Origin of the sequence: Paenibacillus septentrionalis, assembly GCF_042659865.1 — a bacterium.
In the GTDB taxonomy this organism is placed as follows: domain Bacteria; phylum Bacillota; class Bacilli; order Paenibacillales; family Paenibacillaceae; genus Pristimantibacillus; species Pristimantibacillus septentrionalis.
The window spans coordinates 1-57,671 of sequence record NZ_JBHSTE010000011.1; the positions used below are offsets into that span (position 1 = coordinate 1).

Below are 57,671 nucleotides of genomic sequence, written 5' to 3' on the forward strand. Positions count from 1 at the left end.
CCGCAGGGTCCTGGGAGAGTAGGACGTTGCCAAGCACGAGGAAAGTCTACTGCGTTGCAGTAGGCTTTTTTTGTTGTATAAACGCACTTGATGCATCTAGCATCTATTATTTTAAGGAATATTTTTCAAAAAATTGTTCTAGTATTATTCATTTTAAAGGCCAATAAGCCGTTAATTAAATAGACAATGAATACTAAAAGCAGGAAGGAATGATATTGTGAACATGCTGGATCGTCGGATCAAGAATCGAGGACAAGGCTGGTTAGCTGTTTTGCTAGCAATTACTCTAATTTTTTCGTTACCAGTGGGATCGACATTTGCAGCGGAGGATAAAGTAACAGGAATTGAATTTGATTATGATCCTTTTGATTATAATAGTGGAACCTCGTCATTTCATTTAATTGTTGAAGATGAAAAAATTAATATAGGTGTTTTAGCCTCAATTGAAGGCTCGACATCGAAAAAGGATGTCACCTCAGCGGTGACGTGGAAATCTTCGAATACCAACTATGTAAAGGTGGATAAAGGCGTTCTCACTGGTGTCGGTAAAGGAACAGCTACAATTAGTGCAACGTACAAAGATTATAAAATCTCGATAAGAGCAACCTCAGACTATTTATATGACAGCGTTACAATTATGGATAATAACGTTGCCGCTCCGTCGAAAGCAGATGGTGAGGTTGGAAAAACGATTACATATACACTTAATGGTTCTAAAAATTCTGTAGTTGAGGATGTTACATCTGAGGCAGTATGGACAACATCTAATGCCTCGATTGCTACCGTAGACGAAGGAACGATTACATTCCTAGGGACAGGCACCGTTACAATTGCTGCAAAACTAAAAGGAAAATCTGATTCTATTGTTTTTAACGTAACATCACCATATAAAACAATTTCAATTTCACCAAACGAGTTACTGGAGCTAGAGATTGGAGAAGATGACAGAATAGTTCAAGCAACAGCGGTTCTTAAAACAGGTGGATCAATTGATGTTACCGAATCTGCAAACTGGACAAGTACGAATCCACAAATTGCTTCAGTTGAAAAGGGAGTAATAACACCGATTAGTGCGGGTAAGACTACAGTTAATGTTTCACATATGGGTGTCACAACGTCTGTTGAGGTCGTCGTTCGTACTGCTTACCAATCAATCAGACTATCTCCTGAAAATGAATATCACATGCTCTTGCAAGATAAACCATTGCAGATTGAAGCTGAAGTATTGAATAATTCAAATGTTTCATATAATGCGACTCAATTAGCAGATTGGACATCATCGAATGTGGTGGTTGCAACCGTATCTAATGGACTTGTAACGCCTAAAGCGATTGGAACGACGAAAATTACTGCTTCCTATAAAGGAATAAGTCGTAGCATTACTATTACAGTTTATCCAAGTATAACCGGTCTTAGCATAGACAGTGAGACAATTGACGGCTTCGTTAACAGCAGTGAGAAGCTGCCTGCAGTAACTGGACATCTGTTTGACGGTTCCAAAATAGACGTCTCGAAACTTGTTCAATGGTCTTCTGAAGATGAGAAAGTAGCTGTTATTAAGGATGGTAAGTGGACAGTTAAGGAACTCGGAGAAACGACGTTAACAGCTAAAATAAAAAATTATGAAGCAGATGTTAAACTTATTGCTCACACTAAACCACTTAAGCTGATTGCAGATGCTGCTAATTTAAATATTGTAATTGGAAAAGATGTTCCCTATCCTTCTGTTACTGTCATTAATGAAGATGGAGAGGAAGAAGATGTGTCCAAGAAGGTAAAGTGGAAATCGTCTAGCGACAATCTATTACTAAAATCAACAACTTTAAGAGGACTCGAAGCAGCGACGGTTACATTAACAGCGACTTATCTGAACAAATCTACTACCGTCAAAGTACGCATTGAGGAGGAAATTGTAAAAATTGTTGCTGATCCAAATGCCTTGGAGCTGAATCCGAATAGATCGAAATCAATTAAGGTAACGGGGTATTATAAAGATGGTAGATCAGTAGTGTTGAGTTCCAAAATAGATTGGACAATTTCTTCACCAAATCTTGCTTCTATTAAAGGAAGTACTGTTAAAGCATTAACGGTAGGAACAGGTACACTGTCTGGCTCTTATCAAGGGAAAACCGTTAATATTCCAATTAAAGTTACACCAAAATTGAAGAATCTATCGGTATCAGATAAATCCGCAAAGCTTGCACCAGGCGAAACCTTCTCAGTGAAGCTTACGGCAAACTATACGACAGGCAATCCCGTAGTAGTGACTGAAGCAGCAACATGGACTTCGTCAAAGGCTAGCGTAGCAACTGTCAAAAATGGCAAGATTACAGCTGTAGGCAAAGGTTCAGCTACCATAAAGGCAACATATGGCGATAAAAGCATTTCCATTCGTGTAACAGTCAAATAATATAGTCGTTCGTTACAACAAAGAGGATTCCCAGTAGTGGAATCCTCTTTGTTATGACAGAATATCATGGTTGAAACAAATTAACTTCCTTTGTTTGAATGCGAAGAATACCAGCCTTTGTTTTCTTGGCATACTTGCGCAAGCGAAGGTTAAGCAGTATTTTAGGCGCCAGCAGCCATATATGCCAAAAAATCAGGCTAAGCATAAAGGATGGAGGAAGCCACGGATACAGTATACCAATGATAATTATGCCCAGCCAAAATACTTGATTGTGTACACGACGGAAAACAGAGAAACTAATATCATTAGCTGGTTTGAATCCTGTCCATGGTGGTGTCAAACTCCATGTCCATTTTCGATCAGCCGCTTGGTGGACATTGATGAAAGTAAGCCAAATAATAATAAGATGCAAAACCTGTAGTCCAACAAATCCGATAAACGTAGAAAAGATGCCGTACATATTAAAGATCATGTATTGGAATGCTAGGACAATTAAAGCACATAGCAAATAACTAATTAGTATTTCATTGGGAACAACGATTCGTTTAACATGTTTATATTGGTAGATCGTTGCATTCGGGTGATCCGTTAGCTTTTGTTTCATTTCTTGAATCTGCTCTCCTTTTTACAATCTTATACTATATATCGGATAAGCCAGGCATGTTATTGATATTGGATACAGGCACCTGATAAAGGCAAATCGCATATGTATAAGTAATGAAAATGCCCGGTATATTTTCATAGAATAGAAGGCATACTATTAGAAATAGAAAGTAAAGGTGGGAAGCACATGAATACTACCGATCAGCAATGCACAATTTGCGGGAAAGAAAGCGAGATTGGTCTTCATATCGTATCCAGCTTTATCTGCTCTAGCTGTGAGCAGGAAATCGTACAAATAGATGTAGAGGATGAGCGCTATCCTTTCTTTGTTTCAAGAATGAAAACGATATTATATGAGCCAAATGCTAATGCATAACGACTGATCACAATCAGTCGTTTTTTTATTTCTAGCGTCTCAAAGTGTGATACAGTAGCAGTAAAGGAGCTGAGAACATGACGAACAAGAAATGGAAAGCGCCATTACTGGAGCATTTGACGGCTTTTGCCAAGCTGGCGCCCGCGTCTTTTCACGTACCAGGTCATCGTAACGGAACCGTGTATTTGAGGCTGCTCACAGAGCATTCTCAACTATCGCACCATTTCGAGGCCATCTCTCAAATCGCTCAGCTCGATGTAACAGAGCTGTCTCATACTGATGATCTTCATGACCCACAAGGCGTGATAGCAGAAGCGCAGAAGCTTGCTGCTGCTTTGTATGAAAGCGAGCATTGCTTTTTTTTAGTAGGCGGCAGCACCGCTGGCAACTTGGCACTAGTGTTGTCATTGTGCGAGGAACAGGACACTATTATTATGCAGCGAAATGTGCATAAATCATTGATTAATGCCTGTAAATTGGCAGGAGCTAATGTTGTATTTCTCCAGCCTGAGTTAGAGCCGTCTACACAGCTTTCTGTCATTCCTAGTTTGGATACAGTAGAAGAAGCACTAAGACGCTTTCCTCATGCCAAAGCAGTGTTCTTAACGAATCCAAACTATTACGGGTTAAGCTCAGACTTAACAGCATATGCCGAGCTTGTGCATCGCTTCAATATACCACTCATTATAGATGAAGCACATGGTGCGCATTATGGCATTGCACCATATAGTCCGCGTTCGTCAATTACAACAGGAGCGGATGCGGTCGTGCAATCGACACATAAAACATTGCCTGCGTTCACAATGGGAGCGATGTTGCATATTCAAGGGCCCTATATTAAGCAGGAGTCCATTCAACAACAGCTTGCTATGCTGGAAAGCTCAAGTCCCTCCTACTTAATTATGAGCAGCCTAGATATGGCAAGAGCTGTGCTCGATTGCTACGGCAGCAAGTGGTTTGCCCAGTCTTACGCACTGCGTCAGCAATTAATCGATTGGCTCGGTCAGCATAGTCGATTAGACATAGCTTTGTTGCCAGAAGAAAGCCGTTACTCCCAAGACCCTTATCGTTTGCTGCTATATGATACGAAGCAGGAGCTGAGCGGCTACGAGCTGCAACGCAGGCTGGAGAAGTATGGTGTGTGGGCTGAAATGTCAACGCCGATATATGTTGTACTCGTTTGGCATATGGCGATGACAGAAGACGAACTTGAGAGGCTGAAAACAGTATTGTTAGAGCTTTCACAGGATACGGAAAGCGAAGCAGAGAGTAAAGTCATGCCAGCTGCAGTGCCTAAACAAACTTTAAAGCGTCTAATAGCGGCAGATAAGGCTATACTTGAAGCAAATGCACAGCTTGCAATAAGCGAGCCGATCTCCTTTAATCGATGTCAGCCACAGCTAACACGCATCATCAATCTTGTTGAAGCGGAGGGAATGCAATGTGCGGAGATGATTGTTCCCTATCCACCAGGCATTCCTGTGCTATATGAAAGAGAAACGATAACAGCAGACCATATTCGTGAAATTAGACGGTACATTGAGGGTGGCGCAAGGTTCCAGGGGAAGGCTGCGAACGATGTGCTCGAACGAATCAAAGTATTTGCTCGTTAAGCGGTAATTAGTCTGCTACAATAGGAGTAGCAATACGTTATAGAATAGGGGCAATTGCTTTTGAATAATAAAGGATTGTTTATTACCTTTGAGGGTGGAGAAGGCGCTGGCAAAACCTCGGTTATTACCAGATTGCAATTGGATCTGCAAAATCATGGTCATCAGGTGCTTGTGACACGTGAGCCAGGAGGCATACCGATAGCTGAGAAAATACGAGAGGTTATTCTTGACCGCAGTCACACGATGATGGATGAACGCACAGAAGCGTTGTTATATGCTGCTGCAAGACGTCAGCACCTTGTAGAGAAGGTTATACCCGCTCTTGAAAAGGGCTGGATCGTGCTGTGTGATCGCTTTGTAGACAGCAGCTTGGCTTATCAGGGTGTAGCACGAGGGCTTGGAATGGAGCAGGTCTGGTCAATTAATGAATTTGCGATTGGCAAGATAATGCCTGATCGAACGCTTTACATGGACGTCACGCCTGAGATTGGACTAGCACGAATTGCGGACGCTAATGGTCGAGAGGTCAACCGGCTGGACTTGGAGCATAACAGCTTTCACCATAAGGTCAGAGAGGGCTACCTGCAATTATGCGAGCTATATTCTGATCGAATCGTAAAAATTGACGCAAATCGTGAGCAAGATGTCGTTTATAAGGATGTTTTTCGCATAATTGAGCACCTTATAGAAGGAAATCAACATTAGAACGTCAAAATGTAACACATACAAACTGTTTCGCAATATTATATATAGAATAATAGTTTCATCATTCTATTAAATAAGAGGAGGAATATTATGAAATTGGTGATTGCAGTCATTCAGGATAAGGATAGTAATCGTCTTTCTAATGCGCTTGTTAAGGAAGGTTTTCGTGCAACGAAGCTGGCAAGTACAGGTGGGTTTTTGCGCGCAGGCAATACTACCTTTATGATTGGTGTCGAAGATGAACGTGTTCACGAAGTATTTCAGGTAATCAGCAACAACTGTAAAGTGCGTGATCAATTAGTAACACCAGTATCCCCAATGGGTGGCGCTACCGATTCATATATTCCTTTCCCGGTTGAAGTTCAGGTTGGAGGAGCAACGGTATTTGTTGTACCAGTCGAACGCTTTGAACATTTTTAATGTGGACGTGATAGAGCAATGAGAGTAGATCAAAGCTATAGACCGCTTGGTCAAAGCCGGGCAGCAAGTGGTTCGGTATCCAAGCAGGTACCAACCAATCAATTTTCCGATATGCTGGCTCAGCATGACCGTGCGCATACGGTCAGTGAGCTCGAACAAAAGATCAAGAGTATTCAGGAGCAGGGAGATCGTTTAGCCCGTCATATGACGGTACGTGAGCTCAAGCTTTATCGTCAGATGGTGAAGCAATTCCTTGAGGATACCTTAAAACGCGGCATCGGCTTGAAGGAAGTTCGCGGCTTTGATCGTAGAGGACGTGTAAAGCGCTATAAACTGCTTGAGGAAGTAGATGGGAAGCTGGTGCTGCTTGCCGAAGAATTGCTTGAGACCGAAGAGGGACGTATTGAGCTGCTTCATACGCTAGGCGAAATTCGAGGCATATTAATAAATTTAGTTTTTTAATTGAAGGAGTAAGCGATGAATACCGAGGAAACCTTGGAGCATCAATGGAAAGCGAAACGCATGTTGAAAAATGCTTTTCTGCAAGAGCGCATTTCGCATGCTTATTTATTTGAAGGGCCCTCAGGAACAGGCAAGCTTGCTTGCGCCAAAGCATTTGCCAAAACATTATTTTGTTTGCAGCCTATTGCTGGAGAGGCATGTAATCAATGCTTGGAATGCCGTAAGTTCGACAATGAAAACCAGCCGGATTTACGCTATATTGTACCTGAGGGTCAGTCGATTAAAATAGATCAGATACGTCAGCTGCAGCGTGATTTGTCCTACCGAACAACGGCTAGCAGCCGTATGATCTATATTATAGAGCAAGCTGATAAGATGACAGTACAAGCGGCTAACAGCTTGCTTAAATTTTTAGAGGAACCCGTTTCACCAGTGGTAGCGATTCTTATTACGAGCAATTCACAAGCGATACTTCCAACTATTCGCTCGCGGACGATGAGTGTACCATTCGTACCGTTGTCCCCTGATCTGATGCTGGAGCAGCTTGTTGAGCGAGGCGCATCTCCAACGCTTGCGAGAGCCGCCGTGCAGCTTAGCTCGGGTTTGGACGGTGCTTGGGCGATACTTGAAAAGAATGGGTTTGCAGAAATCAGAACGCTAGTGATACAATTAGGGAAGGAAAGCATAACAACCTATACTGCAGCAATGCTGACAGCGTCGCAGAAGCTATTTAAAGGAGAATACGCTGATCAAATTGATCTTGTTATGCAGCTGCTCTTGCTGTGGTTTAAAGATATGACGCAATTCCAGGCTGGGAGACAGGAAAACCTAGTTTTTATTGATCAATTGGAGTGGATTAGCGCGCATGCTTTCTCACGCTCCTTCGCTGGATGGGTTTCCTGCATGGAGCACGTTCTCGAAGCGGACAAGCGTATAAAAGCAAATGTGACGCCCCAACTTTCCATTGAGCAACTTTTGGTAAAATTACAGGAGGGCTAATCCTTGTATAATGTGATAGGTGTTCGCTTTAAAAAGGCGGGCAAAATCTACTACTTTGATCCTGTAGAGCATCCGGTAGAGAAGGATCAATATGTAATTGTTGAGACAGCTCGTGGTATAGAGTACGGGAAGGTCGTCATTGGTCAGAAGCAAGTTGGCGAAGAGGATGTTGTATTGCCGCTTAAACGTGTCATTAGGATTGCAAATGAAGCCGATGCTCAGGTAGTCGAGGAAAATCGAAATGCTGCAGCTCAGGCGTTTACTACATGCTTGGAGAAAATTCAGCACCATCAGCTTCGCATGAAGCTTGTTGATGTCGAGTTTACCTTTGATCGCAATAAAATTATTTTTTATTTCACAGCAGAAGGAAGAGTCGATTTTCGTGAGCTGGTAAAGGATTTGGCAAGCGTATTTCGGACAAGAATTGAGCTTCGTCAAATTGGTGTGAGGGATGAAGCAAAAATGCTGGGAGGAATCGGACCCTGTGGACGGGTGTTATGCTGTTCTTCTTGGCTTGGTGATTTTGAGCCGGTTTCCATTAAAATGGCGAAAGATCAGAACTTATCTCTTAATCCTACGAAAATATCCGGTTTATGCGGTCGTTTGATGTGCTGCTTGAAATATGAACATGATAATTATGAAAGCGTTCGTGAGGAAATGCCAACTGTAGGCAAGCTGGTCATTACATCTTTAGGTGAAGGCAAGGTTACTGGAATTAATGCTTCTGCCAAAACCGTCTTCGTTCAATTGTTCGACGTGCCAGGCAAGCCAAAAGAGCTTGCACTTGATGATGTTGTAACAAAATAAATAACATTTGTAGCTTAGCATGTAACTCTGGGGTGGAGACTTAGAGATGAAGGATATATTCGTACAATTGAATGAGCTGGAAGCTCGAGCTGGAGCAATGAGCCATGATTTGGGTTTGTTGAAACAGCAGGTTGTAGCTTTGCTTGAAGAAAATCAACGTCTTACACAAGAGAATGAGCAGCTAAGAGGAATATTGAAGCTGGAGCTTGAACCGGATGATCAACGCTCTAGTCCAAAAACTGAGGCTCAAACTCAGGTGCATGATGAGGCACAACAGTCTGACGATCGTGCAGGGGAACCTGGCGAAGGTCATGATAATCTTGCCAAGCTGTATTATGAAGGATTCCATATTTGCAATGTTTATTATGGACATCTTCGAACTGAGGGAGATTGCTTGTTTTGCTTATCTTTCCTTAATAAATAGTAAAATATATGGGCCGTTCCTTATACACATAGGGGCGGCTTTTTTTCGAAAAATGAAGGGGGCAGGGAGAGAAGCGTGAGTCATGAAGAAGCAGTTGCGCTTATGGCAGGGGAGCGTATTGATGATTTACTGACTGAGTCAGGGTTGAAGATTATACAGAGCAGGGAAGTGTTCAGCTTCTCACTCGATGCTGTGTTATTATCGCGTTTTGCAAAATTGCCCAAACGGGGCCGTATTGCAGACTTTTGCACCGGCAACGGAGTTATAGCTCTGCTTAGCTCGGATCGTACGGAAGCAGCCATTGACGCAATAGAAATTCAACCAAGACTAGCGGATATGGCAAGAAGAAATGTTGCAATGAATAATCTTCAGCACCGAATCCAAATTATAGAGTCGGATTTGAGGCAGTATGCGCAGGAGGCAGGCAATGGCATCTATCATGCCATTACAGTAAATCCGCCGTATATGCGGCCATCCGCAGGTGATAAAAACGATAACGAGCACTATACGATAGCTAGACATGAAGTGATGTGCACCATTGAGGATATTGCCAAAGCGACCTGCAAGCTGCTGCGTCCGGGTGGGAAGCTGTATATGGTTCACCGTCCGTCTCGTTTGGCTGATATTATGGAAGCATTACGAGCATGGCGTATCGAGCCCAAAATCATTCAGTTTGTACATCCAAAGCAAAATGGGGAAGCGAATATGGTACTTATTGAAGCTTGTCGAGATGGGAAGCCTGATCTTCGCGTGCTTCCTCCACTAGTGGTATATAATGAAGCGGGAGAACAAATGATATGAACATTCAGAAAAGCTTTCAAGGCGAACGTCATACTGGCACGTTGTATTTAGTGGCAACACCGATTGGCAATCTTGAGGATATGACGATGCGTGCCATACGAACTTTAAATGAAGTCGATATAATTGCAGCTGAGGATACACGCAATACACGCAAGCTGCTGACACATTTTGAGATTAAAACAAGATTAGTCAGTTATCATGAGCATAACAAAGAGGCAAGTGGCCCTGAGCTAATCAAGCTTCTATTAGAAGGAACCAATATTGCGCTTGTAAGTGATGCAGGGATGCCTGCCATATCCGACCCGGGAGCTGATATTGCGAGGCTGGCAATAGAACAGAACATTGCGGTAGTTCCTATTCCAGGAGCCAATGCGGCATTGTCCTCTTTGATCGTCTCAGGTTTATATACGGATCGATTTACCTTTATCGGATTTTTGCCGCGTGATAAAAAACATGCTCAGCGAATGCTTGAGCAATATGCAGCAAGCCGGGAGACATTGATTTTCTATGAATCGCCGCATCGCATTCGTAAAACGCTAGCGACTTTGCTTGATAGCTGGGGGAATCGTCGTGCATCTGCCGCACGAGAGCTAACAAAAAGACATGAGGAAATGATTAGAGGTAGGCTTACGGAGCTTATTGAGCATTTTGAGCAGCATCAACCATTGGGAGAGTTCTGTATTATAATAGAAGGTTTAGATGATGAAGGTGCAGATCAACTGAAGCAGGCTGCTAATTCGTGGTGGCAGGAGCTAAGTCTAGAGGAGCATGTTAGCCATTATGAAGCGACAATGTCGCGCAAAGCGGCAATGAAACAGGTCGCTTTAGATCGTGGCATATCCAAGCGGGATATCTATAATGAAATTAACCGATAAAAAAAGACCTTCCTGGCATATATTGTCCAGGAAGGCATCAAGGAGTATAAAAAGGTTAGAATTAACATGTCGATAATTATAGTATACCTTATTTTTTTTATTTTGTCACAGGAGTAGGCATTTCTGATAGACAATTTTGGCAAACAATTTTTCCTTTGAAATAAGAAACGTTTTCTGCATTGCCACAGAAGATACAAGCAGGCTCATATTTTTTGAGCATGATGCGTTCTCCGTCTACATAAATCTCAAGAGCATCCTTCTCGCCAATGCCTAGTGTACGGCGAAGCTCGATAGGAATAACTACGCGGCCTAACTCATCTACTTTACGAACAATACCAGTTGATTTCATCATATAAATCCGTCCCTCCACAAATTAGAACTTGTCATCATTATTCGACAATGTTCGTGTAATTTAGATTAATAATACCAACTCTTACCAATCCAGTCAATATCATTTTTTCATAAAAAATAGCTTATATTACAAGATTTAAGTGTAGAAAGGTGGTATTCTCTTTGTAATAGAATACAACATTTTCGACATTTTGGAAACAATAATGCGACATTCTTCGACAAAAATATTAAAATATGACAAAACCTTGAACAAGGGAGGAGTTTTGCATGGCATTTTTAAGGGAAGAAAAGGTTTTTAAGGACCCGGTACATAGCTATATTTACGTACAGGATGAATTGATATGGAACTTGATCAACAGCTCGGAATTTCAGCGCCTGCGCAGAATTCGCCAGCTCGGCACGACCTTTTTAACGTTTCATGGGGCAGAGCACAGTCGATTCTCTCATTCACTAGGCGTATATGAAATTACTCGCAGAATAATCTCACAGTTCGAACGAAATCATTATCCAGACTGGCCGAAGGAAGAACGAATGGTCGCATTGTGTGCAGCGCTATTGCATGATATTGGACATGCTCCATTTTCCCATTCTATAGAAGAAATATTTGAAACAGATCACGAGCAGTGGACCATTAATATACTTCTTGGAGACACCGAAATCAATCGCATACTTTCAAGCAACTCGTCTTCTCTTCCCCGACAGGTAGCAGAGGTGATTCAAAAAACATATAGCAAGTCGATTGTCGTTAGCTTAATCTCCAGTCAACTAGACGCTGATCGTATGGACTACTTGCTTCGAGATGCTTACTTTACGGGGACAGATTACGGCAACTTTGATTTGGAACGCATTCTACGCGTTCTTCGTCCACATGATGGAACGATTGTTGTGAAGGAAAGCGGTATGCACGCGATCGAACACTATCTCATGTCTCGCTATCAAATGTACTGGCAAGTATATTTTCACCCTGTGACTCGCAGCTCTGAAATTATATTGCGGCAAATTTTCAAGCGTGCCAAGCAGCTCCATGAGCAGGGCTACAGCTTTACTTGGGTTGATCCATCCATACTAGCTTTAATAGAAGGACGTATAACGCTACAGTCCTATTTAAGTTTGGATGAGTCGTTAGTGCAATATGCGTTCAGCTGCTGGCAGCATGAGCAGGACGCGCTGCTTGCAGAGCTATGTCAACGTTTCTTAAATCGACGATTGTATAAATACATTACGTTTGAGGAACTATCAGAGGAGTATCTGACTGAAATAGAAGAAGCATTTACCGCGATCGGGCTTCATCCGGAATTCCATATGGAAATCGACTATCCGTTTGATCGTCCATATGATGTTTATCGTTCTGAGAAAACGAGTAGCAGCAGGGAAAAAGCACCGATTATGCTGCTTGAAAAAGATGGGTCGCTATCAGAAATTGCAACGAAATCTGACATTGTCTCATCTATAAGCGGACTGCATCAAGGTCGTTATCATCTGTATTATCCAGAAGAGGCGCTAATTAGACACCGTCACCTTTTAAGTGATACGATTAAACAAATTTTTAACATACATGATGAGGAGCAACGTACAAATGGTTAAGTTATTCGACACGCATGCGCATTTGGATGCAGCACAATTTGACGAAGATCGCGAGCAGATGATCGCTCGTGCGACGGAGGCAGGTGTGGAGCTTATTGTTAATATCGGCTTTGATCGACATACCATACCGACAACAATCGCGCTTGCTGAGAAATATGATTCCATATATGCAGCGGTAGGCTGGCATCCCGTGGAAAGCATTCATATGGCCGAAGGTGACCTGGAGTGGATTGAGTCCTTGTGCTCGCATCCGAAAGTTGTTGCCATTGGAGAAATTGGATTGGATTATCACTGGGATACTTCACCAAAGGATGTACAGCAGCGTGTATTTCGTGAGCAAATTCGGCTTGCTAAAAAGCTGAATAAGCCCATTGTCATTCATAATCGAGATGCCCATGAGGATGTATTGCGCATTCTGAAGGAGGAAGGCGCGGCTGAAGTTGGTGGCATCATGCATTGCTTCTCGGGCAGCTGGGAAACGGCAAAACAATGTCTAGACATGAACTTTTATATATCATTTGGCGGACCAATCTCTTTCAAAAATGCTAGAGTTCCCAAAGAGGTATTGAAAAGGGTTCCACTAGATCGATTATTAATCGAAACGGATTGTCCTTACCTGGCACCACACCCATTTCGTGGTAAGAGAAATGAGTCCGCTTACGTCGCACTTGTAGCAGAGGCAGCAGCACAAATAAAGGAAATTACTGTTGAGGAACTAGCCTCAATCACAATGGAAAATGGAAAAAAATGTTTCCGAATTATGTAGAAACCGCTGCAAATCGAAGAAATAATGACTTTTCGTACGATAAAACTAATTTTATTGGGCTAATTTAATATAATTTTCGGGATGAACATCGATTTTTACTGAAAATCGCATTTTATCGTGTCTTTACAAGTCCGCTTCGAACAAGGTATGATTCATTTCAGAACTTTTACACTCTGTATTGAATTTCCAGTTTTTAAGAATTCCTTTGGCATTCTCCGATTTCGAATTTTTGGAAGCTTTAGGATCGCTCACAATCTTAACTTCTTGATCTATCGATTTTGCATAAATGAGAGATAGAGCTCATAGAGATATGTTGAGGAGGGAATAAAACTGGATGCGTGCAAAGCACGCCATATAGGTTATAGTCGCGTCAGTTGTAACATGCGTAACACTTGGCGGCGGGGCTATGAAGGAGGACCGATGAAGTGGGATTAATTCCAGTCAAGGACACCCATGGCAAACGATCATCCAGCATGACTTTCGCAATGCGATGGAAGCATGGAAACTTGCGTTTGATTATGTTAAGTATTGCAATCTCAATCGCTATGACTTTCATGTTTTTGGTGTTGTTGTACGGAACGACGGAAAAAAACGTCTCCGTAGTAGTGAATGGACAGGAAAAAATTGTGACAACAAAGCAATTTGTCCTGCAACGCCTACTGGATGAACAAGCTATTACAGTCGGCCCGCATGACAGAGTTTCTACATCACTAAGTGCGCCGATAAAAAATGGTGATGTGATCGAAATTCATTATGCGATACCGATCAATGTAGTAGCGGACGGAAATACGTCTAAAGTATACACAACAGAGAAAACGGTGCAGGCAGCGATCGAGGATTTGAATATATCGATTCGCAGTCAGGATAAAATAGAGCCTCCGTTGTCAGCTGAGCTGGAGGCAAACGATACAATCAAAATTGTTCGTGTAGAAACTAAAGTTGCGTCTGAGGAAAAGACGGTACCTTTCTCTATTGTGAAGAAGGAAGACAAAAGCTTGAACAAGGGCACAGAAAAAGTCGTGCAATCTGGTCAAGTTGGTGTAATTGTCGAAGAAATCGAACAGCGTTATGAGGACGGGGTGCTTGTTTCCACGGATGTTGTGAAGGAAACTGTGAAAACAAAAGCTGTCGACCAAGTGGTTGCAATTGGCACAGCAAAAGCAAAATCGTCCATTACGACGTTGGCGAACAGCAGCGGTTCTTCTCAAACCGTAACGGTTGGCGATTACACATTTAAAGCTGCTGAAGTCTTAAAAAATGTAACGTTAACAGCTTATACAGCTGGTCCAGAATCAACAGGGAAGGATGTTGGTGATAAGGGCTATGGGATCACCGCATCTGGTACAAAGGTTGAAGAAGGGCGCACAATTGCAGTCGATACATCCGTCATTCCGATGGGCTGGTGGGTATATATCGAAGGTGTTGGCTTAAGACGAGCAGAAGATAAGGGCGGCGCAATAAAAGGCAATAAAATTGATGTTTATTTTGACAGTGTGAATGTGGCGACGAAGTTTGGCCGTAAAAAGGGAGTTACCGTGTATGTTATAGGTCCCAACAAGCCAGCTGCAAGCTAAGCAACTGCCAGTTATGAAACATCGACATATTGAAGAAGAGGCATGATTGCCTCTTCTTTTGTTTTTGTTACAAGGAATTATCGGCTATACTAGGGAGAGCAATAAGTCGGGTTGATGCAAGAAGGGTGGAAACAAATTGATTAAAGAGGTCATCGTGGTTGAAGGGAAAGACGATACAGTGGCCATTAAGCGTGCTGTTGATGCTGATACAATAGAAACCAATGGCTCTGCAATCGGAAAAGATGTACTTGCAAGAATCAAGCTTGCAAATGAACGCAGAGGTATTATTATTTTTACTGATCCTGATCATGCGGGTGAGCGAATACGCAAAATTGTTGCTAATGCGGCTCCGGGCTGCAAGCATGCTTTCTTACCACAGGAGAAGGCATATTACAAAGGCGATATTGGGATAGAAAACGCAAGCCCGGAGGCTATACGTCAGGCGCTCTCAGAGCTTCGAACAGAAACAGATGCTATTCAGGGGGAAATCACACTGGAGGATTTGATGAGTGTTGGACTTCTCGTACATCCCAGTGCCGCAGAACGTCGCCTGGAGCTAGGCAAACTTCTGGGGATTGGCTATGCCAATGGAAAGCAGTTTTATAAACGCTGCAGCAGCTTTAACATAACGAAGGAAGAGTTTTATGCGGCAGTGGATCAATTAGGATATAGGCTGGAGGAACACGAATAAATGAAGCAGATCGAGGTGTCTACACCTAAACGCACAAAAGAGATTATTCAAAAGCATGGTTTTTCCTTTAAGAAAAGTCTTGGTCAAAATTTTTTGATTGATAGCAATATTTTGAATCGCATCGTAGGTGCTGCAGAGCTGACGGAAGAGAAGGGTGCTTTGGAGATCGGTCCAGGCATCGGGGCATTAACGCAGCGTCTTGCCCAAGAAGCGAAAAAAGTTACAGCAATCGAAATCGACCAGAGGTTAATTCCGATTTTGTCAGAGATTTTTGAGGAAGAATCTAAGGTTAATGTCGTTCATGCTGATGTGTTGAACGTAGATTTGCATCAGCTGTTTAAAGAGCAGTTTGCAGATTGCAGCAAGGTGAGTGTGGTTGCCAATTTGCCTTATTACGTGACCACTCCTATTCTGATGAAGCTGCTGGAGGAGAAGCTTCCGCTTGAGCACATCGTCGTTATGATCCAAAAGGAAGTCGCACAGCGTATGGCGGCTAAGCCAGGCGGCAAGGAGTACGGCAGCTTGAGTGTAGCGGTGCAGTACTACTGCACGACTGAGATTGTATGTACCGTCCCTCATACCGTCTTTATCCCTCAGCCGAATGTAGATTCTGCTGTTATTAAGCTCACCTTGCGGGAAAAGCCTGCTGTTGACGTAGAGGATGAGGCATTTTTCTTCCGTGTCGTACAGGGAGCATTTGCACAACGCCGTAAAACGCTTATGAACAACCTACTGGGGCTTACAGGCAAGGATAAGCGTGCTGAGCTGACAGAGCTGCTGGATAGAATCGGGATTGATGCGACTCGTCGCGGTGAAACACTTAGTCTTGAGGAGTATGCTGTCTTAAGCCGCGCACTTGCACAGTCTGGACTAGTAGGCTAGATTTTCAGCTTGTCATGAAGCACCATTTTTCTTCACTATCCATACGATAGATGAAGAGGTGATTAGCCTATGAAGCAAGGTGATTTAGTTGTTCGTCAATCGTACGGCGGAGACGTATTATTTCGAATTGAAGCGATGCAAAGCGATTATGTCATTTTAAAGGGGCTTGACTATAGGCTGCTGGCCGACGCTCCGCGGCATGACTTGACATCGATTCATGATCCTGAAGCAGGCAAGGCCGCATATATGACGATGCGTCATAAGGTCAGTCAATCGTTAAGACAAATGAGTGCGACATTGGAACAATCGACGATAGCGTCCATATCGGAGGGATATCGCGATCTTAATCGGGATATAGCGGATAGCATGTATTTTGAGTGGCCGGGCAAGGTGCTGCATCTGGATGGAGATCCAAATTATCTAAAAAAAAGCATGCAGCTGTATGAGGCAACTAAAGTGCCCGCCGAAGGGTATTACGTGAGTGAATCGAAGATGGCAGACGCACTGCTGCGCCTGCTTCCCAGCACACAGCCTGACATCGTGGTAATAACGGGCCATGATGGTGTACTCAAAAATCGACAAGGCATAGAGCTGGCGAGCTTAAGCAGCTACAAGAACTCTCAGCATTTTGTGAATGCTGTACGCGTAGCGCGTGAATATGACCGTAATCGAGACAGCTTGGTTGTCGTTGCAGGTGCCTGTCAATCGCATTATGAGGCACTGCTGCATTCTGGTGCAAACTTTGCGAGCTCCCCAGGACGGATACTTATTCATGCACTCGATCCTGTATACGTGGCGATTAAAGCGAGCTATACGCCTATGAAGGATATTATTGATCTGCCAGAGCTTGTATCTGGCACGATTAGTGGTGTCGATGGAGTAGGCGGAATTGAGACGTATGGCTGTTATCGAGTTGGATATCCGCAGCCAAAACCGTATGTATAAGGTAAAAAAATGGCGGAATAATAAAAAAATATTAATATTGGTTGAATTGACTGAATTAACCGTTGACAAGGAATATGGGCTGCTGATATAATATTTTGCTTATTTGACAAACACCTACTTTTCCGATATAATGGACAAGGAAAGAGGTGGTAGATCAATGGCAAAAAATGCGCTATTGGATATAAAACGCAGCTTAGAAGCTCATGTTGGATCACGGATTATGCTAAGAGCAAATGGTGGTCGTCGCAAGACGGTTGAACGTACTGGCACGTTGGAAGAAACCTACCCTTCTGTCTTCATCGTTAAACTTGATGAAGATCAGCACGCGTTCAAGCGCGTGTCTTATAGCTATGCGGATATACTAACGGAATCGGTAGAGGTTACGGTATGTAATGATGAAGGCGAAATTCGCATTGCACACCTTCATCCATAACGGACGTATTACGGATGTATTACGTATAGAATGTTGATTCACAGTGAAGGCGCGAATGATTTCGCGCCTTATTTTTTTGTCAGCATGCAAAGCTTTGTCCTCGCGCATACTAAGCATACTTTCACGCAAAGGAGGCTTATGATATGGGTAGACGAAGACGTGTCATGTCTGAGCAGTTGAAAGTTGAAATCGCCCGTGAGCTCGGGTTAATGGAAACCATCGAGAAGGAAGGCTGGGGCGCCATTAAAGCAAAGGATGCGGGAAACATTGTTAAACGCGCCATTCAAATGGCTGAGGAAGCTGCCGCTCGGGGTATAAAGCAATAGGACATGAAAAGCTAAACATGCTGATGGTTCAGCATTGTTTAGCTTTTCTGCTATTCCTTTGCTATAATGTACCTATGCTAAAATGGACGGGTGAAAAGGATTCATGAAAATATACGAAAAGGCGCCAGCCAAAATTAATCTTATATTAGACGCATTACGTAAACGTGAGGATGGTTATCACGAGGTTGAAATGATCATGACTATGGTTGATTTGGCGGACCGCCTTGAGATGGAGCCGTTGTCTCGGGATCAAATTATAATTAGCTCCCAGGTTGGCTATATCCCGCTGGATGAGAAAAACTTGGCATTTCAAGCGGCTCAGCTTATAAAAGAACGATATGGTGTCAAGCAAGGGGTGTATATTCACCTCGACAAAAAAATTCCGGTTGCTGCTGGTTTGGCGGGCGGTAGCAGCGATGCTGCTGCTACCCTTAGAGGACTGAACCGATTGTGGCAGCTTGGTATTTCCGACGAGGAGCTATGTGAGCTTGGTGCGGAGCTTGGATCTGACGTTCCGTTTTGTGTAACAGGAGGAACGGCAATTGCTACTGGCCGTGGGGAAAAGCTTGAGCGAATTGCTAACCCGCCGCAATGCTGGGTAGTACTAGCCAAGCCGCCAATCAATGTCTCTACAGCAGATGTATACGGGCGCTTTCGCGTTAATAAAATAGACAAGCATCCTTCAGTTGCAAATATGCGTGCAGCGCTTGAAGCGGGCTCATTTACAGGCATGTGTACCTCGCTTGGCAATGTGTTGGAGCAGGTTACATTGGGCTTATATCCAGAGGTTCGCCAGCTGAAGGAAAGCATGATTCGCTTGGGGGCCGACGGTGTACTCATGTCGGGCAGCGGACCTACTGTTTTTGGGTTAGTTAGCAAAGAAGCGAAGCTTTCTAGAATCTACAATGGATTGCGTGGCTATTGCAAGGAAGTATACGTTGTTCGCATGCTTACCTCATAAAGGAAAAAACTTGATTAAATCCGTATAAAAATGTAATATTGACATTATATTATTCGGATTTAGGGGGAGAGAATGCGTTGAAAAAATTAAAGCGTAGTTCGCGGCTTGTAGAAATGACTCAGTACCTGCTTGCTCGTCCCCACACATTAATTTCGTTAACTGCCTTTGCAGAACGATACCAGTCCGCCAAATCCTCAATCAGTGAAGATCTAGCGATCATCAAGGAAGTGTTCGAGGAAGAAGGGATCGGTCAGCTGCATACACTAGCTGGAGCAGCTGGTGGGGTTAAGTTTAGACCGATGATGCCTAAGGAAACATCGCTAAGCATTATAGAACGCATCTGTGAAACGCTGCAGCAGCCTGATCGAGTGCTGCCGGGCGGTTACTTATACATGACGGATATGCTTGGTCAGCCGGAAGTGCTGGCTGATATCGGCAAAATGTTTGCTACGGCATTTGCTGATCGTTCGATTGATTTGATAATGACGGTTGAAACGAAGGGGATTCCGCTAGCTTACGCAACAGCGGCTTGCATGAATATCCCTGTCGTTATTGTGCGTCGCGACAATAAGGTGACAGAGGGCTCTGCGGTGAGCATCAACTATGTGTCGGGCTCTACGAAGCGCATTCAAACCATGTCGCTTGCACGCCGTGCTCTTAAAGAGCAATCGCGTGTATTAATAATTGATGATTTCATGAAGGTTGGTGGAACGATCCAAGGTATGATCGATCTTCTTCATGAGTTTAATGCAACTGTTGCTGGTGTTGGTGTATTTGTAGAATCAGGTGAAATTGAGAATGACGAGCGCTTGCTTAAGGAATATGTTTCATTAGCAAAACTTACAGCGGTTGATTTGAAAATGAAGCAGGCCGAAATTGTACCAGGGAACTATTTTACATCTGAATCTTAAGGCCTTTTTTTGCACCAATGATTGGACAAGAGGCTCCTTGAAATGCAAATTCGAACATGTAGGGTTTTGTCGCAAATGAAGCGTTTTCATCGACTTGTGTCGAAAGCAGACGATTTTGTTTTTTTTCTAGAAAAAAAATTAAAAAAACTATCAAAATTGTCAAAAAACAAGAAGGATTTAGCTTCAAAATGTGGAAGTATACACCAAGTCTCCAATAGACAAAGGTGGTGAACACAATGCAAATTACTGATGTAAGACTCCGCCGCGTGAACTCTGAAGGACGTATGAAGGCGATCGCGTCTATCACGATTGATAATGAATTTGTCGTTCATGATATTCGCGTAATCGATGGCAACAACGGTATGTTTGTAGCTATGCCTAGTAAGCGTACTCCAGACGGAGAATTCCGCGATATCGCTCATCCGATCTCTTCTGCTACAAGAGAGAAGATTCAATCTGCAGTACTAGCAGAATACGAGCGCGCAGCTGATGAAGTTGCAATCGAAGAAGTTGTGTAAAACCGATGCAATGGTTTATGAATGTCCAAGGGGGAGAAGAGAGCTGAAGCTCTCTTTTCTTTTTTTGTATAATACGATATATTCAGTTGAGGATTGGTTTCAAGGAAGGGGCACGCAAGATGAAAATCATGTCTATTGTTTTGGCAGCTGGTCAGGGCAAGCGTATGAAGTCTAAGCAATATAAAGTACTGCATTCGGTTTGCGGAAAACCGATGGTTGGTCATGTTTTAGATACAGTTAAACAAGTAAATAGTGAGCAGATTGTCGTAGTAGTAGGCCATGGGGCGGAACAGGTTATGGCTTACATTGGTGAGCAGGCCCAATTCGTTAAACAGGAACAGCAGCTCGGAACAGGACATGCGGTGCAGCAAGCTGAAGCACTGCTAGGCAATGAAGAAGGGACAACGATCGTTGTTTGCGGCGATACACCGCTAGTGAAGGCAAGTACGATTGAGCAAATGCTGAAGCTTCATCAGGAAAGCGGAGCAGCAGCGACAATATTAACAGCATCGTTCGACGATCCTACAGGCTACGGTCGCATTATTCGCGGTAAAGATGGACTGGTTGAAAAAATTGTGGAACAAAAGGACTGTACAGCAGAAGAAGCCTCTGTAACCGAAATTAATACAGGTACGTACTGTTTTGATAATAAAAAGCTGTTTGAAGCTCTTCGCAACACGACAAACAACAATGCACAAGGTGAATACTACTTAACAGATGTGGTGAGCATCTTCAAGCAGGCAGGAGAAATCATTCAAGGGTATTGCACGACTGATCTTGCAGAAGCTATTGGTGTAAATGACCGCGTAGCATTAGCAGAGGCAGAAGGGCTGATGCGCGCTCGTATTAATCGTCAGCATCTTGTGAATGGTGTAACGATTATCGATCCTGCATCTACCTATATCGAAGCAGGCGTAGAAATTGGCGCAGATACAATCGTGTATCCGGGTGCAATCATTAAAGGGCAAACGGTTATTGGCGAGGATTGCGTGATTGGCGCACAATCCGAAATTTCCAACAGCACAATTGCAAGCGGCGTAACGATTAAGCACTCTGTGCTGGATAAAGCAGAAATTGGCGAAGGAAGCAGCATTGGGCCGTTCGCTTACTTGCGTCCAGGCAGCAAGGTAGGCAAAAACTGCAAGGTTGGCGATTTTGTCGAGCTTAAGAACGCACAGCTTGATGACGGCAGCAAAGTATCTCACCTTAGCTATGTTGGTGACGCCGTTGTCGGCAAAGAAGTGAATATAGGCTGTGGCGCAATTACGGTCAACTATGATGGCATTAACAAATTCAAGACAGAAATTGGTGATCATGCATTCATCGGCAGCAATGTCAACTTGATCGCACCGGTAAAGGTTGGCGACGGCGCCTATGTCGTTGCAGGCTCTACCATTACAAAGGATGTGCCGTCGGGAGACCTTGCGATTGCGCGTCAGCGTCAGGAGAATAAGCCGGGCTACGCAGATAAAATTAGAGCGCGTGCAAAGTCGAAGAAGGAAAACAAATAAGGAGATTATATCAATGAAGTGGATTGTAGGCCTGGGCAACCCTGGCTCCAACTATGAAAAAACAAGACACAATGTTGGCTTCATGGTCATTGATGAGCTTGCGCGCCGCTGGGGCATCTCTGTTACACAGAACAAATGCAAGGCATTGCTCGGAGAAGGCAATGTAGCAGGCGTGAAGGTAGCGCTTATTAAGCCGATGACCTACATGAATTTGTCAGGAGAATCGGTGCGTGCATTTATCGATTACTACAAACAGGATCTAGCAGACGGAATCGTTGTCTATGATGATCTTGATACAGAAATCGGCAAGCTGCGCCTACGTTATCAGGGCAGTGCCGGCGGCCACAACGGCATCAAGTCGATCATTGCGCATATGAACACGCAAACCTTTAATCGCGTGCGTATGGGTATATCACGACCTGAACCGGGATTCGCAATCGCAGACTATGTGCTGAGCAAGTTTGGCAAAAGTGAACAGGAAAAGCTATCGGCAATGATTGATCATGCCTGTAATGCGATAGAATATAGCTTAACGCACCCGTTTGAGGATACAATGGGCAAGTATAATGGGTAATAGATTGTAAGCAATTGGGCATACTGAAGGTTATAAAAGACCTTCAGGAGGCATAACATGGCTGTAAACTATATTTGCAAATATTGCAGATCGCATATGGGGACCATTGATCATTCACTAGTTTCCGAACATCAGCTGGGCTTGCATTCCTTGACCCCTGATGAGCGTAAAGATATGATTACGTATAATGGAAATGGCGATCTTGTCGTTAATCTTGTATGTGATTATTGCAATGAAGCGCTAAGCAGTAACCCTGAATTAAATCTTGTGAATAATCCATTGCAGTAGGCGCGAAACCAAAAAACTGGCCGTCCATAAGACAGATTTGTTTTGTGGAGGGCTTGTTTGTGCATGGTTGTCCATGCTGCTGCTGGAATTGCAATATCAGGGATATTCATGCTGTAGCTGAGAAATGAGGTGCCTCAAAAATTGAAAGCGCTAATTGATTTATTTAAGGAAGATTCCGAATTAAAATCGGTCGTCACAGGATTCAGCAAAGGCATGAAAGAGCAAATGGTGTCAGGACTGGCAGGCTCTTCTCGCCAAGTATTCCTGTCCGCGCTGGAGCAGCAGCTAGATCGACCACTGCTAGTCGTTACGCATAATATGTTCTCTGCACAAAAAATCGCTGAGGACTTGCAGGATTGTATGTCGCGTGACAAGGTCATGCTGTACCCTGCTAATGAATTGATGGCTGCAGAAGCCGCTATATCGAGCCCAGAGACGCTTGCACAGCGCATGGATGTATTAATCTCGCTAGCCAAAGGCTACCGCGGGATTGTTGTTGTTCCTTTTTCAGGCATTAGGAGATATCTGCCTAGCAAGGAAGCCATTGTTGAAGCGGAGCTGTCGATTAAGGTTGGACAAGAGCTTGCCACGGAGCAGTTTATATATAAGCTTGTGGAATTAGGCTATGAGCGCACAGACATTGTAGAAACGAAAGGCGAGTTTAGTGTGCGCGGAGGCATTATAGATTTTTATCCGCTTACCTCCAAGCTAGCAATACGGATAGAATGGTTCGGCGACGAAATAGATTCGATTCGCAGCTTCGATACGACAGATCAGCGCACTGTAGAACGACTGGAGCAATATGTTGTACCGCCAGCTCAGGAAATTCTCGCTTCGCGTGAACGAATGGCAACTGCCGCGCGCCATGCAGCGAATCTATTAGATGCTCAGCTAGATAAAATGAATGATCGCATGGCGAAGGATAAGCTTCGCGAGGAGCTGGGAGCAGAGATAGGCAAGCTGAAAGAAGGACTTTATTTTTCGGAAATCTATAAGTATATTTCGTTGCTCTATCCTGAACAGCAAACGATGATTGATTATATGCCGGACGATACCTTGCTTGTACTTGACGAGCCCAGCCGTCTGATTGAAACGGCCAAGCAGCTAGAGCGCGATGAAGCGGAGTGGAATTTGCATTTGCTGCAAAACGGCAAGTCGCTTCCAGGCTTTGTTCTGGCAAGAGATACAAATGAGATTTTAATGCATCGCAAATTTCCGACCTTGTTTCTGCAGCTTTTCTTAAAACAGATTCCGCATACTCAGCCGCAAAACATTGTGAATATAACGACGCGTACGATGCAGAACTTCCATGGGCAAATGAATGTGCTCAAATCAGAGATGGAACGCTGGCGCAAGCATGGCAGCCATATTATGATGCTGGCTGGCAATAAGGAGCGTCTCGATCGGATGCAGCGCGTCCTGGAGGATTATGAAATAGTACCGCCTACCTTGCTGGAAGGAAACCTGCAGCAGGGCTTCGAGCTGCCTTCTTCCAATTTGGTAGTTATTACGGAAGGTGAAATGTTCACCCAGAAGCAGCGCAAGGCACGACGCGTTGATAAAAAGCTCGACAATGCCGAACGGATTAAAAGCTATACCGAGCTTAAGGTTGGCGATTATGTTGTGCACCAAAACCACGGGATCGGAAAATACATTGGAATTGGGACGCTGGAAATCGGCGGCATTCATCGCGACTATTTGCACATCGTTTATGCAGGTGGAGATAAGCTGTCCGTTCCAGTTGACCAAGTTGATCTCATTCAAAAATATGTTGGATCTGAGGATAAAGAGCCTAAAATCAATAAGCTTGGCGGAACAGAATGGACGAAGGCGAAAAGCAAGGCTCGCGCTTCCGTACAGGATATTGCTGATGATCTGATTAAGCTGTATGCAGAAAGACAAGCTACAGCGGGTTACGCCTTCGGACCAGATACAACATATCAGCAGGAATTTGAAGCGATGTTCCCGTATGAGGAGACAACCGATCAGTTGCGGGCTATCGAAGAGATTAAGCGCGATATGGAACAGGCTCGTCCGATGGATCGCCTGCTGTGCGGTGACGTGGGCTATGGCAAGACGGAGGTAGCGGTTCGAGCAGCCTTCAAGGCCGCAATGGAGGGCAAGCAGGTTGCCGTACTGGTTCCGACGACGATATTAGCTCAACAGCATTATGAGACGTTCAGAGAGCGCTTTAGTGGATACCCGATTAATGTACAGGTCATGAGTCGCTTCCGCTCGCGTAAGGAACAGAACGATACGATCAAGGCTCTGAAAAATGGAACGGTCGACGTTGTGATTGGAACGCATCGCCTGCTGTCTCAAGATGTCGTGTTTCACGCGCTTGGGCTTGTCATTGTCGATGAGGAGCAGCGCTTCGGGGTTACGCATAAGGAAAAGCTGAAAAAGCTGAAAACGAGCGTGGATGTGCTCACGCTTACGGCTACACCTATCCCGCGTACCCTTCATATGTCTATGCTTGGCGTACGTGACCTATCTGTTATTGAAACACCCCCTGAAAACCGCTTTCCAGTGCAAACCTATGTACTGGAGCACAGCCCTGCGCTTGTGCGCGAAGCGATTGAGCGCGAGCTTGCTCGCGGCGGTCAGGTATACTACCTGTACAATCGCGTACAGGGAATCTATCAGATGGCTGAAGAGATTAGCGCACTTGTGCCTGGGGCCCGTGTAACGGTTGGTCATGGCAGAATGAGCGAGCAGGAGCTGGAGAAAACGATTCTTGATTTCCTGGATGGGGAATCGGATGTGCTTGTCAGCACGTCAATCATTGAGACCGGCGTCGATATTCCGAACGTGAATACGCTAATTGTGCATGATGCAGATAAGATGGGGCTGTCGCAGCTGTATCAGCTCCGTGGTCGGGTCGGGCGCTCCAATCGGATTGCCTATGCCTATTTCACGTATCAGCGCGACAAGGTACTGACAGAGGTCGCAGAGAAGCGACTGCAATCGATCAAGGAGTTTACGGAGCTTGGCTCAGGCTTTAAAATTGCAATGCGTGATCTTTCCATACGCGGGGCAGGGAATCTACTAGGAGCTGAGCAGCATGGCTTTATTGCTTCAGTAGGCTTTGAGATGTTCTCACAAATGCTCGCAGAAGAAATCAAGCTTAGAAAGCTGCAGATGAACGGTGAAGAGGTAGTAGAGCAGAAGCCGATTCATACTACAATTGATCTTAGCGTAGATGCTTACTTGCCGAATGAATATATCTATGACAGTATGCAAAAAATTGAAATCTATAAGAAAGCAGCCGCAGTATCCTCCATTGAGGAATCCGATGAGCTGATTGGCGAGCTGCTCGACCGTTTTGGTGACCTGCCGCAGCCAGTACTTAATCTGATGACGGTCGCACGTCTGAGGGTGCTTGGATCTGCGCTAGGCATTGTCAACATCGGAGGTCGAGGAGATGACTTCCGTCTAACCTTCGATCAAGCACCGCGCAAGAAAGCGATACGTAAGGATGTTGATAAGCTGTGTCTAAAGCTTGAAAATCGTTTCAAGCAGGCACGCGAGGAGGAAACCCCTTATTACGTGGATCTGCGCGGCAAAGGGTTGTCAATGGAGCAGAAGCTGCACCTGACGGAGAAATTTTTGTTCGAATATGTCGATCTGCTGCAGAAGGAAGAGCTGCTTCACAAAACCTCGACGGTATAAAATTAGCTTTTTGTAAAAGGAATCTGCTACAATGAGTAGCAGATTCTAATTTTTGAAAGGGGCTTGTACATGCGTTACAACTTTACATCCAAGAAACGAAATAAATGGACAATGCTAGTGCTTACAGTAGTGCTTAGCATCGGTTTGCTGTCTGCTTGTGGCAAAGATGAGAAAGTAAACCCAGCTCTTACGTTTGAGGGCACTGAAGGCGGAGAGGTAGTCGCTACTTATAAAGAAGGAACAGTAACAGATGCTGAATTCAACAAATTCAAGTCTGCACTTGCCTTTACTCAAGGCATGGATCCATCCATTCTTGATATGGAAGGCTATCGAGAGTACATTCTAGAGCAGTACATCGTCTATAAAGTGCTTGCCGGAAGAGCTACTGAAGAGCAGCGGACTGCTGCACAGGAAGAAGCACTAGCAAGCTGGACTCAATATGAGGAAGCGATGAAAAGCAGCGGCAATATTGATGATCAGCTTAAAACATTCAACTTGACACGCAATGACGTTGCGTCGTTTATGATGATGGGCAGTGCAGTTTCCAAGTATATTGATGCGCAAATTACAGACGAGATGATGAAGCAGGAGTACGAAGACAATGTTGCAGACTACACGCTGTATGATGTTCGTCAAATTATTGTGAACTTGTCTGTTCAAAACGCTGAAACAGGCGAAACAAAAACACGCACCGAAGAAGAAGCACTTGCTCGCGCTCAAGAAGTGAAAGAAAAGCTTGAAGCTGGCGGGAGCTGGGACGAACTGGCTAAAGAATACTCTGATGATGCGTCAACAAAAGAAACGGGCGGCGTCTACACCGATTATATGGGTGGCAGATGGTATGAGCCAGTGAAGGAAGCAGCTTATACACAGGAGCTGAACAAAGTCGGCGATCCTATTCTTTCTCCAGTTGGTTACCATATCCTGCAAGTAGAAGGTCGTGATGTGCTTGAGTACGAAGCAGTGGATCAAGCTACGAAAGATATGATTCGTTATGTACTGTCTAATACAGTAATGGATAACTTTATGAACAATGAGCTGCCTGAGTTTGAAATCAACATTACGCTGCCTCCAGTAGAAAATGCGGATGAAGGAGATACAGGAGCTTCAGATGAAGCTGCAGGCGAGGAAGCTGGCGATGCAGCAGCAGAGGACGATGCTGCTGCAGATGCTAATTCTGAGGAAGCGGCACAGTAATGCAATATAGCTGAGTGTTAAGCGGGTACAAGCTTAATACTCAGCTTTTTTATTTTTTGTGATAAAAGCTGTTGTAACAAGCAAAAACGCCGATAATCGGCAGCAGAAGCATTAGGATAAAGCGGTAAAATCATCAAGTGTCATGTATAAGATGTTAGATATGGATGAATACTATGTTCAGATTCAATTTTTGGCTGCGCTGTAGAAATGAAGTGGACAGGTCTTTATTGTGACATGAAGGAGATACGATTCATGGCTGGATAATTGTACGGTGTAGTCTAAGCTAATTGTATATTTTGGTTTTTATACAAGCGGTATTTGACGCTATTTTAATTCGATGTGAAAGAGAGGTATTTAGGATGAAAGCTACAGGTATTGTTCGTCGTATTGACGATCTAGGTCGTGTTGTTATTCCTAAAGAAATTCGTCGTACGTTAAGGATTCGCGAGGGCGATCCGTTAGAAATTTTTGTGGACCGTGACGGTGAGGTTATACTTAAGAAATATTCACCAATTGGTGAACTAGGTGACTTTGCCAAGGAGTATGCCGAGTCCTTATTTGAAAGCGTTGGACATATAACGATTATTTCAGACCGCGATACGGTAATAGCGGTGGCAGGTGCATCCAAAAAGGAACTGCTTGATCGCCCTATAGGTCAAACGCTTGAAGTGTGTATGGAAAATCGCAAGACACAGCTGGAGTCGAATCAGGGCAGCTACGAGATTATTAAAGACCAGCAAGACAACTATAGCTCCTATGTAGTTGCGCCAATTATTGCGGGTGGAGATCCAATTGGTACAGTGGTTATTATTAGCAAAGATGATAGCTCGAAGGTAGGTCAGCTTGAACAGAAGATGGCAGAAACTGCAGCTGCATTTTTAGCTAAGCAGATGGAACAATAATCGACATTTTTCACGTGAAACATTATAAGCTTCCTCAGCTATCAACGGGATGGCAGGGGAAGCTTTTTTCACCTATAATGAAGGGATGGTGTATACCTACATAGGAAAGTAAGTGATGATAGGCTTGAGCATTCAAAAACGTTGGCTGAAGCTTAGCGGCTATGGTGCGCTATGGCTAACAGCTGCAACTCTTTTAACTAAATTAATAGGCGTTCTGCAAAAAATACCGCTGCAAAACCTTGCAGGTGATGCGGTGTTTGGCATTTATAATGTTGTATATCCGATTTATCAGCTTATGATGGCGCTGGCTATTGCGGGCATTCCAACCGCACTCGCCACATACATAGCGCTGCTTCGTCCAGATGAACGACAGCGCACCTTTCAAGCGGCGCTTTATATGAGTGGAGCAGCTGCGCTTCTTCTAGCGATTGCTGCCTATTGGTCAGCCCCATTGATCGGACGCTGGATTGGTCATGAAGAGATTGTCAGCTCATTGCGCGTGCTTGCAGCCGCTCTTCTATTCACCCCGATAGTGGCAGTGTATCGAGGGTATTATCAAGGCATAGAGGACGCGCGGAGCTCATCATGGTCACAGCTGCTGGAGCAGCTTGTACGAGTTGCCTGTATGGTTTTGGCCCTAATGTTCGGACTTGCGCAGCATTGGTCTGAAGGAGTTCTTGCGGCTGCTGTCATGTGGGGCTCTGCTGTCGGGGCAATCGCTGCATTATTTTGGCTGTGGCTTCGCAAGCCAAAAGCAGCCGCAAAGACAGATTATCCATTTATGCAAATAGTCGCAGAAAGTAGAAGGTTGTTCACGATGGCACTGCCTGCCGCCTTAGCCGCAATTGTTGTGCCGATTGTAGCAGTTGTCGATGCTTTCAGCATTCCTCGCTTGCTGGAGACAGCAGGTATGCAAGCATCAGATGTGATGGCACAGTATGGGATATATAGCCGGATTCAACCGTTGATCCAGCTTGTGTCTATGATTTTGGCTGCCTTAGCCGCAGGGTTTCTGCCCCGCTGGATCAAGCAAAATCAAGATCAACGTGAGAAGGTGCTGCTGGGCAAACGATTATTGCTGCTGCATCGGCTAGCCTGGATGGCAGGCTGCGGTGCTGCTGTAGGGCTGTACATGCTCGCTGAACCAATCAATATGATGCTATATAAGGATGCTGTAGGCATCGAAACCTTTCGCTGGTTGAGCCTATCCACCTTAATGAGCTGTGTACTTGCCATGCAGGCGCCATTGCTGCAGGGAGCGGGTCTGTCACGTTTGCCGATCTGGCTGCTTATCATTGCCGCAGGCGGCAAAGCAGTGCTAAATAGCTGGTTAGTACCGATTTATGGCATTACAGGCGCTGCTATTGCTGCTAATCTCTCGCTGCTTGTACCAGCGAGTATTGGTGCTGTCGCATTATATGCGGTTGTAAAGCGAAATCTGAAAGGTCCAGAGAAGACGAGCAACTTCCTGCTGCTTCGTTCGATTGTCCCTTCGGTTTTTGCAGGGGGTGTGATGGCGCTGGCGCTATATATTCTGGAGCTGATATGGCTGCAAGCCGATATGGGCAGAATGGAGATGACCTTGTATACGTTAATTGCTGTCCTCGTTGGTGCGCTTGTATACAGCCTGACAGTCTGGACAGTACGCGGCGTGACTAAGCAGGAATTAACGTGGTTAGGATAAATAAACGTAGACGATAAGGAGATAAATCGATGAAAAAGCAGATTACCGTAGTAGGCTTGGGCTCTGGCAGCCCTGATCAGCTAACGCTAGGCGTGTGGAAGCTGCTTCAGAAAGCGGATCATTTGTATGTGCGAACAAAGCATCATCCAATGATGACGCTGCTGGATGAGGAACAGCTTGCTTACACTAGCTTTGACGATGTATATGAGCGTCATGCGAATTTTCCTGATGTATATGAGGAAATTGTTCAACTGCTTATTGAAAAGGTTGAGTTCTTAGCGGAAAGCGAAGGCACAGCGCACGTTGTATACGCCGTACCTGGACATCCTATGGTAGCAGAGAGCACAGTCCAGCAGCTACTTAGCCGCTGCGAGCTGGCAGGGATCGAGCTCGATGTTCGAGGAGGAGAGAGCTTCCTGGATGCTGCTTTTACCGCTTTAAGATTTGATCCGATTGAAGGCTTTGCACTGCTTGATGCAGCCGCGCTTAGCCCAGCCCAGCTGCAGCCTCAGCTGCACATCATTATTGGGCAGGTGTATGACCAGTACACGGCATCAGACGTCAAGCTTGCTTTGATGGAGCGTTATCCTGATGAATATGAAGTCATCGTAGGACATGCGCTTGGCATAGAGGGGCAAGAGCAAATCCTGCATGTTCCGATTTATGAGCTCGATCGCATGGAAGGTTATCACAATCTGTCAGTTATCTATGTTCCTCGTTCCACAGATGATGCGCTCCGCAATCGTACATTTGAGCGCCTGCACGAGATTGTAGCTATCCTGCGCAGTCCTGGTGGCTGTCCGTGGGACATGGAGCAAACGCATCAATCAATCCGCAAAAACTTTATCGAGGAGCTGTATGAGGCGCTGGAGGCGTTAGACAACGATGACCCGCAAGCGATGCAGGAAGAGTTTGGCGATGTGCTGCTTCAGCTTATGCTGCATAGTCAGATGGAAGAGGAACTGGGAAGCTTTTCGATGTTCGACGTGATTCAGACGCTTAATGAAAAGCTTGTCTATCGTCACCCTCATGTGTTTGGTGAGCAATCTGCAAGCAACGCAGAGGATGCATTGAAAAGCTGGGAAGCAATGAAGCAGAAGGAACAGGAGGAAAAAGGTATTGCGGAGAAGCGGCCTTCCAAGCTTGATGGTATTCCTAAAGACCTGCCGGCTCTATTAACTGCGTATAAGCTGCAGAAAAAAGCAGCTAAGGTTGGCTTCGACTGGGATGATATTGGGCCTGTGCTCGATAAAATTGTAGAAGAGCTGGAAGAGCTGAAAAAAGAGCTGGAGTCAGGAGATCAGGACAAGCAGGCAGCTGAGCTGGGAGATTTGCTGTTTGCAGTAGTGAACGCTTCGCGCTTTATCGGAGCCGATCCAGAAGAGGCGCTAGCACGAACAAATCTTAAATTTAAAACTAGATTTCAATATATTGAGGAGCAGCTTCGTATAAATGGTAAAAGCTTTGACAATACTAATCTAGTAGAGATGGATCATTGGTGGGATCAAGCTAAGAAGTTTAATGGAAAAGACTAAAAGTCGTCAAAATCATCGCTTATTCAGCAAATCTTGTAAAATTTTTAATAGGAATAAGAAGGATTTTGTAAACTTTAGTGGAATTATTAATCTTCGTGGGAAACAGACATACATACTGAGCCTCACTAATTGGCGTTAGCCTTATATTATGGATATGTTGTCAGGAGGAATATAAAAATGAACAAGACAGATCTAATCAATAACATTGCAGAAAAAAATGGCCTAACTAAACGTGATGTTGAAACAGTTATTAACGGTTTTCTTGCTGAAGTTACAGACGCTTTAGCTAGCGGAGATAAAGTGCAATTGATCGGTTTCGGTACTTTCGAAACTCGCAAGCGCTCTGGTCGTGTAGGCCGCAACCCACAAACTGGTGAAGATATCAACATCCCAGAAACAACTGTTCCTGCTTTCAAAGCTGGTAACAAGTTGAAAGAAGCGATCAAGTAATCGATGCGTCTGGATAAGTTTCTCAAGGTATCACGTTTAATTAAACGCCGTACCGTTGCCAAAGATGTGTCCGAGCAAGGACGAATTTGGATCAATGGAAAAGAGGCTAAGGCTAGCAGTACAGTGAAGGTAGGCGATGAGCTGCAAATACAGTACGGTCAGAAGATTGTAACGGTGCGTGTGGATCGAATCGCTGATACGACACGCAAGGACGAAGCAGCCGAGCTATATACCTTGTTGAAAGAAGAAGCACGACCAAAAGAGAATCTCCTTGATTGGGAGAAATAATTAAGAGAGCAAGCTGTTGCATTAATAATAACAGCCTGCTCTCTTTTTTGTTGTTCTAAAGCTGACCACTGCTCCATATTTTATAAGGAGATCAATAGAAGTGGAGGACGAGTCTATGTCAGAACAGCAAAAAAAGCAGAAGCAGCAGGATGTCCGTTTAACTAATCGTAAGCTGCTGGAGCTTACAGGGGTAACGAAGGTGGAGAGCTTCGATAACCAGTTGTTCTTATTGAATACAGAGCTAGGCATGCTGACGGTTACAGGCCATAATCTGCATATGAAGCATCTCAGCCTCGAACAGGGACTAGTTGCAATAGAAGGTATGATACAATCTCTCGCCTATTCTGACGGCTCTGCTGCTAATAAAAGCAAGGGCGTATTTGGCAAGCTGTTTCGATGAGTTTAACGATTCAATGGCTAACGCTTGGAGCAATGATAATGTCAGGAATCGGCATGGGAATTTTATTTGACGGATATCGAGTGGTATCAACGGAGTTTAAATTCCCACGCTGGACATTATCGGTTCTTGATATGGCGTACTGGGTCTTCTCGGCTATTCTCGTGTTTCGAATGCTATATGTAAGTAATCAGGGCGAGGTACGAGCATATGTATTTATCGGACTAGCTGTAGGGGCGTTACTGTATTATTGGCTGTTCAGCACATTCACCACTGCGCTTACGAAGTGGCTCATACGAGCCATTAAAAGCCTGATCGCATGGATCATTCGTATTTTCCAGCTGCTTGTCATTAAACCTATTCTATTTTTTTGGACAATCATTCTATTTATACTGAATCTTGGGTCTAAGTTCACTATTGGTATTGGAAAATTTGTGCTACAATTATGTCGTCCTGTCCTAAAATTAGTTCTTTGGTTGCTGTCACCAGTGATAAAACCTTTGCAGCGATGGAGTGCTCCATATTGGACGAAAGTGAGGGATAGGCTGCAAACGTTATGGCAGGCTGTAGACAAGCGTCTGCCGTCGTGGTTAAGGAGGAAGTAGCGAATGGTACAATCGAAGTCGATTCAAGCTGCAACTAAGCGTAGACTGAAAATATGGCTATTTCTTATCGTGCTGTTTGGCGGGTGGGCGGTGTATACCGTTATTAATCAAATGATCCAGAAGGATAACCTGAACGAACAGCTTCTATCGCTAGAGGCGAACCGTGATGCGATGCATCAGCAACTACAGGAACTGGAAAATAAAGTGATGCTGCTTAATGACCCTGAGTATTTGTCCCAGCTAGCAACTAAGGAGCAAGGGATGGTCAAGGAAGGGGAACAGCAAATTTTTAGTGAATAACCGTGATGCCCGTCTGTTGACCTTATTTCGTTCCTTCGGTTATAATCACTTTTATAAGCTACCTTTTTTATCGTTATTAACAATGAGGTAGCCATAATAATACTTTAAGAGAGGAACATTTTATTTTATGGCAATTGAAGTGGGCGCCAAATTAGAAGGTAAAGTGACAGGTATTACAAATTTCGGAGCATTCGTTGATTTATCCGGAGGAGTCACTGGGCTGGTTCATATTTCTGAAATCGCTGATAACTATGTTAAAGATGTAAAGGATCATCTGAAAATTGATGATGTCGTTACAGTAAAAGTGATTAATGTGGACAAAGATGGAAAAATCGGCCTTTCAATCAAACAAGCTGTTGAACGTCCAGCTGGTGAGCAGTCTGCACCTTCTCAATCAGGAGGAAACGGTGGAGAACGCTTTAATCGTGGTGGAGGCAATGGCAACTACGATCGTGGAGGACGTCCATTCAACAAGCAAGGCTTTGGTAAGCCTGGCTTTAACAAAACTTCATTTGAGGATAAAATGTCTAAGTTCTTAAAGGATAGCGAAGAGCGCATTTCATCTTTGAAAAAAAATACTGAAGGTAAACGAGGCGGTCGCGGCGCTAAGCGCATGTAATGACTGCAATACCTGACAACATATAAGGCAGAGCCAATGCGCTCTGCTTTTTTTTATTGTCTTGTTGGTCTTGCGCAAGCTACGAGGCAAGATGTCGATATCCCCTTTAGAACAAAAACTTTCAGTCACTATTCACCATCTGCATGCGTAAGTCTAGTTCATTCGTCAACAAAACAGTATGAATCCGACAAGCTCGCATCTAACCCTTTACGGTTAACGGTAGGATGTATCCCTTGCTGTTGCTAGCTTTGCATGAATCCGACAGCACTTGCGAGGCTTATGTTTTTGTCGGAAAAAACTTGTGGATCGACTACGTCATCTGACAAAAAAAGTTAGCATAAGCCTCTATAATGGGGGACACATAAAAAAAGTAATGGTGGTGTAAAAGCATGAAGAAGAGTGAAAGTGTCCTCGTAGGCTTTAATCTTGGAGAACGGCTTATGCAGATTAAAGGGATTCAATTTGCCTATGAGCAAATCGCAAGTCGAAAATGGCAAATCATTCTCGTAGCAATTGCATTTTTACTTGGACGAGCTGTCATATTAGAATCGCTCATGTCCTTCGCTGTTGCTTATTTCGCGGTCGTGTATTATATGCGCCGCGATATCGCATTTGTATCAGGGCTGGCGATCGTATTAGGCAGTACGCTTGCCTTGCAGCCAGCGCCGTTATGGATTGCGCTTGAGCTGTTAGTTGTCTACTTGTTGTTTCGCGGCTTGCATGCCTTTGAGAAGGTTACGATCTCGCGCGTGCCGCTAATCGTATTCGTATCGGTCATTTTTGTCCAGCTGTTCCAAACGTTTATTGGAAACGCTGTCGACTGGTACAATCTAATGATGGTACTGGTTGAAGCAGGACTCGCTTTTGTGCTTACCTTAGTATTTATCCATGCGCTGCCTGTTATTACGCTTGCGCGCAAATCGGCTAAGCTGAGAAATGAAGAAATGATATGCGTCATGATTCTACTTGCTTGCGTCATGACGGGCACGGTCGGCTGGACTGTACAGGGAATATCGGTAGAGCATGTGCTGTCACGTTACATGCTGTTAGTGTTCGCAATGGCGGGAGGAGCGCCGCTCGGGGCAACGGTTGGTGTAATCGCTGGTCTTATTCTTAGCTTAGCTGATTTTAGTGCAGTGCTGCAGATTGGCGTACTTGCTTTTGCAGGATTGCTGGCAGGTCTGCTTCGTGAAGGAGGAAAAATGGGTGCTTCCTTTGGCTTGCTGCTTGGCTCCTCGATTCTTACGATCTATGTTGGCAGCCAGGCGCAAATGTTTACATCGGTGTGGGAATCTAGCTTTGCAGTGCTGCTGCTCTTGCTTACACCGAAGGCGATGATTTCGTCGATTAGCAAGTATGTGCCAGGATCTCTTGAGCATAACAAGTCGCATTACGAATACGCAAAGCATATTCGAAACGCAACGGCATCGAGAGTATTGCACTTTTCAGATATGTTCAAAGGCTTGTCAAACAGCTTCTACCCGAATTATACGAATGAAAAAGAGCAAAGTCATGAACAGCAAATTTCACAATTTATGGAGGCAGTGGCGAGTGAGAGCTGCTCGAACTGTCATCGTCAGAAGGCGTGCTGGGGGGACAAGCTGTTCCAAACAAGAAAAATGATGAGTGAAATGATGAGTAGCATTGAGGCAGGAAGCGGCAAGTTGAACGAGGTTCCAAAGAAATGGAAGGACCACTGTGCGCATGTGCCAGATGTACAGCGTGCAATGAAGCATCAATACGAGCTGCATATGATTAATTACAAGTGGCAGCGCCAGCTGCATGAGCTAAAGGGGCTTGTAGCAGATCAATTGCTTGGCGTATCGCAGGTTATGGAGGATTTATCTCAGGAAATCAAGCGCGAAGGACAAGCGCTTCATATACAGGAAGAACAAATCAAGGAGGCGGTAGAGGCACTGGGACTCTCCATTCACAGCATTGATATCATTAGTCTTGAGATGGGGAATGTAGAAATCGAGGTGCAGCATTCCTTTGAGCAGGGCTTTGAGGAGTGTCGGAAAATTATTGCACCGCTCTTAAGCGAGATTTTAGGAGAAAACATTACAGTTCGCAGCGAAGCGCCAGTCTCCTCGCATAGTGAGCTGCAGCGAGCAGTGTTTATGTCAGCGAAGCAGTTCGAAGTGGAGATTGGTGTAGCGGGAGTCGCTAAGGGCGGAGATTTGTTGTCGGGAGACAGCTTCAGTATGATGGAGCTGGATAATGGCAAATTTGCTGTAGCGATTAGTGATGGCATGGGCAATGGAGAACGCGCACGCCAAGAAAGCAGTGCGGCACTGTCAATCCTGCAGCAGCTGCTGCAAGCAGGGATGAATGAACAGCTGGCGGTGAAGTCGGTCAATTCCATCCTGCTGTTGCGTTCGCCTGATGAAATCTATGCAACGGTCGATTTGGCCATTATAGATCTCTATTCTGCAAATACAACCTTTTTGAAGATTGGCTCAACGCCTAGCTTTATTAAGCGTGGCAATGAGGTCATTCCGATTATCGCAAGCAATTTGCCAATTGGTATTATTCAGGAGATAGACGTTGATTTCATCCATATGCCGCTTCAGCCAGGGGATTTGCTCATTATGATGAGCGATGGCATCTACGATGCGCCAGGCTATGCGGTTAACAAGGAGCTGTGGATGAAGCGAGTCATTAGCGAACTGCGCAGCGATGAGCCGCAGCAAATTGCAGATAGTCTGCTTGAAACTGTTGTACGTTTTCATGAAGGCGTCATAAATGATGATATGACGGTGCTCGTTACACGAGTGGATCGCTATGTACCGCAATGGGCGACCTTCAAGTGGCCTGGTGTGAAAATTGAGCGCAAAAAAAGCGCAAGCTAACTAGAAACGAGAGAGCCCTTTGCCTGCTGCTCATGATGCAGCAAGCTGCAAAGGGCTTTGTTATGGGAATTTTCGCCCAAAGCATTAGCCATGTGTTTGGACGCTCATGTATAATAAAAGCTAGATTGAAATAGATTGCTAGGGTTAATCTCCTTCTATTCAGGCAATGCTAGTAATAGATTGTCGTACGATAGATTGCGGCATGCTTGAAGAGGAGGTAATAAAATGAAGCAAATTTTATTAATTACAGATGGCTGCTCTAATGTTGGCATGAGCCCGATCGTTGCAGCCGCGCATGCTAAATCAGAAGGCATTACAGTAAATGTTGTTGGGGTAGTCGATCAAGGAGATTTGGGTGAATATGGTGCTTCTGAAATTCATGAGATTGCTAGAGCTGGCGGCGGATTAAGTAGATTGGTTCAAACGAAGGAGCTTGCTCAGACAGTTCAGATGATGACACGCAAAACCGTCGTTCAAACGATTCAGATTGCTGTTCAGCGGGAGCTGCAGGCTGTACTTGGCAATGAGTCTATTGAGGCGCTTCCTCCTGAGAAGCGGGGCGAAGTGGTACGTGTAATGGATGAGCTGACAGAATCAAGCCGGCTGCAGGTAGCGCTGCTCATTGATGCAAGTGCCAGCATGAGACCGAAGCTCGCTTCTGTCGAGGAATCGATTCATGATCTAATGCTTAGTCTGCAAGCAAGAGAAGGCAAAAGTGAAATTGCCGTATTCCACTTCCCAGGAGCCAAGCAGGAGGATTGTGTGCTTGATTTGGCGTGGACGACGCATCTGAAAGGAGTACATTCCATATTTCCAAAGCTGCATATGAGCGGAACAACACCAACAGGTCCAGCGCTAATGAAGGTTGTGGAGTATTTTGTAGAGCATAGCCGCTCACATGACCGATCAGAAATGGAAGGGATGCTAGGTGACGACGTCGTTTAAGCTTCCTTTAAAAAAGGGAAGCGTCATTGTTGGCAAGTGGAAGCAGGGGCATTATCGTGTAGAGAAGCTGCTTGGCGAGGGTGCGAACGGAAAGGTATATCTGGTGTCTCGCGACTGGCAAACCTATGCGCTTAAAATTGGAGCCAGCTCAATTGATCTGCAATCAGAAATCAATGCGCTTAAGGCGCTGGCAGCTGCCTATCCATCACGAACCCCTTATTTAAAGGATGTTGATGATTGGATTACACCGCAGGGCAAGGAAGTACCGTTTTATACGATGCGCTATGTGAAAGGGCTCACGATGGCGGATTATGTTGCACAGCATGGAGCGGAGTGGTTTCCGTTGCTTGGCTTGAATCTGCTGAAAAATTTAGGAGAGCTGCATCGTGCTGGCTGGGTGTTTGGAGACTTGAAGCTTGAAAATATTATTGTAGGACAATATGGTGATGTTGATCTCATTGATTTCGGAGGTGCGACGCCTGTTGGCAAAGGGGTAAAGCAATTTACTGAAATCTATGATCGCGGCTATTGGAATGAAGGATCGCGTTCTTCGGATGCAGCCTATGATTTATTTTCCTTCGGGGTGCTTTGCTTGCAAATTTTTGCGCCTCGAAAGCTAGCGCAGCTGTCCAAAGAGCTGCTGCCGCAAACTCGCTCTGCAGAGCAGCTGCTTGCGCTTGTCGATGGAATCCCGGAGCTTGCGCCGTATAAAGGCTGGCTTGAAAAAGCGTTTGGCGGTCAGTTTACCGATGGTAGGGATGCTGCATCGGCATGGAGGCTGCTGGCACATCGGCGCAAGACTGTTGTGAAAAGCAAAACGACGCCAAAGTGGCTTAAGGTTATGATTGCGGTCTCGATTATTTCACTCTGTATTTCTGCTTCACTCTATGCGCTCGATTACACCGGATTATTAAGGTAGAGGATGATAGCGATGAGCATCATGGATGAACTATCGGCAGCACTCATTGATGAAGGGCTGCTTAACAAACCAGGTAACATAGTTGTGGCCGTATCGGGCGGTGCAGACTCTATGGCGTTGCTGCATATGCTGCACCGGCTTTCTTTTCAACTCGAGCTTAAGCTGGTAGCGGCTCATGTTAATCATGGATTTCGTAAGGAATCCGAGGCAGAAGCTGAGCTCGTACGCAGCTACTGCATGGAACGGCAGATTGCTTTCGAAATGATTGAGTTGGATATGCCTGCATATTTGAGTGAGAATGCGGAAAACAGTCAGGCTGCTTCACGCAAGCGAAGATACGATTTTTTCCATTACATAGCAGAGAAAACAGGCGCTTATGCCATTGCGCTAGCTCACCATGCAGATGATCAAGCTGAAACGGTGCTGATGCATATGCTTCGAGGGTCAGGCTTGTCAGGCATTAGCGGGATGCAGGATCGAAGAGTCGAAAAAAACGTGGAACTTCTCAGGCCACTATTACGTATGAGAAAGAATCAGCTCATCCGACTATGTCAGGAGGAGCAGGTTCCCTACTTAGAGGACAGCAGCAATCAATCAAGGAATTATCATCGCAATGAGCTAAGACTCGATATTATTCCGGTGCTTGAACGCTACAATCCACAGCTCGTTTTCTCGCTAAGCCGATTGGCTGAGATAGCTGGAGATGAGGATGCTTGGCTGCAGCAGCAAACGGAAGAACAATTCGAACAGCTTGTGACTAAACAGGACAACAGCTATGTCATATCTTGTCGCGATTTGTGCAGCGAGCCCATTGCTTTACAAAGGAGATTGATTAAACTAATATTAAGTTATCTGTCTCAAGAAGCCGCTATGATATCCTTTGATGGCATTGAGCGTATAAGAAATGTCGCGAGCGACCATGCTAAAGCGACCTATCGCATGGACGTAGGCGAAGGGATTGTATGTGTTCGCGAATATGAAGGTTTGCGTTTTGTACATATTAAGCATTACCAGACATCCACGATGACATCAATGCCGCTTAGCATTTCCCAGGAGCAGCTGCCTTGTGAGCTGCAATACGAACAATGGCGAATTATTGCTGATATTATACCTGTAGCCCAACAGCCTCAACTCCAATCGAAGTATGAGGCCGTCTTTGATGCTGATGCGCTTGCATTTCCACTTTATGTACGCAGCCGAAAAAGTGGGGATCGAATGCACGTATTAGGGTTAAATGGTTCAAAAAAGGTGCAAGATATGTTCGTAGATGCTAAGATAGCAGTTGCTAAGCGAGATACTTATCCAATCTTAGTGGACCATGAAGGACGTATATTATGGCTGCCAGGCGTACGTCGTTCCTCCTATGGACTTGTTCAAGAACAAACAACATCAATCGTATTCATCCGAATGGTTGCGATGTAATCATCATGTGCTTGATCGATGAATAGGAATGAACTTGATTTAGAAACATAACATAGTTAATTGTAGGGGGATTCTCAGTTGTTGAACGATATTCAAGAAGTGTTGTACAGCGAAGAACAGATTCGTGAAAAGGTAAAAGAGCTTGGGGAGCAGTTGACAAAGGATTTTGAAGGTCGCAATCCGCTTGTTATCTGCATTCTTAAAGGTGCTTTTATTTTTATGTCTGATCTCGTGAAAGAAATAAAAGTACCGCTTGAAATTGATTTTATGGCGGTTTCGAGCTACGGACAATCTACCCAATCTTCCGGTGTTGTAAAAATTATCAAGGATCTTGATGTATCGGTTGAAGGTCGAGACGTCCTCATTGTAGAAGATATTATTGACAGTGGTTTGACGCTTTCGTATTTGATTGATGTGCTGGAGCATCGTAATGCCACTTCGGTTACGGTTGTTACATTGTTTGACAAGCCTGCACGCCGTACGGTAGATCTTCAGCCTCATTATAAAGGATATACACTGCCTGACGAATTTGTCGTAGGCTATGGCTTAGACTATGCGGAAAAATACCGCAACCTCCCATTCATTGGGATTCTTAAGCCGGAAGTATATTCATAAGCATGTAGTCTCCGAGCAGCCTCTATTGTGATGGAAAGTCATGCTATGGTAAAATATTTTAAGCGTCTGAGAGGAGGTAGGGGATGAAACGGTTCATCCGTAATTCAAGTTATTATTTAATTATTTTTTTAGTTACAATTGGGATCTATAATTACATCACGAATACAGGTGATTCTTCCACGCCTTTGAGATACGATGAGCTTATTACAGCAATTGAATCCGGTAATGTGGACGAATTAACGCTGCGGTTTGAGGATCAGTCCTATCTTGTAACTGGTAAGTATAAGAATGCGCCAGCTGATGGCAGCAGTCAAACCTTTACATCCCGTGGTGGGGTTTACTCGCCCGAACAGATCGAGGATTTAAGGCAGCAATACGGCTTTACGTTGAATTATGAGAAGATGAAAACACCGAGCTTCTGGTCTAATTTCTTAATTACGATGATTCCGTTCGTGTTGATTTTCATTCTATTCTTCTTCTTAATGAATCAAGCACAAGGCGGCGGCGGCAAGGTGATGAACTTTGGTAAGAGCCGTGCGAAGCTTTATAATGAAGAAAAGAAACGCGTTACCTTCCAGGATGTTGCTGGAGCCGATGAGGAGAAGCAAGAGCTTGTCGAGGTCGTTGATTTCTTGAAGGACCCGCGCAAGTTTAATATGGTAGGCGCTCGTATTCCGAAAGGGGTACTTCTTGTAGGTCCTCCAGGTACAGGTAAAACGTTGCTTGCGCGTGCGGTTGCAGGTGAAGCAGGCGTTCCATTCTTCAGTATTTCCGGTTCCGACTTCGTTGAGATGTTTGTCGGTGTCGGTGCATCGCGTGTGCGTGATCTATTCGAGAACGCTAAGAAGAATGCGCCTTGTATTATCTTTATCGATGAGATCGATGCCGTTGGTCGTCAGCGTGGAGCTGGTCTAGGCGGTGGACATGATGAGCGCGAGCAAACCTTGAACCAAATGCTCGTTGAAATGGACGGTTTTGGCGCAAATGAAGGCATTATCATTATCGCTGCTACCAACCGTGCCGATATTCTTGACCCTGCACTTTTGCGTCCGGGACGTTTTGACCGTCAAATTACAGTCGATCGTCCAGATGTTAAAGGTCGTGAGGCAGTCCTTAAGGTACATGCACGCAATAAGCCACTCACGAATGACGTGAAGCTTGATGTCATTGCAAAGCGTACAACTGGCTTTAGTGGCGCTGATCTTGAGAATCTATTGAACGAAGCAGCATTGCTTGCTGCTCGTCGAAATAAAAAAGAGATCAACATGGTTGATATCGATGATGCAATCGATCGCGTTATTGTAGGTACGGAGAAGAAAAGCCGTGTCATCAGCGATCGTGAAAAGCGCATTGTCGCATATCATGAAGCAGGACATACGATTGCAGGCTATTATTTGGAGCATGCAGATCAGGTTCATAAAGTAACGATCATCCCTCGCGGTCGTGCGGGTGGGTACGTCATTATGCTTCCGAAGGAAGACCGTATGCTCGTAACGAAGAACGAGCTGCTTGACCGCGTATGCGGATTGCTTGCAGGTCGTGTTGCGGAGGAGCTGTTTATCGGTGAAATCGGAACGGGTGCATACAGTGACTTTAAACAAGCAACAGGCATTGTCCGCAGCATGATTATGGAATACGGTATGAGTGATCGCTTAGGACCGATGCAGTTTGGTAATTCTCAAGGGCAAGTGTTCCTTGGACGTGACCTTGGTCATGAGCAGAACTATTCTGATCAGATCGCTTACGAGATCGATCAAGAAATGCAAACGATCATTAATAATTGCTATGAGCGTACGAAACAGCTTCTGCAAGAGAAAAGTGATGAGATGCACTTGATCGCAAAAACATTGCTTGATGTAGAAACATTGGAAATCGATCAAATCAGATCCCTGCTTGAAAAAGGTGTTCTGCCTGAGCCGTTTTCCGATGGTGGTGCTTCATCGTCAAATGATGACGCTCCTGCTGAATTGACTTCAGAGCCAGTTGTCGTGGATGAGATCGGTGACGTAAAGGTTCGCATTCAAACTCGCGACCAAAACGAACCGAATGCAGAGCAGGGCGCTGTTGAAGAAAAGCCGGCTCCAGACGATACGAATAAAAAAGAATCATAAGAATAAATAAAAACTGTATTCAGCTTCTTGGCGACAAGTAAGTTGAATACAGTTTTTTTCTTATTCATACATAAAATAAGGCCACTTGAAAAAGATTTGTTAAAGAATGATGAACATTTGCGCCCAATTCCATTGACATGAACCAATAACCCATGTAAATTTAATCTTGAATCATTTAGAAATTGTTCACAATCATCAGCATTTAGAGGGATCGACTTGAAAAGTAAGTGCACGATTTCACAAAGTCGTTATTTATGACATTCATTGCATATATAAGGAGTGGATCATGATGGAAACTTTAGCGCTTGAACGCAAGCAGGAACAAAACCGTTTGCTGCGTGAACGCCTGATGGAGCTTAAAAAGGAACGTAACGCAATCATTTTAGCGCATTATTATCAGCGCGATGAAATTCAGGAAGTTGCAGATTTTCGAGGAGATTCATTTTTGCTGGCACAAAAAGCTGCTCAAACTGATGCAGAGGTTATCGTATTTTGCGGGGTTCATTTTATGGGCGAAAGCGCTAAAATTTTAGCTCCGAACAAAACCGTCATTATCCCGGATGAGCGTGCAGGCTGTCCAATGGCAGATATGGTTAATGTGGACGGCTTGCGCAAGCTTAAAGCACAGCATCCAAATGCGACAGTCGTAACATATATTAACTCATCAGCGGAGATTAAAGCTGAAACAGACATTTGCTGTACCTCTGCTAATGCGGTGAAGGTTGTGAATTCTGTAGAGGGTGATGAGGTTATCTGGGTTCCAGATAAAAACCTTGGCCACTATGTTCAGCAGCATACCGACAAGAAAATGATTATTTGGGAAGGGTATTGCAATACGCACGATATGCTGACGGTTAAGGATGTTGAGGAGATGAAAGCGCAGTATCCGAATGCGCAGTTCGTCGTGCATCCAGAATGCCGTCCAGAGGTTGTAGAGCTTGGTGATTTCGTAGGCAGCACAACAGCGATTATTAAATACTGCAAAGAGTCGCCATGTCAGGAGTTTATTGTAGGCACAGAGGACGGAACAGGCTACCAGCTTCGCCTTGATAGCCCGGATAAGAAGTTCCATTTTGCATCTAAATATTTGGTTTGCCCAAATATGAAAGTTAATAACTTGAAGAAACTGGTTAAGTGTCTTGAGACGATGCAGCCACAAATCTATGTACCGCCGCAAATCGCTGACCAGGCGCGTCAATCTTTGGAGCGCATGCTACTAGTCAAGTAGCATGCGTGTTTCCTATTCTTAAGGGAAGATGGAGGGCATAACGGTGATACCTAGATATTTAGTGGATATCGATCTTAATCAATTGCCTGTTATAGATACAGATGTAATCGTAATTGGAGCTGGAATAGCCGGCTTATTTACTGCGCTTCGAGCAAGCGAAACACAATCTGTTGTCATGGTTACAAAGAAATCATTGCTGGACAGCAACACGCGATACGCGCAAGGTGGAATAGCGGCTGTAATATCAGAGGATGATTCACCTGAATACCATCTGCAGGATACGTTAATGGCTGGTGCGGGCTTATGTGATCATGCTGCGGTTGATGTACTTGTACACGAGGGGCCGCTCGGAGTCGAGCATTTGATTCAGATGGGTACGCAATTTGATATTGAAAACGGCACGTATGCGCTGACGAAGGAAGGCGCACATAGTCAACGGCGAATTTTGCATGCCAATGGTGATGCAACTGGTTATGAAATTGTTCGTGCACTTTCAGAAAAAGCGATTGCTACCCCTGGCATTGATGTATGGGACAATCATTTTGTAATCGATCTTGTAACGGATCAAGGCATCTGCTACGGTGCACTCGTTCAGAAAAACAATGGTGAGCGTTTGTTTTTGCGCGGCAAGGCAACCGTATTGTGCTCTGGCGGTGCTGGGCAATTGTATCGGTATACCACAAATCCAGAGGTTGCTACAGGAGACGGCGTTGCGATGGCATACCGCGCTGGTGCGAATATTCGCGATATGGAATTTATGCAGTTCCACCCTACTGCGTTGTGCTATCCAGGCGCACCACGTTTTTTAATCTCTGAGGCGGTTCGCGGCGAGGGAGCGTATTTGCGTAATATTAAAGGCGAGCGTTTTATGCAAAACTATCATGAGCAGCTTGAGCTGGCACCGAGAGATATTGTAGCAAGAGCAATTGTGAGCGAGATGGAGGAAACAAAGTCTACCTTTGTTTATATCGATATTACGCATCAGTCGGAGGAATTCATCAAGCATCGCTTCCCTACGATTCACAAATTTTGTCTAGATTATGGTCTTGATCTTACGTCTGACTGGATTCCGGTTGCACCAGCTATGCATTACTTGATGGGTGGTGTACAGACGGATCTTAATGGGGAAACAAACATCACGCGTTTATTTGCATGTGGTGAAGTGTCTTCAACGGGTGTACACGGCGCAAACCGATTGGCGAGCAACTCGCTTTCCGAAGCGGTTGTTTTCGGCAAGAGAATAGTGGATCGTATCGAAGCACTTTCACCGCTGCAGGACACTCCATCCGTTGTCTATACGACAAATCGTCAGCCGCATGCCATGCAGCCCTTTGTTGAACGCCGCTTAAAGCTTCAAAAGGTGATGGTGCGTTATACGGGACTAAAACGCAATCGTGCAGGTTTGCAGCGTGGCTTGGATGAGCTTAACCGCCAACGTGCTATTTTTGATACTGTGCTTATGGAACGCGAGGAGTTTGAATTTGCCAATATGCTAACCTGTGCATTGCTTGCAACGACATCAGCATTGTATCGCGAGGAAAGCCGAGGCGGACATTATCGTGAGGATTTTCCGCAGCGTGATGATTTGCGCTGGTGCAATCATACAATCATGAATCGCGAGCAAGGACAATTAGAGGAGTGGATCGAGTATGTATGAATGGACGACAGGCGGCTATTCTGAAGAATTGAAGCAGCAAATTCGCAGCTGGCTGGCAGAAGATATAGGCAGTGGAGACATTACGACAGAGACGACCATTCCTGCAAGCGCACAAGCTAAAGCAATCATTCATATGAAGGAAGACGGCATTTTAGCTGGTGTTCCGATAGCCAAGCTTGTATTTGAAGTGGTGGATGCGTCATTAGCTTTTAATGCGCTTGCACAAGATGGTCAATTTGTAACAAAAGGAACGGTTATTATTGAAGTGGAAGGCAGTGCAAGAAGCTTGTTGACAGGCGAGCGTTTGGCGCTCAATCTAATGCAGCGTCTATCAGGAATCGCTACGAAGACGAATCGTTATGTTGAAGCCTTGCAAGGGCTGCCAACTCGATTGGTCGATACACGAAAAACAACCCCAGGTCATCGGATGCTGGAGAAGTATGCGGTGCGTGTTGGTGGCGGACACAATCATCGCTTCGGCCTGTATGATGCGGTTATGATTAAGGATAATCATATAAAAGGTGCTGGCAGCATAACCGCTGCTGTACAGGCTTCTAGAAAGGCTATCCCGCACACGATGAAAATCGAGGTCGAGACGGAATCCATCGCGCAGATTGATGAGGCGCTTGCATGCGGAGCAGATATTATTATGCTCGACAATATGACGACTGCTGAGATGAAAGAAGCGGTAGCGTATATTAAAGCCCAATCTCCACATGTTATAGTAGAAGCTTCTGGCGGCATCACGCTCGAGACGATTTATGAAAAAGCCGCAACAGGTGTCGATGTGATTTCAGTTGGAGCATTAACGTATTCTTTTCAAGCATTGGATATCAGTCTAGACTTGAACGAGAAGAAGGGTGGAGCAACAGCATGATTTTAGTCATAGATGTTGGCAATACGAACATCGTGCTAGGCATATATCAAGGCAAGGAATTATTGCATCATTGGCGAATTAGTACGAATCGCTCAGGTACGGTAGATGAATACGGCATTACGATCCATAATTTATTCCAATATGCAGGTTTAAGCTTAAGCAGTGTAGAAGGTGTAGCAATATCATCTGTTGTACCGCCGCTTATGGGACTGTTAGAGCAATTAAGCTTGAAATACATTAAAAAAACGCCGTTGGTCGTTGGGCCAGGAATTAAAACTGGCTTGAATATACGCTATGAAAACCCTCGCGAGGTAGGCGCAGATCGCATTGTGAATTCTGTTGCAGCGATTGAAAAGTATGGAGCACCGCTTATTGTTGTTGACTTTGGAACGGCAACAACGTTTGATTATATAGATGAAGATGCCAATTATCTCGGCGGTGCAATTGTACCGGGGATAGGCATATCTACAGAAGCACTATATCAGCGTGCAGCTAAGCTGCCACGCATTGAGCTGACCAAGCCCAAAAGCGTAGTAGGCCGCAACTCTGTTACCTCTATGCAGGCAGGTATTATTTACGGGTATGTTGGGCAGGTTGATGGTATTGTGAATCGCATAAAAAAAGAATTCAACGTGCAGCCTAGAGTAATTGCAACCGGTGGTTTAGCGGAGCTGATTGTTGCCGAGTCTGAAACGCTGGAGGAAGTGGATTCCATGCTTACACTGGAAGGCTTGCGCATTATATACGAACGAAACCAGGAGTGATGAAATGGCTGAACAATTAAAAGACATATTAGTTCGCGGCACAGCATGGGGCGGGAAGCTGCGTGTATTCGCGACGCGAATGACCAATATCGTAGAGGAAATGCGGGTTCGCCATAACATGTATCCAACGGCAACAGCGGCACTTGGGCGTACAAGTGCAGTTGCAGCTATTATGGGCGCCATGCTTAAGGGCAATGAGCGACTAACGATACAAGTTAAAGGCGATGGTCCGATTGGACAAATTGTCGTTGATTCTAACGCCAATGGCGAGATTCGCGGCTATGTCGATCATCCTCAGGCGCATCACGGCAGCAATGCACAAGGCAAGCTGGATGTTGCTGGCGCCGTCGGAACATCAGGCAACATTTATGTGACGAAGGATTTGGGCTTGAAGGAGCCGTATCGCGGTAGCGTTCCCATTGTTTCGGGCGAGCTTGGAGAAGACTTTACTTATTATTTTTCAGTTTCTGAACAAACCCCATCAGCAGTAGGCGTTGGCGTGCTTGTTGATGTAGACAACTCCGTACTGCATGCAGGCGGCATTATTGTGCAGGTTATGCCAGGATTGTCCGATCAAGAGCTGGATAAGCTGGAGAAGGCAGTAGCTGCTTTGCCTCATGTTACGACGATGCTTAATCAGGGAGAAACGCCAGAAGGTATGATTAAGCGACTAGTAGGCGAGGATTATACGATCCATGATGAGATGGAGCTTCGTTTTCAGTGCAAATGCTCAAGAGAGCGAGTAAGCACTACGCTGCTCAGTATTGGAGCAGCAGATCTACAATCCATTATTGAAGAAGACGGACATGCAGAGCTGGTATGTCACTTCTGCAATGAGAAATACTATTTTGACAAAGAGCAGTTAGAGCAATTAAGAGATCAAGCAAGATCATCATAAGGATTGACCGGTAATGAAGAAATATGATGTGTTAAAGATTGTTATCATATTACAAGCGTTAGGGATGGTGGCTCTTGCTGTTGTTGTCATGTGGAGTTATTTTCCTTATATGACCACACGAGAGGATAACAATGATACACAGCAAATCCCTGTATCGGGTGCAGATAAGGATGAGGTCATCGCGGTAATTGCAGATCAGGAAATAACGAAGCAGCAGCTGGTCGAGGAGCTGCTTGAGCTGTACGGGGACCAAGGCCTTGAGCAAATGCTCATTCATCGCGCGATAGAAATGGCTGCCAAGGAGCAGGGCATATCGTTAAGCTCGTCAGAGCTTGCGGCAGCTCTTGCTGAGGCGTCCAGCGGTTATGAAAGCGAGGAGCAGTACTTTACAGCGATGAAAGATCAGCTTGGATTGTCTCAAAACAGAGTCCTTGCTGATATTAGGGATCATGCGTTGCTTCTCAAAATAGCATCCGCTTGGGCGAATATAGATGAAGCGCAAATCGACGATTACTTGCGGCAGCATCAAGCAGAGCTGGAGCCAAAGCAGCGTCTGAATCTAAGCTGGATACTATGCTCCACCAATGACGATGCTAATATGGTGTTAATGATGCTGAAGGAAGGAGCGTCATTCGCAGAGCTGGCTTCCCAGTTTTCGCTCGATCCTTACAGCGCAGAGCTAGGTGGCAGCTTGGGCGAGATTGATAGTGATGATCCTTTTTACGATTCAGCATTGCTTGATGAGGCGATGCGGCTTGAGATTGGTGATATTGTTGGCCCGATTGAAACAAGTGAGGGCTATGCAATTATTCAGCTGTTAGGTCGGGAGAAGGGTAAAACCAAAAATGAGCAGCAACAACGGGAATGGGCTAGAACTCAGCTTGCGTTAGAGCAGATTGGGTCACTATCTGAAGTCAAACAGCAGCTGCTTAATGAGTATGTAACCGTGATTCGTAAATAGTGCCGTAATTATTCCAATTTTTTGCACAATGATATTGACAAACCTGTATATGCATTGATAAGATATTAGTATCAAAAGCCAACTAAATTAGTCGGAATAAGGAGGATTTATTCTCATGGCAAGAATTGTACAGAGCGTAACTGAACTTATCGGTGATACACCCCTAGTTCGTCTTAATCGTTTGGTTCCTGAAGGCAGTGCAGAAATATATGTAAAGCTTGAGTATCAAAACCCTGGTGCAAGTGTTAAGGACCGTATCGCAATCAGCATGATCGAGGTTGCTGAACAAGAAGGCCTTATTAAGCCAGGCGACACAATCGTTGAGCCTACAAGCGGTAACACTGGAATCGGTCTTGCACTGGTAGCAGCTGCAAAAGGCTATAACGCAATTCTTGTTATGCCAGAAACAATGAGCATCGAGCGCCGCAATTTGCTTCGCGCTTATGGTGCTAACCTTGTTCTAACTCCAGGCTCAGAAGGTATGAACGGTGCAGTACGTAAGGCAGAAGAGCTTGTGGCTGAAAACCCTGGCTACTTTATGCCGCAACAATTCAAAAATCAGGCGAATGTTAAAATTCACCGTGAAACAACAGGTCCGGAAATCGTAGAAGCTATCAACTCTCTAGATGGTAAGCTTGATGCATTCGTTGCTGGTATCGGTACTGGCGGAACGATCTCTGGTGCAGGTGAAGTGCTTAAAAATGCTTTCCCTGACATTAAAGTATATGCAGTTGAGCCATCGGCTTCTCCGCTACTATCTGGAGGCAACCCAGGCCCGCACAAAATTCAGGGAATTGGTGCCAACTTCATTCCAGATATTTTGAATCGTGAAATTTACGATCAAGTCATTACGGTTGAAAATGACGATGCATTTGAATACGCGCGTCGTGCAGCAAAAGAAGAAGGCATTCTTTGCGGTATTTCTTCTGGTGCTGCGATCTATGCAGCGCTTCAAGTAGCAAAAGAGCTTGGCGCAGGTAAACGTGTCGTTGCAATCGTGCCAAGTAATGGTGAGCGTTACCTGAGCACGCCTCTTTTCAACTTCGACAATTAATTTTATAGCTATTCAATTTAAGCAGGTAGAGGAATACCATGACATGTGGTGCTCCTCTACTTTTTTATTACGATGAAACGGATGATCTGCTATAAACCTGCTATAATAGGCTCACACAGGTTAAAGCTTTATTTTTCCTGTTCATTTTTGTATACTAGGCGAAAGTAGCTAGATCGGAGGAGCTCATCGTACATGTTAACGTCTTGGGAAGCGTGGCAGCAATGGCATAAGCAAGGAGGCTACACCAGCCTGCCCTTCAGTAAAAAAATAGATTGGTCGGACTATGGCTATGTCCCTGCATGGACGGAAGCTTGGGAGGATGCCTCTCCTTATGCCTTTGTACTCGAAAGTGGCAAGGTCGGGCGCTATACCTATTTAGGCTTGTCGCCTCAAAGTGTTGTATACGGAACAGGCGAAGAGGCACGCAGCATCGAATTTGACAAGGAGAGCGATCAGGCTCAGCCTTGGCAGACCTTGTCGGGCAAGCCACTTGAGGTGGTACGTACATGGATGAAGCCATATCGCAGTCCGAGAATAGAGGGAGCACCTAAATTCAGCGGTGGATGCGTAGGGTTTTGGGGCTATGATGTTATCCGCAGCATTGAGCGATTGCCGAGTGTGGCAGCTCATGATCTCGATGTGCCTGACTATCTGTTTATGCGAATGGATGAAATATGGGTGCTCGATCACCAGGAGAAGGCCGTTTACTGCATCGTTCATCGTCATATCGATAGCAGCTGGAATACGGAACAACTAAAGGACTGCTATGATCGTGCTTCACTTCACGCTGATAGTATGGCTGATTATTGGCTGACATGGTTCGAGAGCGAGCAGCAGCGTGCAGCGGCGGAAGCCGAGCGTCAGCGGAAGCTCGACTTTATCGAACAGAGCAGTTTGCATATAAATGTGGAGGAGGTCGAGGGGCTTTCCTCGCCGTTTCATAAAGAAGCGTTTATGGCGGCAGTTGACCGCATTAAGGAATATATCGCAGCAGGAGATGTGTTTCAGGTCAATCTATCTCAGCGACAAACGAAGGAGCTTACCTGCAAGCCGGAAGAGCTGTATGAGTGGTTGAGATTGTTTAACCCATCGCCTTACATGGGTTTTATTAAAACGCCAGGGTTTCAGCTTGTATCTGCGTCTCCTGAGCTGCTGGTCGAGCAGTCGGCAAGAAAGCTGGCGACACGACCAATAGCCGGAACACGTCGTCGTGGCAGAACCGTAGAGGAAGAAGAGCAGTTCGTAGCTGAGCTAATGAACAATGAAAAAGAAAAAGCAGAGCATATTATGCTTGTTGATCTGGAACGTAATGATCTGGGCAGAGTGTCTGCTTATGGTACAGTCAAAGTAGAAGAGCTGATGGTTATTGAACGTTATTCCCATGTCATGCATCTTGTCTCGCAAGTTGAAGGACAGCTTGCTGAAGGAAAGGATCATTTTGACGTAATCGCGGCTACATTTCCGGGAGGCACGATAACAGGAGCTCCCAAAATCAGAACGATGGAAATTATTGAGGAGCTTGAGCCTGTTCGTCGAGGGCCTTATACCGGCTCGCTTGGCTGGATTGACTACAATGGCGATATGGAGTTTAACATTATCATTCGTACGATGGTCGTTGAGAAGGACAAGATACATGTTCAAGCTGGAGCGGGTATTGTTATTGATTCTGATCCAGAACGGGAATACTACGAGTCCTTAAATAAAGCCAAAGCGCTTTGGAAAGCGATTCAATATAGCGAAACCTATCATTTTGAATAAAGAAGGGAAGATACCGATGATTCTTGTCATTGATAATTATGATTCATTTACGTACAACCTTGTGCAATATCTTGGACAGCTTGGGCAGGATATTGTCGTAAAACGCAACGACGAGATTGATGTTGCGGGAATTGAAGAGCTGGCGCCAGACCACATTATGATCTCCCCTGGACCTTGCTCGCCTAATGAAGCCGGAATTAGTCTTGAAGTGATCGAGCATTTTAAAGGGAAAATTCCGATTATCGGCATTTGTCTAGGGCATCAATCGATTGGACAAGCATTTGGCGGAGAGGTTGTACGTGCGGAGCAGCTGATGCATGGCAAAACGTCACTTATCCATCATGACGGGAAATCCTTGTTCAAGGGGCTGCCATCGCCATTTACAGCAACGCGTTATCATTCGCTCATCGTGCGCAAGGAATCCTTACCGGATTGTTTGGAAATTACTGCTGAAACCGAAGATGGTGAAATAATGGGCTTGCGTCATAAGGAATATCCGATTGAGGGGCTGCAGTTTCATCCGGAATCAATTATTACGGAGCATGGCTTGTTGATGCTGGAAAACTTTTTAAGTCTCCGTACAGTAAAAGCCTGAAGGAACGGATGAGCGATATGCGCACACTATATGTAAACGGGAAATTGATGAATGCAAAAGAAGCTATGGTCTCCGTATACGACCATGGCTTTTTATACGGTCTGGGACTTTTTGAAACGTTCAGAACGTATCATGGACGCTGCTTTTTGCTGGAGCGTCATATCAATCGGCTGCTGGACAGCTGTCGTCAGCTTGGTATTGCATGCGAGCTAACAACGGAGTCCGTTCAACAGATCGTAACAGAGCTGCTAGAGCGAAATCAGCTGGAGGAGGGCTATGTTCGTTTGACCGTAAGCGGAGGAGTTGGAGATCTTGGTCTGCCTATGGACGATTACTCGAATCCTACGATTGTGGTGATGGTTAAGCCGCTTGCCGTAATGAGTGCGGATGCTTGGAAAAAAGGCAAAGCGCTTCAACTGCTGCGTACTCGTCGTAATTCACCTGAAGGCGCGTACCGTTTCAAGTCACTCCATTATATGAACAATATTATTGCCAAGCGCGAGCTGCTTCAGCTTGGCGATCGTACAGTAGCTGGCGCAGAGGGCTTAATGGTCAATGAAAAGGAGCAGTTGGCAGAAGGAATTGTCAGCAACCTCTTTTTTGTAAAGGATAACGTTGTCCATACCCCGCATATTGATACAGGCATTCTTCCTGGCATTACAAGGCAGTTTGTCATTGAGCTGGCAAAGCAGCATGGATACGATGTGAAGGAAGGGCATTATACATTTGCAGAGCTGTGGACATGCAGCGAGGCATGGATCACCAACTCTATTCAAGAGCTTGTTCCTGTTACAACACTGCTGGATATGGACGGAAGCAGACAGACGCTGTCGCAAGCTGAGGCAGGGTCGATCTGCACCCAGCTGGCGCAGGCCTATCTCGCAGCTGCAATGAAATGATAAGTTGAGGTGAGCTAGTAAGCGTGGATCACATTACATACTGGAAAAGAAGCTATCAGCTTCGCAATCAGGTCACGCTGCAATTAGGAGCGCGTACCTTAATTATGGGAATATTGAACGTAACACCAGATTCATTCTCCGATGGGGGCAAGCACAATACGGTAGAGACAGCACTTGCTCACGCGGAAAGACTAATTGCAGATGGTGCAGATTTGATTGATATTGGCGGAGAATCAACACGCCCGGGCTTCACACCAATATCGGTAGAAGAGGAATTGAAGCGTGTATTGCCAGTCATTGAAGCAATTGCAGAAAAGTTTCCTCACGTTCCACTGTCAGTCGATACGTACAAGTCCGAAACGGCAGCTCGCGCGCTTGAAGCGGGTGCACATATGATTAATGATATATGGTGTTTAACCTATGATGGCAAGATGGCAGAAGTGGCGGCTCAGTATAACTGCCCGGTTATACTGAATCACAATCGTCAAGAGGCATCTTATCAACATGTTGTAGATGATGTTATTGCTGATTTGCAGAAGAGTGTAGAGCTGGCGCTGGCAGCTGGTGTGAAGAAGGAAAACATTTGGCTTGATCCTGGAATTGGGTTTGCCAAAAACTACGAGCAAAACATGGAGGTACATGCGCATTTGGATAAAATTCATGCGTTAGGTTACCCTGTATTGCTCGGTACATCTCGTAAGAAATTTATACGAGAGACCTTGCAAGTAACAGACGCTTCAGAGACTAATGAAGGTACGCTTGCTTCCAATGTTGTCGGTATCGCTCAAGGCTGTCAAATTGTGCGGGTGCACGATGTTAAGGCTATGAAGAGAGCAGCGATGCTGGCTGACGCGATCTTGTATCGCCGCACTAACGTATAACAAATTAATTAAGTACTGTGCACGTGCAAGCAAGTGCTATACATGTAGAAGGAGATAAAATAATGGACAAGATGACATTGAAAGGAATGCGCTTTTTCGGCTATCATGGCGTGTTTCCTGAGGAAAATCGATTAGGTCAGCAATTTTATGTGGATTTGGAGCTGTTGTTTGACATGCAGCAGGCTGCACGCACGGATGAGCTAGACCATGCATTAGATTATTCTGCTGTCCATTCGTTCATAAAGGGCATTGTGGAAGGTCCTCCGTTTAAGCTGATAGAAGCTCTAACCGGTCACCTTGCATCGCAAGTGCTGGAGCATTATACTATTGTGAATGAAGTTACGGTTAGAGTAACGAAGCCGCATCCTCCGTTTGACGTCCAGTTTGATGGTGTCACAATTGAGATGAATAGAAAGAGAGCCGACTATGTCTAATACAAGCAATCGACATACTGCGTATATTGCGCTCGGTTCCAATTTAGGGGATCGGGAGCAATGGCTTTTGCAGGCCATTAAAGCATTAGAAGCGAGAGCGAATATATCGGTTGAGGCGGTATCTGCATTATATGAAACTGATCCGGTAGGATATACCGATCAGGATGCATTTTTGAATATGGCAATCAAAGTCTCGACGACATTATCGCCTCTAGAGCTGCTGCGAGAGCAGCTAGATATTGAAAACGAGCTTGGACGAGTTCGCCAGGTTCGCTGGGGGCCACGAACTATTGATTTGGACCTTCTGTTATACGATAATGTTTCATTGGAGACTGAACAGTTGATATTGCCACATCCTAGAATGCTGGAGCGGGCGTTTGTGCTAGTTCCTCTCCACGATGTGCTTGAGTTGGACCATGCTCTGTACCACGAGGTTGAGCTTGTTGCCAAGAAAGCACTGCAATTAAGAAAGGAAGGCATTACATTATGGAAAACGATCAATTGGCCCAACGTGTAAGAGCATTTCGCAAATTAAAGGGCTACACGCAAATTGAACTCGCAGAAGAGCTTGGCGTATCTGTAGCGGTGCTGGGTTCATTAGAGCGCGGCACAAGAAGAAATGATCCGAAGCTGTTGAAGCTCATTGCGAATAAACTGGATATAAGCTATGAAGAATTAGTAACAGTCAGAGAGGAGTAGGAAGCACATGCTGAAAATCGGTAACATTGAGATGAAAAATCAAGTTGTGCTTGCACCGATGGCTGGCGTGTGTAACCCTGCATTTCGTCTGATTGCAAAAGAGTTTGGCGCAGGTCTGGTTTGCGCAGAAATGGTCAGCGATAAAGCGATTTTGCATGGCAACAAACGCACAATGGAAATGCTGTTCGTAGATGAGCGTGAAAAGCCGTTAAGCCTGCAAATTTTCGGTGGAGATCGAGAATCGCTCGTTGAGGCGGCTAAGGTTGTAGACAAGCAGACCAATGCGGATATTATTGACATTAACATGGGCTGCCCGGTACCGAAGGTAACGAAATGTGATGCAGGCGCACGATGGCTGCTGGATCCGAATAAAATATACGAGATGGTGTCTGCTGTTGTGGATGCCGTAGACAAGCCCGTTACAGTTAAAATGCGCATTGGCTGGGATAGTGAGCATATTTATGCGATTGAAAATGCAAGGGCTGTTGAGCGTGCTGGCGGAAGCGCGGTAAGCGTACATGGACGTACGCGCGAGCAGCTGTATACAGGTAAAGCCAACTGGGATATTATCAAGCAGGTTAAGCAAGCAGTCTCCATACCGGTCATCGGAAACGGAGATGTATTCGAGCCGGAGGACGCTCGTCGTATGCTCGATGAAACTGGCGTTGACGGCGTCATGATCGGACGAGGTGCTTTAGGCAATCCTTGGATGCTGTATCGTACGATTGAGTATTTGACATCAGGACAGCTTCCTAGTGATCCAACTCCGGAGGAGAAGGTTAAAGTTGCCGTGCTACATATGGATCGTCTTATTGCGCTGCGCAATGAAAGGGTGGCTGTACGTGAAATGAGAAAGCATATGGCATGGTACTTGAAGGGGTTGCCGGCTGCTGCACGCGTGAAGGATAGAATTATGGAAGAAACAAGCAGAGATGGTCTGGTCGAGATTCTAAATGAATATGTCTCTTCCTTGCGTGAAGCTGAAGCGGCTGAAATGTAGCTTCTGCCCGCTTATAGCAGAATTCGTCAAAAACCGCAAGCGTTCGACAGGGTCATAAATAGGAGAATGGCTAAGTAAACATGATAAAACAGGGATGTTTAACTGTTTTTTCAGATTCAATTGACATATCCTTCTCTAATGCAATATAATCTTGCAATATAAATATCGTAACCACTTTTAACGGGCATGTTCAAACATATCTGTTCTATATTGATGTAGTGAATTCATACATGGTATGAAAATAAGTCACATGACAGGGGACTTGGAAGATGAATGATAAGGAAACAATTCTGACTCAAGATGGTTTGAAAAAGTACGAAGAAGAACTAGAAAACCTAAAGTCTGTCAAGCGTCGTGAAGTTGCTGAACGTATTAAAATCGCGATTGGCTATGGCGATATTAGTGAGAACTCCGAGTATGAGGACGCTAAAAACGAACAGGCATTTATTGAAGGACGCATTATTACGCTAGAAAAGATGCTTCGTAATGCAAGAATTATTAATAACGATGAAATTGATGTAGACACAGTAAGCGTTGGTTGTACCGTAACAGTCGAGGATCTCGAATTTGGCGATCGTCAAGACTACACTATCGTTGGTACAGCAGAATCGAATCCCTTTGAAAATAAAATTTCTAACGAGAG

60 protein-coding genes (1 of these 60 running past the window's edge) are annotated in these 57,671 nt (G+C 44.9%); 58 read left to right on the forward strand and 2 right to left on the reverse strand.

Going from position 1 to position 57,671, the window contains the following annotated elements; all coding sequences use genetic code 11:
- The first annotated feature begins 223 nt into the window (after window positions 1-223).
- Window positions 224-2,410, forward strand: a complete 2,187-nt coding sequence (locus tag ACFP56_RS21075) for an Ig-like domain-containing protein (protein ID WP_379238483.1) — start codon at window positions 224-226, stop codon at window positions 2,408-2,410.
- Between the two features lie 64 nt (window positions 2,411-2,474).
- Here the strand turns inward: ACFP56_RS21075 and ACFP56_RS21080 are convergent, their stop codons facing one another.
- Window positions 2,475-3,014 (reverse strand): hypothetical protein, encoded by a 540-nt coding sequence (locus ACFP56_RS21080; RefSeq protein ID WP_379238364.1) that lies wholly within the window; start codon window positions 3,012-3,014, stop codon window positions 2,475-2,477.
- 186 nt (window positions 3,015-3,200) lie between these two features.
- Here ACFP56_RS21080 and ACFP56_RS21085 point away from each other — a divergent pair, with 186 nt between their 5' ends.
- The 10 genes from ACFP56_RS21085 to rsmI all read left to right on the forward strand — a co-directional run bounded on the left by ACFP56_RS21085 (window position 3,201) and on the right by rsmI (window position 10,495).
- Window positions 3,201-3,389 (forward strand): sigma factor G inhibitor Gin, encoded by a 189-nt coding sequence (locus ACFP56_RS21085; RefSeq protein ID WP_379238366.1) that lies wholly within the window; start codon window positions 3,201-3,203, stop codon window positions 3,387-3,389.
- Window positions 3,390-3,466: 77 nt separating this feature from the next.
- Window positions 3,467-5,002, forward strand: a complete 1,536-nt coding sequence (locus ACFP56_RS21090) for an aminotransferase class I/II-fold pyridoxal phosphate-dependent enzyme (RefSeq protein WP_379238368.1) — start codon at window positions 3,467-3,469, stop codon at window positions 5,000-5,002.
- Between the two features lie 60 nt (window positions 5,003-5,062).
- A complete protein-coding gene (tmk, locus tag ACFP56_RS21095; protein ID WP_379238370.1) occupies window positions 5,063-5,707 on the forward strand; it encodes a dTMP kinase in 645 nt (214 codons plus the stop codon).
- Window positions 5,708-5,797: 90 nt separating this feature from the next.
- Window positions 5,798-6,127 (forward strand): cyclic-di-AMP receptor, encoded by a 330-nt coding sequence (locus ACFP56_RS21100; protein ID WP_213520459.1) that lies wholly within the window; start codon window positions 5,798-5,800, stop codon window positions 6,125-6,127.
- An 18-nt stretch (window positions 6,128-6,145) separates the two neighbouring features.
- Window positions 6,146-6,589: a YaaR family protein gene (locus tag ACFP56_RS21105; protein ID WP_379238373.1), complete on the forward strand. Its 444-nt coding sequence runs from the start codon at window positions 6,146-6,148 to the stop codon at window positions 6,587-6,589.
- A gap of 15 nt (window positions 6,590-6,604) precedes the next feature.
- Window positions 6,605-7,588, forward strand: coding sequence for a DNA polymerase III subunit delta' (gene holB, locus ACFP56_RS21110; protein WP_379238375.1), 984 nt, complete (start codon window positions 6,605-6,607; stop codon window positions 7,586-7,588).
- Between the two features lie 3 nt (window positions 7,589-7,591).
- Window positions 7,592-8,395: a PSP1 domain-containing protein gene (locus ACFP56_RS21115; protein WP_379238377.1), complete on the forward strand. Its 804-nt coding sequence runs from the start codon at window positions 7,592-7,594 to the stop codon at window positions 8,393-8,395.
- A 46-nt stretch (window positions 8,396-8,441) separates the two neighbouring features.
- Entirely contained in the window at window positions 8,442-8,819 is a 378-nt protein-coding gene (locus ACFP56_RS21120; RefSeq protein ID WP_379238379.1) for an initiation-control protein YabA, read from the forward strand.
- A 102-nt stretch (window positions 8,820-8,921) separates the two neighbouring features.
- Entirely contained in the window at window positions 8,922-9,620 is a 699-nt protein-coding gene (locus ACFP56_RS21125) for a tRNA1(Val) (adenine(37)-N6)-methyltransferase (RefSeq protein ID WP_379238485.1), read from the forward strand.
- Window positions 9,617-10,495 carry a 16S rRNA (cytidine(1402)-2'-O)-methyltransferase gene (gene rsmI, locus ACFP56_RS21130; RefSeq protein WP_379238381.1) on the forward strand — a complete coding sequence of 293 codons (879 nt, stop codon included), beginning with the start codon at window positions 9,617-9,619 and terminating at the stop codon, window positions 10,493-10,495. The genes ACFP56_RS21125 and rsmI overlap by 4 nt, the downstream gene beginning before the upstream one ends.
- A 97-nt stretch (window positions 10,496-10,592) precedes the next feature.
- Here the strand turns inward: rsmI and ACFP56_RS21135 are convergent, their stop codons facing one another.
- Window positions 10,593-10,847: an AbrB/MazE/SpoVT family DNA-binding domain-containing protein gene (locus ACFP56_RS21135; RefSeq protein ID WP_379238383.1), complete on the reverse strand. Its 255-nt coding sequence runs from the start codon at window positions 10,845-10,847 to the stop codon at window positions 10,593-10,595.
- A gap of 266 nt (window positions 10,848-11,113) precedes the next feature.
- Between ACFP56_RS21135 and ACFP56_RS21140 the strand changes: the two genes are divergently transcribed.
- The 47 genes from ACFP56_RS21140 to greA form a co-directional block, all read left to right on the forward strand.
- Window positions 11,114-12,430, forward strand: coding sequence for an HD domain-containing protein (locus tag ACFP56_RS21140; protein WP_379238385.1), 1,317 nt, complete (start codon window positions 11,114-11,116; stop codon window positions 12,428-12,430).
- Window positions 12,423-13,196, forward strand: coding sequence for a TatD family hydrolase (locus ACFP56_RS21145; protein ID WP_379238387.1), 774 nt, complete (start codon window positions 12,423-12,425; stop codon window positions 13,194-13,196). The genes ACFP56_RS21140 and ACFP56_RS21145 overlap by 8 nt, the downstream gene beginning before the upstream one ends.
- 425 nt (window positions 13,197-13,621) lie before the next feature.
- Entirely contained in the window at window positions 13,622-14,770 is a 1,149-nt protein-coding gene (locus ACFP56_RS21150) for a ubiquitin-like domain-containing protein (RefSeq protein ID WP_379238389.1), read from the forward strand.
- Window positions 14,771-14,906: 136 nt separating this feature from the next.
- Entirely contained in the window at window positions 14,907-15,461 is a 555-nt protein-coding gene (gene rnmV, locus ACFP56_RS21155; protein WP_379238392.1) for a ribonuclease M5, read from the forward strand.
- Window positions 15,462-16,343, forward strand: coding sequence for a 16S rRNA (adenine(1518)-N(6)/adenine(1519)-N(6))-dimethyltransferase RsmA (gene rsmA / locus ACFP56_RS21160; RefSeq protein ID WP_379238394.1), 882 nt, complete (start codon window positions 15,462-15,464; stop codon window positions 16,341-16,343).
- A gap of 69 nt (window positions 16,344-16,412) precedes the next feature.
- A complete protein-coding gene (gene yabG / locus ACFP56_RS21165; protein ID WP_379238396.1) occupies window positions 16,413-17,288 on the forward strand; it encodes a sporulation peptidase YabG in 876 nt (291 codons plus the stop codon).
- Between the two features lie 157 nt (window positions 17,289-17,445).
- Complete coding sequence (gene veg, locus ACFP56_RS21170) at window positions 17,446-17,721, forward strand: biofilm formation stimulator Veg (protein ID WP_379238398.1); 276 nt, start codon at window positions 17,446-17,448, stop codon at window positions 17,719-17,721.
- 143 nt (window positions 17,722-17,864) lie between these two features.
- The gene (locus tag ACFP56_RS21175; protein WP_379238400.1) at window positions 17,865-18,047 is read left to right on the forward strand and encodes a small, acid-soluble spore protein, alpha/beta type; all 183 of its coding nucleotides are present in this window, start codon (window positions 17,865-17,867) and stop codon (window positions 18,045-18,047) included.
- Between the two features lie 103 nt (window positions 18,048-18,150).
- Window positions 18,151-19,008 (forward strand): 4-(cytidine 5'-diphospho)-2-C-methyl-D-erythritol kinase, encoded by an 858-nt coding sequence (ispE, locus tag ACFP56_RS21180; protein ID WP_379238402.1) that lies wholly within the window; start codon window positions 18,151-18,153, stop codon window positions 19,006-19,008.
- A gap of 77 nt (window positions 19,009-19,085) precedes the next feature.
- A complete protein-coding gene (gene purR, locus ACFP56_RS21185) occupies window positions 19,086-19,919 on the forward strand; it encodes a pur operon repressor (RefSeq protein ID WP_379238404.1) in 834 nt (277 codons plus the stop codon).
- A gap of 236 nt (window positions 19,920-20,155) precedes the next feature.
- The gene (gene spoVG, locus ACFP56_RS21190) at window positions 20,156-20,437 is read left to right on the forward strand and encodes a septation regulator SpoVG (protein WP_251671300.1); all 282 of its coding nucleotides are present in this window, start codon (window positions 20,156-20,158) and stop codon (window positions 20,435-20,437) included.
- A 119-nt stretch (window positions 20,438-20,556) separates the two neighbouring features.
- Complete coding sequence (gene glmU, locus ACFP56_RS21195; protein WP_379238407.1) at window positions 20,557-21,948, forward strand: bifunctional UDP-N-acetylglucosamine diphosphorylase/glucosamine-1-phosphate N-acetyltransferase GlmU; 1,392 nt, start codon at window positions 20,557-20,559, stop codon at window positions 21,946-21,948.
- Window positions 21,949-21,961: 13 nt separating this feature from the next.
- Window positions 21,962-22,522 carry an aminoacyl-tRNA hydrolase gene (pth, locus tag ACFP56_RS21200; protein WP_379238409.1) on the forward strand — a complete coding sequence of 187 codons (561 nt, stop codon included), beginning with the start codon at window positions 21,962-21,964 and terminating at the stop codon, window positions 22,520-22,522.
- A 57-nt stretch (window positions 22,523-22,579) separates the two neighbouring features.
- Entirely contained in the window at window positions 22,580-22,810 is a 231-nt protein-coding gene (locus ACFP56_RS21205) for an anti-sigma-F factor Fin (RefSeq protein ID WP_379238411.1), read from the forward strand.
- Window positions 22,811-22,951: 141 nt separating this feature from the next.
- A complete protein-coding gene (gene mfd / locus ACFP56_RS21210; protein WP_379238413.1) occupies window positions 22,952-26,482 on the forward strand; it encodes a transcription-repair coupling factor in 3,531 nt (1,176 codons plus the stop codon).
- Window positions 26,483-26,551: 69 nt separating this feature from the next.
- Window positions 26,552-27,679, forward strand: a complete 1,128-nt coding sequence (locus tag ACFP56_RS21215; protein WP_379238415.1) for a peptidylprolyl isomerase — start codon at window positions 26,552-26,554, stop codon at window positions 27,677-27,679.
- A 359-nt stretch (window positions 27,680-28,038) separates the two neighbouring features.
- Complete coding sequence (spoVT, locus tag ACFP56_RS21220; protein WP_379238417.1) at window positions 28,039-28,581, forward strand: stage V sporulation protein T; 543 nt, start codon at window positions 28,039-28,041, stop codon at window positions 28,579-28,581.
- A 115-nt stretch (window positions 28,582-28,696) separates the two neighbouring features.
- Complete coding sequence (locus tag ACFP56_RS21225; protein ID WP_379238419.1) at window positions 28,697-30,265, forward strand: oligosaccharide flippase family protein; 1,569 nt, start codon at window positions 28,697-28,699, stop codon at window positions 30,263-30,265.
- A gap of 29 nt (window positions 30,266-30,294) precedes the next feature.
- On the forward strand, window positions 30,295-31,800 hold the full coding sequence (locus ACFP56_RS21230) for a bifunctional methyltransferase/pyrophosphohydrolase YabN (RefSeq protein ID WP_379238421.1): 1,506 nt from the start codon (window positions 30,295-30,297) through the stop codon (window positions 31,798-31,800).
- A gap of 177 nt (window positions 31,801-31,977) precedes the next feature.
- A complete protein-coding gene (locus tag ACFP56_RS21235; protein ID WP_379238423.1) occupies window positions 31,978-32,250 on the forward strand; it encodes an HU family DNA-binding protein in 273 nt (90 codons plus the stop codon).
- 3 nt (window positions 32,251-32,253) lie between these two features.
- Window positions 32,254-32,538 carry an RNA-binding S4 domain-containing protein gene (locus tag ACFP56_RS21240; protein ID WP_379238425.1) on the forward strand — a complete coding sequence of 95 codons (285 nt, stop codon included), beginning with the start codon at window positions 32,254-32,256 and terminating at the stop codon, window positions 32,536-32,538.
- A 115-nt stretch (window positions 32,539-32,653) separates the two neighbouring features.
- Window positions 32,654-32,938 carry a sporulation protein YabP gene (gene yabP / locus ACFP56_RS21245; RefSeq protein WP_379238427.1) on the forward strand — a complete coding sequence of 95 codons (285 nt, stop codon included), beginning with the start codon at window positions 32,654-32,656 and terminating at the stop codon, window positions 32,936-32,938.
- Window positions 32,935-33,540, forward strand: a complete 606-nt coding sequence (gene yabQ, locus ACFP56_RS21250; RefSeq protein ID WP_379238429.1) for a spore cortex biosynthesis protein YabQ — start codon at window positions 32,935-32,937, stop codon at window positions 33,538-33,540. The genes yabP and yabQ overlap by 4 nt, the downstream gene beginning before the upstream one ends.
- A gap of 3 nt (window positions 33,541-33,543) precedes the next feature.
- The gene (locus ACFP56_RS21255) at window positions 33,544-33,840 is read left to right on the forward strand and encodes an FtsB family cell division protein (RefSeq protein WP_379238431.1); all 297 of its coding nucleotides are present in this window, start codon (window positions 33,544-33,546) and stop codon (window positions 33,838-33,840) included.
- A gap of 127 nt (window positions 33,841-33,967) precedes the next feature.
- Window positions 33,968-34,459 carry a S1 domain-containing RNA-binding protein gene (locus tag ACFP56_RS21260; RefSeq protein WP_379238433.1) on the forward strand — a complete coding sequence of 164 codons (492 nt, stop codon included), beginning with the start codon at window positions 33,968-33,970 and terminating at the stop codon, window positions 34,457-34,459.
- A gap of 389 nt (window positions 34,460-34,848) precedes the next feature.
- Complete coding sequence (gene spoIIE, locus ACFP56_RS21265) at window positions 34,849-37,311, forward strand: stage II sporulation protein E (RefSeq protein WP_379238435.1); 2,463 nt, start codon at window positions 34,849-34,851, stop codon at window positions 37,309-37,311.
- 225 nt (window positions 37,312-37,536) lie between these two features.
- Window positions 37,537-38,256: a vWA domain-containing protein gene (locus tag ACFP56_RS21270; RefSeq protein ID WP_379238437.1), complete on the forward strand. Its 720-nt coding sequence runs from the start codon at window positions 37,537-37,539 to the stop codon at window positions 38,254-38,256.
- Window positions 38,240-39,175 carry a protein kinase domain-containing protein gene (locus ACFP56_RS21275; RefSeq protein ID WP_379238439.1) on the forward strand — a complete coding sequence of 312 codons (936 nt, stop codon included), beginning with the start codon at window positions 38,240-38,242 and terminating at the stop codon, window positions 39,173-39,175. The genes ACFP56_RS21270 and ACFP56_RS21275 overlap by 17 nt, the downstream gene beginning before the upstream one ends.
- Window positions 39,176-39,187: 12 nt before the next feature.
- The gene (gene tilS / locus ACFP56_RS21280; protein WP_379238441.1) at window positions 39,188-40,597 is read left to right on the forward strand and encodes a tRNA lysidine(34) synthetase TilS; all 1,410 of its coding nucleotides are present in this window, start codon (window positions 39,188-39,190) and stop codon (window positions 40,595-40,597) included.
- A 78-nt stretch (window positions 40,598-40,675) separates the two neighbouring features.
- A complete protein-coding gene (gene hpt, locus ACFP56_RS21285; protein ID WP_379238443.1) occupies window positions 40,676-41,212 on the forward strand; it encodes a hypoxanthine phosphoribosyltransferase in 537 nt (178 codons plus the stop codon).
- Between the two features lie 83 nt (window positions 41,213-41,295).
- Window positions 41,296-43,323 (forward strand): ATP-dependent zinc metalloprotease FtsH, encoded by a 2,028-nt coding sequence (ftsH, locus tag ACFP56_RS21290; protein WP_379238445.1) that lies wholly within the window; start codon window positions 41,296-41,298, stop codon window positions 43,321-43,323.
- A 289-nt stretch (window positions 43,324-43,612) separates the two neighbouring features.
- Window positions 43,613-44,551 carry a quinolinate synthase NadA gene (nadA, locus tag ACFP56_RS21295; protein WP_379238487.1) on the forward strand — a complete coding sequence of 313 codons (939 nt, stop codon included), beginning with the start codon at window positions 43,613-43,615 and terminating at the stop codon, window positions 44,549-44,551.
- A gap of 43 nt (window positions 44,552-44,594) precedes the next feature.
- A complete protein-coding gene (nadB, locus tag ACFP56_RS21300) occupies window positions 44,595-46,208 on the forward strand; it encodes an L-aspartate oxidase (RefSeq protein WP_379238447.1) in 1,614 nt (537 codons plus the stop codon).
- Complete coding sequence (nadC, locus tag ACFP56_RS21305) at window positions 46,201-47,085, forward strand: carboxylating nicotinate-nucleotide diphosphorylase (protein ID WP_379238449.1); 885 nt, start codon at window positions 46,201-46,203, stop codon at window positions 47,083-47,085. The genes nadB and nadC overlap by 8 nt, the downstream gene beginning before the upstream one ends.
- The gene (locus tag ACFP56_RS21310; protein WP_379238451.1) at window positions 47,082-47,849 is read left to right on the forward strand and encodes a type III pantothenate kinase; all 768 of its coding nucleotides are present in this window, start codon (window positions 47,082-47,084) and stop codon (window positions 47,847-47,849) included. Before nadC ends, ACFP56_RS21310 begins: the two co-directional genes overlap by 4 nt.
- Before the next feature lie 4 nt (window positions 47,850-47,853).
- Window positions 47,854-48,747 (forward strand): Hsp33 family molecular chaperone HslO, encoded by an 894-nt coding sequence (hslO, locus tag ACFP56_RS21315; RefSeq protein WP_379238453.1) that lies wholly within the window; start codon window positions 47,854-47,856, stop codon window positions 48,745-48,747.
- Window positions 48,748-48,760: 13 nt separating this feature from the next.
- On the forward strand, window positions 48,761-49,708 hold the full coding sequence (locus tag ACFP56_RS21320; RefSeq protein WP_379238455.1) for a peptidylprolyl isomerase: 948 nt from the start codon (window positions 48,761-48,763) through the stop codon (window positions 49,706-49,708).
- Between the two features lie 115 nt (window positions 49,709-49,823).
- Window positions 49,824-50,762 carry a cysteine synthase A gene (cysK, locus tag ACFP56_RS21325; protein ID WP_379238457.1) on the forward strand — a complete coding sequence of 313 codons (939 nt, stop codon included), beginning with the start codon at window positions 49,824-49,826 and terminating at the stop codon, window positions 50,760-50,762.
- A 192-nt stretch (window positions 50,763-50,954) separates the two neighbouring features.
- Window positions 50,955-52,520, forward strand: coding sequence for an anthranilate synthase component I family protein (locus ACFP56_RS21330; protein ID WP_379238459.1), 1,566 nt, complete (start codon window positions 50,955-50,957; stop codon window positions 52,518-52,520).
- A gap of 16 nt (window positions 52,521-52,536) precedes the next feature.
- Window positions 52,537-53,115 (forward strand): aminodeoxychorismate/anthranilate synthase component II, encoded by a 579-nt coding sequence (gene pabA, locus ACFP56_RS21335; RefSeq protein WP_379238461.1) that lies wholly within the window; start codon window positions 52,537-52,539, stop codon window positions 53,113-53,115.
- Window positions 53,116-53,123: 8 nt separating this feature from the next.
- Entirely contained in the window at window positions 53,124-54,014 is an 891-nt protein-coding gene (gene pabC, locus ACFP56_RS21340; RefSeq protein ID WP_379238463.1) for an aminodeoxychorismate lyase, read from the forward strand.
- 23 nt (window positions 54,015-54,037) lie between these two features.
- Window positions 54,038-54,895: a dihydropteroate synthase gene (gene folP / locus ACFP56_RS21345; protein WP_379238465.1), complete on the forward strand. Its 858-nt coding sequence runs from the start codon at window positions 54,038-54,040 to the stop codon at window positions 54,893-54,895.
- A 62-nt stretch (window positions 54,896-54,957) separates the two neighbouring features.
- A complete protein-coding gene (gene folB / locus ACFP56_RS21350) occupies window positions 54,958-55,329 on the forward strand; it encodes a dihydroneopterin aldolase (RefSeq protein ID WP_379238467.1) in 372 nt (123 codons plus the stop codon).
- Window positions 55,322-55,846: a 2-amino-4-hydroxy-6-hydroxymethyldihydropteridine diphosphokinase gene (gene folK / locus ACFP56_RS21355; RefSeq protein ID WP_379238469.1), complete on the forward strand. Its 525-nt coding sequence runs from the start codon at window positions 55,322-55,324 to the stop codon at window positions 55,844-55,846. Before folB ends, folK begins: the two co-directional genes overlap by 8 nt.
- Window positions 55,816-56,028 (forward strand): helix-turn-helix domain-containing protein, encoded by a 213-nt coding sequence (locus tag ACFP56_RS21360; protein ID WP_379238471.1) that lies wholly within the window; start codon window positions 55,816-55,818, stop codon window positions 56,026-56,028. Before folK ends, ACFP56_RS21360 begins: the two co-directional genes overlap by 31 nt.
- A gap of 7 nt (window positions 56,029-56,035) precedes the next feature.
- Window positions 56,036-57,028: a tRNA dihydrouridine synthase DusB gene (dusB, locus tag ACFP56_RS21365; RefSeq protein ID WP_379238473.1), complete on the forward strand. Its 993-nt coding sequence runs from the start codon at window positions 56,036-56,038 to the stop codon at window positions 57,026-57,028.
- A 269-nt stretch (window positions 57,029-57,297) separates the two neighbouring features.
- A protein-coding gene (greA, locus tag ACFP56_RS21370; protein WP_379238475.1) for a transcription elongation factor GreA crosses the window boundary here: on the forward strand, window positions 57,298-57,671 show its 5' portion. It continues 103 nt past the right edge of the window; only the first 374 of its 477 coding nucleotides appear in the window; its start codon is at window positions 57,298-57,300; its stop codon lies beyond the right edge, outside the window.

Bases quoted from the DNA above. Each gene is read 5' to 3' on its own strand.
- ACFP56_RS21320 (WP_379238455.1), top strand. From the start codon at position 48,761: ATGAAGAAATATGATGTGTTAAAGATTGTTATCATATTACAAGCGTTA.
- spoVG (WP_251671300.1), top strand. From the start codon at position 20,156: ATGCAAATTACTGATGTAAGACTCCGCCGCGTGAACTCTGAAGGACGT.
- tilS (WP_379238441.1), top strand. From the start codon at position 39,188: ATGAGCATCATGGATGAACTATCGGCAGCACTCATTGATGAAGGGCTG.
- nadC (WP_379238449.1), top strand. From the start codon at position 46,201: ATGTATGAATGGACGACAGGCGGCTATTCTGAAGAATTGAAGCAGCAA.
- ACFP56_RS21260 (WP_379238433.1), top strand. From the start codon at position 33,968: ATGGCAATTGAAGTGGGCGCCAAATTAGAAGGTAAAGTGACAGGTATT.
- hslO (WP_379238453.1), top strand. From the start codon at position 47,854: ATGGCTGAACAATTAAAAGACATATTAGTTCGCGGCACAGCATGGGGC.
- ACFP56_RS21105 (WP_379238373.1), top strand. From the start codon at position 6,146: ATGAGAGTAGATCAAAGCTATAGACCGCTTGGTCAAAGCCGGGCAGCA.
- ACFP56_RS21225 (WP_379238419.1), top strand. From the start codon at position 28,697: ATGATAGGCTTGAGCATTCAAAAACGTTGGCTGAAGCTTAGCGGCTAT.
- ACFP56_RS21085 (WP_379238366.1), top strand. From the start codon at position 3,201: ATGAATACTACCGATCAGCAATGCACAATTTGCGGGAAAGAAAGCGAG.
- ACFP56_RS21100 (WP_213520459.1), top strand. From the start codon at position 5,798: ATGAAATTGGTGATTGCAGTCATTCAGGATAAGGATAGTAATCGTCTT.
- spoVT (WP_379238417.1), top strand. From the start codon at position 28,039: ATGAAAGCTACAGGTATTGTTCGTCGTATTGACGATCTAGGTCGTGTT.
- ACFP56_RS21175 (WP_379238400.1), top strand. From the start codon at position 17,865: ATGGGTAGACGAAGACGTGTCATGTCTGAGCAGTTGAAAGTTGAAATC.
- ACFP56_RS21205 (WP_379238411.1), top strand. From the start codon at position 22,580: ATGGCTGTAAACTATATTTGCAAATATTGCAGATCGCATATGGGGACC.
- yabG (WP_379238396.1), top strand. From the start codon at position 16,413: ATGAAGCAAGGTGATTTAGTTGTTCGTCAATCGTACGGCGGAGACGTA.
- ACFP56_RS21090 (WP_379238368.1), top strand. From the start codon at position 3,467: ATGACGAACAAGAAATGGAAAGCGCCATTACTGGAGCATTTGACGGCT.
- cysK (WP_379238457.1), top strand. From the start codon at position 49,824: ATGGCAAGAATTGTACAGAGCGTAACTGAACTTATCGGTGATACACCC.
- ACFP56_RS21080 (WP_379238364.1), bottom strand. From the start codon at position 3,014: ATGAAACAAAAGCTAACGGATCACCCGAATGCAACGATCTACCAATAT.
- ACFP56_RS21255 (WP_379238431.1), top strand. From the start codon at position 33,544: ATGGTACAATCGAAGTCGATTCAAGCTGCAACTAAGCGTAGACTGAAA.
- glmU (WP_379238407.1), top strand. From the start codon at position 20,557: ATGAAAATCATGTCTATTGTTTTGGCAGCTGGTCAGGGCAAGCGTATG.
- ACFP56_RS21135 (WP_379238383.1), bottom strand. From the start codon at position 10,847: ATGATGAAATCAACTGGTATTGTTCGTAAAGTAGATGAGTTAGGCCGC.
- veg (WP_379238398.1), top strand. From the start codon at position 17,446: ATGGCAAAAAATGCGCTATTGGATATAAAACGCAGCTTAGAAGCTCAT.
- spoIIE (WP_379238435.1), top strand. From the start codon at position 34,849: ATGAAGAAGAGTGAAAGTGTCCTCGTAGGCTTTAATCTTGGAGAACGG.
- yabP (WP_379238427.1), top strand. From the start codon at position 32,654: ATGTCAGAACAGCAAAAAAAGCAGAAGCAGCAGGATGTCCGTTTAACT.
- ACFP56_RS21360 (WP_379238471.1), top strand. From the start codon at position 55,816: ATGGAAAACGATCAATTGGCCCAACGTGTAAGAGCATTTCGCAAATTA.
- ACFP56_RS21310 (WP_379238451.1), top strand. From the start codon at position 47,082: ATGATTTTAGTCATAGATGTTGGCAATACGAACATCGTGCTAGGCATA.
- pabA (WP_379238461.1), top strand. From the start codon at position 52,537: ATGATTCTTGTCATTGATAATTATGATTCATTTACGTACAACCTTGTG.
- ACFP56_RS21145 (WP_379238387.1), top strand. From the start codon at position 12,423: ATGGTTAAGTTATTCGACACGCATGCGCATTTGGATGCAGCACAATTT.
- folK (WP_379238469.1), top strand. From the start codon at position 55,322: ATGTCTAATACAAGCAATCGACATACTGCGTATATTGCGCTCGGTTCC.
- ACFP56_RS21075 (WP_379238483.1), top strand. From the start codon at position 224: ATGCTGGATCGTCGGATCAAGAATCGAGGACAAGGCTGGTTAGCTGTT.
- ispE (WP_379238402.1), top strand. From the start codon at position 18,151: ATGAAAATATACGAAAAGGCGCCAGCCAAAATTAATCTTATATTAGAC.
- ACFP56_RS21270 (WP_379238437.1), top strand. From the start codon at position 37,537: ATGAAGCAAATTTTATTAATTACAGATGGCTGCTCTAATGTTGGCATG.
- folB (WP_379238467.1), top strand. From the start codon at position 54,958: ATGGACAAGATGACATTGAAAGGAATGCGCTTTTTCGGCTATCATGGC.
- ftsH (WP_379238445.1), top strand. From the start codon at position 41,296: ATGAAACGGTTCATCCGTAATTCAAGTTATTATTTAATTATTTTTTTA.
- ACFP56_RS21330 (WP_379238459.1), top strand. From the start codon at position 50,955: ATGTTAACGTCTTGGGAAGCGTGGCAGCAATGGCATAAGCAAGGAGGC.
- ACFP56_RS21240 (WP_379238425.1), top strand. From the start codon at position 32,254: ATGCGTCTGGATAAGTTTCTCAAGGTATCACGTTTAATTAAACGCCGT.
- pabC (WP_379238463.1), top strand. From the start codon at position 53,124: ATGAGCGATATGCGCACACTATATGTAAACGGGAAATTGATGAATGCA.
- ACFP56_RS21215 (WP_379238415.1), top strand. From the start codon at position 26,552: ATGCGTTACAACTTTACATCCAAGAAACGAAATAAATGGACAATGCTA.
- nadA (WP_379238487.1), top strand. From the start codon at position 43,613: ATGGAAACTTTAGCGCTTGAACGCAAGCAGGAACAAAACCGTTTGCTG.
- ACFP56_RS21120 (WP_379238379.1), top strand. From the start codon at position 8,442: ATGAAGGATATATTCGTACAATTGAATGAGCTGGAAGCTCGAGCTGGA.
- ACFP56_RS21235 (WP_379238423.1), top strand. From the start codon at position 31,978: ATGAACAAGACAGATCTAATCAATAACATTGCAGAAAAAAATGGCCTA.
- holB (WP_379238375.1), top strand. From the start codon at position 6,605: ATGAATACCGAGGAAACCTTGGAGCATCAATGGAAAGCGAAACGCATG.
- ACFP56_RS21125 (WP_379238485.1), top strand. From the start codon at position 8,922: ATGGCAGGGGAGCGTATTGATGATTTACTGACTGAGTCAGGGTTGAAG.
- pth (WP_379238409.1), top strand. From the start codon at position 21,962: ATGAAGTGGATTGTAGGCCTGGGCAACCCTGGCTCCAACTATGAAAAA.
- rsmA (WP_379238394.1), top strand. From the start codon at position 15,462: ATGAAGCAGATCGAGGTGTCTACACCTAAACGCACAAAAGAGATTATT.
- yabQ (WP_379238429.1), top strand. From the start codon at position 32,935: ATGAGTTTAACGATTCAATGGCTAACGCTTGGAGCAATGATAATGTCA.
- dusB (WP_379238473.1), top strand. From the start codon at position 56,036: ATGCTGAAAATCGGTAACATTGAGATGAAAAATCAAGTTGTGCTTGCA.
- rsmI (WP_379238381.1), top strand. From the start codon at position 9,617: ATGAACATTCAGAAAAGCTTTCAAGGCGAACGTCATACTGGCACGTTG.
- ACFP56_RS21230 (WP_379238421.1), top strand. From the start codon at position 30,295: ATGAAAAAGCAGATTACCGTAGTAGGCTTGGGCTCTGGCAGCCCTGAT.
- ACFP56_RS21140 (WP_379238385.1), top strand. From the start codon at position 11,114: ATGGCATTTTTAAGGGAAGAAAAGGTTTTTAAGGACCCGGTACATAGC.